This window comes from Bacillus sp. AY18-3 (genome assembly GCF_008042305.1).
Classification (GTDB): Bacteria; Bacillota; Bacilli; order Bacillales; family Bacillaceae_G; genus Bacillus_A; species Bacillus_A wiedmannii.
Map to the genome: position 1 here is coordinate 1 of NZ_QKQR01000036.1, position 57,671 is coordinate 57,671.

General features: G+C 35.7%; 52 protein-coding genes (1 of these 52 running past the window's edge). 19 read left to right on the top strand and 33 right to left on the bottom strand.

What is annotated here, in order from left to right; genetic code table 11:
* The first annotated feature begins 681 nt into the window (after positions 1-681).
* Positions 682-3,726 (top strand): efflux RND transporter permease subunit, encoded by a 3,045-nt coding sequence (locus tag DM800_RS25590; RefSeq protein WP_147787908.1) that lies wholly within the window; start codon positions 682-684, stop codon positions 3,724-3,726.
* Between the two features lie 41 nt (positions 3,727-3,767).
* Here the strand turns inward: DM800_RS25590 and DM800_RS25595 are convergent, their stop codons facing one another.
* The 4 genes from DM800_RS25595 to DM800_RS25610 all read right to left on the bottom strand — a co-directional run bounded on the left by DM800_RS25595 (position 3,768) and on the right by DM800_RS25610 (position 7,214).
* On the bottom strand, positions 3,768-4,292 hold the full coding sequence (locus DM800_RS25595; RefSeq protein WP_147787909.1) for a P-loop nucleotide/nucleoside kinase family protein: 525 nt from the start codon (positions 4,290-4,292) through the stop codon (positions 3,768-3,770).
* 134 nt (positions 4,293-4,426) lie between these two features.
* Positions 4,427-5,347, bottom strand: coding sequence for a phosphate ABC transporter permease PstA (pstA, locus tag DM800_RS25600; RefSeq protein ID WP_048562942.1), 921 nt, complete (start codon positions 5,345-5,347; stop codon positions 4,427-4,429).
* A 2-nt stretch (positions 5,348-5,349) separates the two neighbouring features.
* Positions 5,350-6,240 (bottom strand): phosphate ABC transporter permease subunit PstC, encoded by an 891-nt coding sequence (gene pstC, locus DM800_RS25605; RefSeq protein ID WP_000676675.1) that lies wholly within the window; start codon positions 6,238-6,240, stop codon positions 5,350-5,352.
* A 71-nt stretch (positions 6,241-6,311) separates the two neighbouring features.
* Entirely contained in the window at positions 6,312-7,214 is a 903-nt protein-coding gene (locus DM800_RS25610; protein WP_000245097.1) for a phosphate ABC transporter substrate-binding protein PstS family protein, read from the bottom strand.
* 509 nt (positions 7,215-7,723) lie between these two features.
* Here DM800_RS25610 and DM800_RS25615 point away from each other — a divergent pair.
* The 3 genes from DM800_RS25615 to DM800_RS25625 are packed head-to-tail and all read left to right on the top strand — an operon-like array spanning position 7,724 to position 10,078.
* A complete protein-coding gene (locus DM800_RS25615; RefSeq protein WP_000252989.1) occupies positions 7,724-7,981 on the top strand; it encodes a FeoA family protein in 258 nt (85 codons plus the stop codon).
* Positions 7,978-8,700: a FeoB small GTPase domain-containing protein gene (locus DM800_RS25620; RefSeq protein WP_046953769.1), complete on the top strand. Its 723-nt coding sequence runs from the start codon at positions 7,978-7,980 to the stop codon at positions 8,698-8,700. Before DM800_RS25615 ends, DM800_RS25620 begins: the two co-directional genes overlap by 4 nt.
* Positions 8,678-10,078 (top strand): nucleoside recognition domain-containing protein, encoded by a 1,401-nt coding sequence (locus DM800_RS25625; protein WP_147787910.1) that lies wholly within the window; start codon positions 8,678-8,680, stop codon positions 10,076-10,078. The genes DM800_RS25620 and DM800_RS25625 overlap by 23 nt, the downstream gene beginning before the upstream one ends.
* A 60-nt stretch (positions 10,079-10,138) precedes the next feature.
* Here DM800_RS25625 and DM800_RS29390 read toward each other — a convergent pair whose 3' ends face one another.
* The 8 genes from DM800_RS29390 to DM800_RS25660 form a co-directional block, all read right to left on the bottom strand.
* Positions 10,139-10,276 (bottom strand): hypothetical protein, encoded by a 138-nt coding sequence (locus DM800_RS29390; RefSeq protein ID WP_000493989.1) that lies wholly within the window; start codon positions 10,274-10,276, stop codon positions 10,139-10,141.
* An 11-nt stretch (positions 10,277-10,287) separates the two neighbouring features.
* The gene (locus tag DM800_RS25630) at positions 10,288-11,454 is read right to left on the bottom strand and encodes a Ger(x)C family spore germination protein (RefSeq protein ID WP_141542837.1); all 1,167 of its coding nucleotides are present in this window, start codon (positions 11,452-11,454) and stop codon (positions 10,288-10,290) included.
* On the bottom strand, positions 11,438-12,562 hold the full coding sequence (gerLB, locus tag DM800_RS25635) for a spore germination protein GerLB (protein ID WP_088121306.1): 1,125 nt from the start codon (positions 12,560-12,562) through the stop codon (positions 11,438-11,440). The genes DM800_RS25630 and gerLB overlap by 17 nt, the downstream gene beginning before the upstream one ends.
* On the bottom strand, positions 12,563-14,041 hold the full coding sequence (gerLA, locus tag DM800_RS25640; RefSeq protein ID WP_098190730.1) for a spore germination protein GerLA: 1,479 nt from the start codon (positions 14,039-14,041) through the stop codon (positions 12,563-12,565).
* A 101-nt stretch (positions 14,042-14,142) separates the two neighbouring features.
* Positions 14,143-15,615: a sodium:solute symporter family protein gene (locus DM800_RS25645; protein WP_147787911.1), complete on the bottom strand. Its 1,473-nt coding sequence runs from the start codon at positions 15,613-15,615 to the stop codon at positions 14,143-14,145.
* Complete coding sequence (locus DM800_RS25650) at positions 15,612-15,809, bottom strand: DUF3311 domain-containing protein (RefSeq protein ID WP_087983279.1); 198 nt, start codon at positions 15,807-15,809, stop codon at positions 15,612-15,614. The genes DM800_RS25645 and DM800_RS25650 overlap by 4 nt, the downstream gene beginning before the upstream one ends.
* A gap of 1 nt (position 15,810) precedes the next feature.
* On the bottom strand, positions 15,811-16,986 hold the full coding sequence (locus tag DM800_RS25655) for an amidohydrolase (protein ID WP_088061931.1): 1,176 nt from the start codon (positions 16,984-16,986) through the stop codon (positions 15,811-15,813).
* Positions 16,987-17,118: 132 nt separating this feature from the next.
* A complete protein-coding gene (locus tag DM800_RS25660) occupies positions 17,119-17,829 on the bottom strand; it encodes a C39 family peptidase (RefSeq protein WP_087983283.1) in 711 nt (236 codons plus the stop codon).
* A gap of 379 nt (positions 17,830-18,208) precedes the next feature.
* Here DM800_RS25660 and DM800_RS25665 point away from each other — a divergent pair, with 379 nt between their 5' ends.
* The 8 genes from DM800_RS25665 (at position 18,209) to DM800_RS25705 (ending at position 26,537) form a co-directional block, all read left to right on the top strand.
* Complete coding sequence (locus DM800_RS25665; RefSeq protein ID WP_001076072.1) at positions 18,209-19,624, top strand: amino acid permease; 1,416 nt, start codon at positions 18,209-18,211, stop codon at positions 19,622-19,624.
* Positions 19,625-19,906: 282 nt separating this feature from the next.
* The gene (locus DM800_RS25670; protein ID WP_046957295.1) at positions 19,907-20,782 is read left to right on the top strand and encodes a cytochrome aa3 quinol oxidase subunit II; all 876 of its coding nucleotides are present in this window, start codon (positions 19,907-19,909) and stop codon (positions 20,780-20,782) included.
* A 33-nt stretch (positions 20,783-20,815) separates the two neighbouring features.
* Positions 20,816-22,750, top strand: a complete 1,935-nt coding sequence (gene qoxB, locus DM800_RS25675) for a cytochrome aa3 quinol oxidase subunit I (protein WP_000762383.1) — start codon at positions 20,816-20,818, stop codon at positions 22,748-22,750.
* 13 nt (positions 22,751-22,763) lie between these two features.
* Complete coding sequence (gene qoxC, locus DM800_RS25680; protein ID WP_000729313.1) at positions 22,764-23,366, top strand: cytochrome aa3 quinol oxidase subunit III; 603 nt, start codon at positions 22,764-22,766, stop codon at positions 23,364-23,366.
* Entirely contained in the window at positions 23,367-23,678 is a 312-nt protein-coding gene (gene qoxD, locus DM800_RS25685; RefSeq protein ID WP_000531382.1) for a cytochrome aa3 quinol oxidase subunit IV, read from the top strand.
* A gap of 267 nt (positions 23,679-23,945) precedes the next feature.
* Positions 23,946-25,775, top strand: coding sequence for a monovalent cation:proton antiporter family protein (locus DM800_RS25695; protein WP_147787912.1), 1,830 nt, complete (start codon positions 23,946-23,948; stop codon positions 25,773-25,775).
* Between the two features lie 52 nt (positions 25,776-25,827).
* Positions 25,828-26,085 carry a DUF4022 family protein gene (locus DM800_RS25700; protein ID WP_000926994.1) on the top strand — a complete coding sequence of 86 codons (258 nt, stop codon included), beginning with the start codon at positions 25,828-25,830 and terminating at the stop codon, positions 26,083-26,085.
* Positions 26,086-26,099: 14 nt separating this feature from the next.
* A complete protein-coding gene (locus tag DM800_RS25705) occupies positions 26,100-26,537 on the top strand; it encodes a GNAT family N-acetyltransferase (RefSeq protein ID WP_000633772.1) in 438 nt (145 codons plus the stop codon).
* 39 nt (positions 26,538-26,576) lie between these two features.
* Here DM800_RS25705 and DM800_RS25710 read toward each other — a convergent pair whose 3' ends face one another.
* The 3 genes from DM800_RS25710 to DM800_RS25720 all read right to left on the bottom strand — a co-directional run bounded on the left by DM800_RS25710 (position 26,577) and on the right by DM800_RS25720 (position 28,632).
* Positions 26,577-27,005, bottom strand: a complete 429-nt coding sequence (locus DM800_RS25710; RefSeq protein WP_147787913.1) for a hypothetical protein — start codon at positions 27,003-27,005, stop codon at positions 26,577-26,579.
* Positions 27,002-27,202: a helix-turn-helix transcriptional regulator gene (locus tag DM800_RS25715; RefSeq protein ID WP_000301181.1), complete on the bottom strand. Its 201-nt coding sequence runs from the start codon at positions 27,200-27,202 to the stop codon at positions 27,002-27,004. Before DM800_RS25715 ends, DM800_RS25710 begins: the two co-directional genes overlap by 4 nt.
* A 137-nt stretch (positions 27,203-27,339) precedes the next feature.
* Positions 27,340-28,632 carry an NCS2 family permease gene (locus DM800_RS25720; protein ID WP_087983292.1) on the bottom strand — a complete coding sequence of 431 codons (1,293 nt, stop codon included), beginning with the start codon at positions 28,630-28,632 and terminating at the stop codon, positions 27,340-27,342.
* A 280-nt stretch (positions 28,633-28,912) separates the two neighbouring features.
* On the opposite strand from DM800_RS25720, the gene DM800_RS25725 reads away from it, so the two are divergent.
* Positions 28,913-30,304 (top strand): amino acid permease, encoded by a 1,392-nt coding sequence (locus tag DM800_RS25725; RefSeq protein ID WP_087983295.1) that lies wholly within the window; start codon positions 28,913-28,915, stop codon positions 30,302-30,304.
* Positions 30,305-30,485: 181 nt separating this feature from the next.
* Positions 30,486-32,033 (top strand): DNA-binding protein, encoded by a 1,548-nt coding sequence (locus DM800_RS25730; protein ID WP_147787914.1) that lies wholly within the window; start codon positions 30,486-30,488, stop codon positions 32,031-32,033.
* A 35-nt stretch (positions 32,034-32,068) separates the two neighbouring features.
* On the opposite strand, the gene DM800_RS25735 is transcribed toward DM800_RS25730, so the two are convergent.
* Complete coding sequence (locus DM800_RS25735) at positions 32,069-33,790, bottom strand: DUF2339 domain-containing protein (RefSeq protein WP_147787915.1); 1,722 nt, start codon at positions 33,788-33,790, stop codon at positions 32,069-32,071.
* A 136-nt stretch (positions 33,791-33,926) separates the two neighbouring features.
* Entirely contained in the window at positions 33,927-35,228 is a 1,302-nt protein-coding gene (gene brnQ1, locus DM800_RS25740; RefSeq protein ID WP_147787916.1) for a branched-chain amino acid transport system II carrier protein BrnQ1, read from the bottom strand.
* Between the two features lie 252 nt (positions 35,229-35,480).
* Between brnQ1 and DM800_RS25745 the strand changes: the two genes are divergently transcribed.
* Positions 35,481-36,866, top strand: a complete 1,386-nt coding sequence (locus DM800_RS25745; protein ID WP_147787917.1) for a peptide MFS transporter — start codon at positions 35,481-35,483, stop codon at positions 36,864-36,866.
* A 30-nt stretch (positions 36,867-36,896) separates the two neighbouring features.
* Here the strand turns inward: DM800_RS25745 and DM800_RS25750 are convergent, their stop codons facing one another.
* From DM800_RS25750 to DM800_RS25770, 5 genes are all read right to left on the bottom strand, one after another.
* Positions 36,897-38,018, bottom strand: a complete 1,122-nt coding sequence (locus DM800_RS25750) for a YHYH domain-containing protein (RefSeq protein ID WP_147787918.1) — start codon at positions 38,016-38,018, stop codon at positions 36,897-36,899.
* A 139-nt stretch (positions 38,019-38,157) separates the two neighbouring features.
* Complete coding sequence (locus DM800_RS25755; protein WP_147787919.1) at positions 38,158-38,790, bottom strand: class A sortase; 633 nt, start codon at positions 38,788-38,790, stop codon at positions 38,158-38,160.
* A gap of 116 nt (positions 38,791-38,906) precedes the next feature.
* Positions 38,907-39,380: a hypothetical protein gene (locus DM800_RS25760; RefSeq protein WP_033657839.1), complete on the bottom strand. Its 474-nt coding sequence runs from the start codon at positions 39,378-39,380 to the stop codon at positions 38,907-38,909.
* Positions 39,373-39,591, bottom strand: a complete 219-nt coding sequence (locus DM800_RS25765) for a helix-turn-helix transcriptional regulator (protein ID WP_147787920.1) — start codon at positions 39,589-39,591, stop codon at positions 39,373-39,375. The genes DM800_RS25760 and DM800_RS25765 overlap by 8 nt, the downstream gene beginning before the upstream one ends.
* A 113-nt stretch (positions 39,592-39,704) precedes the next feature.
* Positions 39,705-40,976: a 3D domain-containing protein gene (locus tag DM800_RS25770; RefSeq protein WP_147787921.1), complete on the bottom strand. Its 1,272-nt coding sequence runs from the start codon at positions 40,974-40,976 to the stop codon at positions 39,705-39,707.
* A gap of 484 nt (positions 40,977-41,460) precedes the next feature.
* Between DM800_RS25770 and DM800_RS25775 the strand changes: the two genes are divergently transcribed.
* Entirely contained in the window at positions 41,461-42,141 is a 681-nt protein-coding gene (locus DM800_RS25775) for a methyl-accepting chemotaxis protein (RefSeq protein WP_370174618.1), read from the top strand.
* A 132-nt stretch (positions 42,142-42,273) separates the two neighbouring features.
* A complete protein-coding gene (locus tag DM800_RS25780) occupies positions 42,274-43,086 on the top strand; it encodes an undecaprenyl-diphosphate phosphatase (protein WP_147787922.1) in 813 nt (270 codons plus the stop codon).
* 116 nt (positions 43,087-43,202) lie between these two features.
* Here the strand turns inward: DM800_RS25780 and DM800_RS25785 are convergent, their stop codons facing one another.
* Positions 43,203-43,406: a hypothetical protein gene (locus DM800_RS25785; RefSeq protein WP_048562919.1), complete on the bottom strand. Its 204-nt coding sequence runs from the start codon at positions 43,404-43,406 to the stop codon at positions 43,203-43,205.
* A gap of 172 nt (positions 43,407-43,578) precedes the next feature.
* Here DM800_RS25785 and DM800_RS25790 point away from each other — a divergent pair, with 172 nt between their 5' ends.
* Complete coding sequence (locus tag DM800_RS25790) at positions 43,579-44,730, top strand: VanZ family protein (protein ID WP_097815114.1); 1,152 nt, start codon at positions 43,579-43,581, stop codon at positions 44,728-44,730.
* Between the two features lie 7 nt (positions 44,731-44,737).
* On the opposite strand, the gene DM800_RS25795 is transcribed toward DM800_RS25790, so the two are convergent.
* From DM800_RS25795 to bdhA, 6 genes are all read right to left on the bottom strand, one after another.
* Positions 44,738-46,051: a D-arabinono-1,4-lactone oxidase gene (locus DM800_RS25795; RefSeq protein ID WP_048562917.1), complete on the bottom strand. Its 1,314-nt coding sequence runs from the start codon at positions 46,049-46,051 to the stop codon at positions 44,738-44,740.
* Entirely contained in the window at positions 46,039-47,211 is a 1,173-nt protein-coding gene (locus DM800_RS25800; RefSeq protein ID WP_147787923.1) for an amino acid deaminase/aldolase, read from the bottom strand. Before DM800_RS25800 ends, DM800_RS25795 begins: the two co-directional genes overlap by 13 nt.
* Before the next feature lie 108 nt (positions 47,212-47,319).
* On the bottom strand, positions 47,320-48,321 hold the full coding sequence (gene sph, locus DM800_RS25805) for a sphingomyelinase C (protein WP_147787924.1): 1,002 nt from the start codon (positions 48,319-48,321) through the stop codon (positions 47,320-47,322).
* A gap of 72 nt (positions 48,322-48,393) precedes the next feature.
* Positions 48,394-49,245, bottom strand: a complete 852-nt coding sequence (cerA, locus tag DM800_RS25810; RefSeq protein WP_000731008.1) for a phospholipase CerA — start codon at positions 49,243-49,245, stop codon at positions 48,394-48,396.
* A gap of 264 nt (positions 49,246-49,509) precedes the next feature.
* Positions 49,510-49,854, bottom strand: coding sequence for a potassium channel family protein (locus tag DM800_RS25815; RefSeq protein WP_000948239.1), 345 nt, complete (start codon positions 49,852-49,854; stop codon positions 49,510-49,512).
* 118 nt (positions 49,855-49,972) lie between these two features.
* Positions 49,973-51,025, bottom strand: a complete 1,053-nt coding sequence (bdhA, locus tag DM800_RS25820; RefSeq protein WP_000645832.1) for a (R,R)-butanediol dehydrogenase — start codon at positions 51,023-51,025, stop codon at positions 49,973-49,975.
* 226 nt (positions 51,026-51,251) lie between these two features.
* On the opposite strand from bdhA, the gene DM800_RS25825 reads away from it, so the two are divergent.
* Positions 51,252-52,430, top strand: coding sequence for an MFS transporter (locus tag DM800_RS25825; RefSeq protein WP_048562913.1), 1,179 nt, complete (start codon positions 51,252-51,254; stop codon positions 52,428-52,430).
* 393 nt (positions 52,431-52,823) lie between these two features.
* Here the strand turns inward: DM800_RS25825 and inhA2 are convergent, their stop codons facing one another.
* The 4 genes from inhA2 to DM800_RS25845 all read right to left on the bottom strand — a co-directional run.
* The gene (gene inhA2 / locus DM800_RS25830) at positions 52,824-55,223 is read right to left on the bottom strand and encodes a M6 family metalloprotease immune inhibitor InhA2 (RefSeq protein ID WP_147787925.1); all 2,400 of its coding nucleotides are present in this window, start codon (positions 55,221-55,223) and stop codon (positions 52,824-52,826) included.
* Between the two features lie 317 nt (positions 55,224-55,540).
* Entirely contained in the window at positions 55,541-56,188 is a 648-nt protein-coding gene (fsa, locus tag DM800_RS25835; RefSeq protein WP_000667662.1) for a fructose-6-phosphate aldolase, read from the bottom strand.
* Between the two features lie 34 nt (positions 56,189-56,222).
* The gene (gene rbsB, locus DM800_RS25840) at positions 56,223-57,149 is read right to left on the bottom strand and encodes a ribose ABC transporter substrate-binding protein RbsB (protein WP_048541760.1); all 927 of its coding nucleotides are present in this window, start codon (positions 57,147-57,149) and stop codon (positions 56,223-56,225) included.
* 14 nt (positions 57,150-57,163) lie between these two features.
* Positions 57,164-57,671, bottom strand: partial view of an ABC transporter permease subunit gene (locus tag DM800_RS25845; protein WP_147787926.1) — the 3' portion only. It continues 428 nt past the right edge of the window; 508 of the gene's 936 nt are visible here — the last part of the coding sequence; its start codon lies off the right edge, out of view — the gene reads right to left on this strand; its stop codon occupies positions 57,164-57,166.

The window sequence follows — 57,671 nt, forward strand, 5'->3', positions numbered from 1 at the left end:
GTTCAGTTTTCAAAGAACTTGTCTGCCACTTCAGAAGCGACTTCATCATATTAACATCTTCATTTTTCGATGTCAACTACGTTTTAAAATTTCTTTTTTGTCGTTTTCTGCGTTTCCGCGTCAGCGACGTTTATTAATATACCATCATGATTTTTAAATAACAAGTGTTTTTTTAAAAAAACACAAAAAAATATCCATCCTACTTTCTTCTATATAGAGACACCTCCTCCCATCTATGGAAAACAGCTATTTAAATTGTATACCAATACACTCTAGTAAACCAAACTGTATTTCATAACCCCTTCCTAGATTTTCATTCTCTTCTATATTAAAGCCCTGATCATTTACTTCTCTATAGACTAACAATATAAAAAACAAATCAATCCAAACTAAAAAAATAGATTCACCACTTCCTACATAAAGCAAACATGCCGATTTTTAGTTTTGTTCCTCCACACAAACTATTAATTGAACGAATCGGTTGTTTACAGACAGCTCGATTAGGTAATAGTCTTATCGCTCGGCGAATAGCGGAATAAATAACGAAATTCCAACAAAAACATTAACTTAAGATTATTGTTAGAATTTTTTTACATTTAATTAATGAAAAATATCCATTTTTTGTTATATAGTAAGGAAGGACGTACTCAACTATAAATAAACCAATGGAGGAATTACTTTATGGATAGGTTAACAAAGTTTTCATTAAAAAACCGCGCCGCTGTTATCATCATGGTTTTTCTCATTTCCGTACTTGGCGTTTATTCCGGATCTAAATTACCTATGGAATTTTTACCAAGCATCGATAATCCAGCAGTCACTGTCACAACCTTATCTCAAGGACTCGACGCTGAAGCGATGACAAAAGAAGTAACTGATCCCCTCGAAAAACAATTTCGCAATTTAGAACACATCGACAGCATCACCTCTTCTACGCACGAGGGGTTATCACGTATCGATATCGCGTATACATCCAAAGCAAACATGAAAGACGCAGCACGCGAAGTTGAAAAGGCCATTAACACAATTAAATTACCTAAAGATGCAACTAAACCCATAGTTAGCCAATTAAATACTTCTATGATTCCACTCGCTCAAATTGCTATCCAGAAGCAAAACGGATTTTCAAAAGCAGATGAAAAACAAATCGAAAAAGAAATAGTACCACAGCTCGAAAGCATTGATGGTGTTGCCAACGTTATGTTTTTCGGAAAATCAGCCTCTGAATTATCTATCATACTAGACCCAAACCAATTAAAAGATAAAAACGTAACAACAGAACAAATATTAAAAGTTTTACAAGGAAAAGAAACTTCTACTCCAGCTGGAGCAATTACCGTTAATAAAGAAGAATATAACCTTCGTGTCATTGGGGATATAAAAAATGTAGATGATATTAAAAACATAACCGTTGCACCTCAAGTAAAATTGCAAGATGTTGCTCAAATTGAACTTAAACAACACTACGATACAATCTCGCATATAAACGGAGAAGAAGGAACCGGATTAATCATCATGAAAGAGCCAAGTAAAAATGCAGTTGCAATCGGAAAGGAAATCGATAAGAAAATCAAAGATATAAGTAAACAATATAAAGATCAGTTTTCTATTAAACTTTTAGCCTCAACTCATGAGCAAGTTGAAAATGCTGTTACTAGTATGGGCAAAGAAGTAATTCTTGGAGCAATTGCTGCAACTCTAATTATCTTAATCTTTTTGCGTAACTTCCGAACGACACTCATCGCCGTTGTCAGTATTCCATTATCTATTTTATTAACACTCTTTTTACTACACCAATCTAACATCACACTTAACACCTTAACGCTCGGTGGTTTAGCAGTTGCAGTTGGACGTCTCGTTGATGATAGTATCGTTGTCATCGAGAATATTTTCCGTCGTTTACAAAAAGAATCTTTCTCTAAAGATATTATTCTCGATGCAACGAAAGAGGTCGCCGTCGCAATTACTTCTTCTACTTTAACAACAGTCGCTGTTTTCTTACCTATCGGCCTCGTATCAGGAGTAATCGGAAAATTAATGTTACCTATGGTATTAGCAGTTGTATATTCTATACTATCATCCTTAATCGTTGCACTAACAGTTGTTCCACTTATGGCTTTTTTACTACTCAAAAAAACAAAGCACAAAAAGCCAAGTTCTTCACCACGATATGTCGCTACATTAAAGTGGGCTCTTTCGCATAAATTCATTATTTTACTTACTGCTTTTTTATTATTCGCAGGATCGATTGCAGCCTATGTATTACTACCGAAAGCGAACATAAAATCTGAAGACGACACAATGTTATCTATTAATATGACTTTCCCAGCTGATTACGCTCCTGAAACACAAAAACAAAAAGCCTTCGATTTCGAAAAGAAATTACTTTCTAATTCGGATGTAACAGATGTTATTTTACGAATGGGATCTAGCGCAGAAGATGCACAATGGGGGCAAACGACAAAAAATAATCTTGCCAGTATATTTGTAGTCTTCAAGAAAGGCTCTGATATTGATCAATATATTAAAGAGTTAAAGAAAGAACATAAAGCTTTTGAGCCTGCTGAACTAGATTATATAAAAACGAGTTATTCAAGCTCTGGTGGTGGCAACAATTTGCAATTTAACGTAACAGCAACTAACGAAACGAATTTAAAAGAGGCTGCTACTATCGTCGAAACAAAACTAAAAGATATGGCTGCTCTCTCTAAAGTAAAAACAAATTTAGAAGACTCTAAGAAAGAATGGCAAATCCATGTTGATCAAACAAAGGCCGAACAACTAGGCTTAACACCAGAATTAGCAGCACAACAAGTAGCATTCCTTATGAAGAAATCACCTATTGGTGAAGTTTCAATCAATAATGAAAAAACAACTATTATAATAGAACACAAAAAAGAAAACATCACTAAACAAGAAGACATTTTAAACACAAACATACTATCACCTATCAATGGACCAATTCCTTTAAAAGACATTGCAACTATTTCAGAAAAGAAACTTCAAACAGAAGTCTTCCATAAAGACGGAAAAGAAACGATTCAAATTACTGCCGAGGCCTCAAATGAAGATTTAAGTAAAGTAAGCGCAGAAGTAAACGAAACGATAGCTAACTTAGACTTACCTAGCGGCGCAAAAGTAACTATTGCAGGTGCAACTGAATCTATGCAAGAGAACTTCACAGATTTATTCAAAATTATGGGGATTGCAATCGGGATTGTATATTTAATTATGGTTATCACCTTCGGACAGGCGCGCGCTCCTTTTGCAATTTTGTTCTCCTTACCATTAGCTGCTGTTGGCGGTATTTTAGGATTAATCATTTCAGGAACACCCGTTGATGTAAATTCCTTGATCGGCGCATTAATGTTAATCGGGATTGTCGTTACAAACGCGATTGTATTAATAGAAAGAGTGCAACAAAATCGGGAACACGGAATGGAAACAAGAGATGCCTTACTAGAAGCGGGATCCACTAGATTACGTCCAATCATTATGACAGCTATAACAACAATCGTCGCTATGCTCCCTCTCCTATTTGGTCAATCGCAAGCAGGAAGCATGGTATCAAAAAGTCTTGCCGTCGTTGTCATCGGTGGTTTAGCAGTCTCAACCGTTCTTACATTAGTAGTCGTTCCAGTTATGTATGAACTATTAGGTAAAATCGGAAGAAAAAGACGCTCTCGTAGAAAAATAAGCACTTCCACAGAAACACCTGATATTTAAAAGAAAAGCGTTATCTTCATGAATGAAGATAACGCTTTTCTCTACCTACTCATATAATCCATCATTTTTTGAGCATATCGCTCTAGAGGTTTATCAGAATCTACAATAAGATATTCAGTATTCGAAGGTCTCTTACTACCATCTAACCACTTTTTAAAAGCTACTTCCGAATCCACTTTTCCAATCTGACCGGCCATACGTTTACGTGTTTGCAGCCTATGATTAATCTCTTCCATATCATTAAGGTAACATTCGATATATTTATATTTTACACCATGTTTATTAGACAATTTCATTCCTTTTTCAACCATCCCTTCATATAGACACGGACTATCCAATATAACACTATGCCCTTGTTCTAAATAAGAATCAATCAATGCCCATTCAATATCGTATGATACTCCTCCAACAATTGTCGATTCAATCCCTTTCATTTCTAATGATTGTAACAATGCCGATTTCAAAACGTCATGATCTACAATTACAGCACCTGTTAACTTCGCTATATACTTAGAAACTGTCGATTTTCCCGATCCAGGAAAACCTGACATTTGTAGAAAAAACAAATTAACTTCTCCTCTCATCTGTACCTATTCATCTATATAATCAATTACAAATTCAACAATCATTACATCCATTCCTTCTATATTAAAATACAAAAAGAACTCTCTACTTATAAGTAGAGAGTTCTTTTTGTATTTTATGCTGCTTTTACCTTCTTCGTCGTTTTACTTTTTCTTTTCGTTCCTGTAAAACGCTTATGCAATATAGATGCTACCAAGCGCGAAATAACATTGAATAGTAATACCATAATAATTAATACAGCTGCAGATTTTGTCGCAATCAACTTTGCATCCGGAATAACTCCTTCAGAATTTAACTTCCAAATGTGAACCGCTAACGTTTCAGCTGGTCTAAATGGATTTAGAGGATGGGCAGGACTTGAGAAGTCCGCTGCTGAATTTAAAATCGGGGATGTTAAACCCGCTGTGTAAATTAACGCTGCCGCTTCACCAAATATACGACCTGCCGCTAAAATAATACCTGTAATAATTTGCGGTAATGACGACGGAATAATGATACGAGCAATTGTTTGCCATTTCGTTGCACCTAATCCAAGACTTGCCTCTTTTACATTATGAGGCACTTCTGAAATCGCATTTTCACAAACACGTGTTAAACCTGGTAAGTTTAAAATAGTTAAAGCAAGAGCACCGCCCATTACTGTGTATCCCCAACCTGTCATGGTAACGAACACTAACAAACCGAATAAACCAACAACAATCGAAGGTAACGACGCCATTGTCTCAATACATAAACGAACAAAATTTAAAAAGCGCCCTTGTTTTGCGTACTCTGCTAAATATATTCCAGCCCCTAACCCAAGAGGAATAGATATAACAAGCGTTATAACAAGCATGTAGAAGGAATTGAATAACTGTGGACCAATCCCACCACCAGCTCTTGTATTACTTGGTTCTCCAAACAAGAAATCAGGATCCCAAAATCCCCATCCCTTTTGCAGAATTTCAAACACTAAGAATACTAGCAGAGCTACAACTAAAGCTGCAACTGCATAAAAGATACCTGTCCAAATTTTATTTACCGTTCTTGCATTCATTATTATCGCTCACCTCTTTGCCCAATCGCTCGAATTACTAAAATAAACAGGAATGAAATAACAAGTAAAATCATCGCTAAAGTCCATAGCGCATTATTCCAAGCAGTTCCGTTTAATGTATTTGTCATGTCCATTGTCAAAATACCAGTTAACGTCGCTGTCGGGCTATATATTCCTTCTGGTAATTTAATTGTGTTCCCGATTACCATTTGAACCGCTAATGCTTCACCAAAAGCACGCGCTAAACCTAAAACAACACCTGTTAAAATCCCTTTTTTCGCAGCAGGAACAATCACTCGGCTAACCGCTTGCCATTTCGTCGATCCTAGACCATAAGAAGCTTCTAAATAATCAAATGGAACAGAGCGTATTGCATCAGAAGCGATACTAGCAATAGTAGGTAAAATCATAATACTTAATACAACAATACCCGCAATTAGACTAAATCCCACTCCCCCGAACGAATCACGTAATAGTGGCACTAAAATCGTAACCCCTAATAATCCGTATACAACCGAAGGAATACCAACTAATAATTCTAAAACGGGCTTCAATACTTTATTTCCAAACTTTGGCGAAATTAAATTCATGAATATAGCAAGAGCTATAGCAATTGGCGCACTAATAATAACCGCACCTAACGAAACCACCGTTGAACCTACAATAAAAATCAAAGCCCCGAAGGTTCCTTCGTCAGCATTTGGATTCCATTTTGTCGATGTTAACATCTCAGTAAATGAGATACCACTTTGTGTAAAAGATTGAATACCTTTACCGCAAATAAAAGCAATAATAGCTAATGTAATTAAAACAATAAAAATACCACAAAACGTAACAAGCGATCTTCCTATATATTCACTTTTTACGTAATTAATTTGTTTTTTCCCCTTCATCACAGGTCAGACCCCACTTCATAGATTGAAATGAACAGGACTGGCCTTGCAGCCAGCCCCATAAAAATTTATTACTTATTTAATTTAGACATTGGGATGTAACCCATATCTTCTACTTGCTTTTCAAAGTCTTTGCCTTTTACATAATCAATGTAAGCTTTCGTTGCTTCTTTCGCTTCACCTTTTGTTACCATGTACTCGTAAGACCAGAATGGATATTTACCAGACGAAATGTTTTCAACTTTTGGTTCAGAACCATCAATTTTCACTGTTTGTAGCGCACCTTTTTTATCGCCAACCATGTAAGACATTGCTAAATAACTTACTGAACCTGGAGTAGAATTGATCGCTTGCTCTACTGCACCGTTAGAATCTTGTGTTGTACCAGTTCCATCGTTAATTTTCGCTTCTTTCATAACTGTCTTTTCAAATGTAGCACGTGTACCAGATGAAGCTGGACGGTTAATTACGTTGATTTTTTCATCTTTCCCGCCTACCTCTTTCCAGTTTGTTACTTTCCCAGTGAAGATATCTTGTACTTGTTGCACTGTTAAGTTATCAACTTTTACATCTTTATTTACGACAAGCGCGAATGCAATACCCGCAACCTTGTTATCTACTAATTCTTTCGCTTTTTCAGCATCTTTTATTTTATCCCCTGATGGAACATCTGAATTACCAATTTGTACTGCACCCGATGCTACTTGGTTAATCCCAGTTCCACTACCGCCACCTTGCACTTGAATAGAAACTTTTGAATTTTTCTCCATGAATTTCTTTCCAGCTTCCTCCGCAAGAGGTAGAAGAGCTGTAGAACCAGCTGCTGCAATCGTACCTGATAATTCTTGTTTTGTATTATCGCTTCCTTTAGCAGTTTCTTTACTAGCTGTATCATCTGCTTTCCCACATCCAACTAACGCTCCTGCTACCACTAAAGCCGCTAAAGAAAATTTAATACCTTTTTTCATAACCATGTCTTGTACCCCCATTTGGATTCTCACTTTTCGAATTCATTTTCTTTCGAACACAAATTCATTGTAGGACAACAATATTATGTGAGTGTTAAGCAATTTTTAATTTTAAGTAAATGACGATAATAGCCCTTAAAAGCTAGGAATCCCAACATTTATAGTTAAAGAACCCAACAAAATCCACACTAATTAAGCAGTAATGTAAATTTATTCTTAACAATGTAAATTCAATGTAAATGTTTTTCGCTCTTTTCCCCTTTTAATTAAAAATACATTTACAAATACATTGTATCTTTTAACTTTTACACTCTTACTTTATTTACCTTCAACAGAATTTCAGTAATATTTTTTAGTACAACTAAATAAATTGGAACAATTCTAAAAATAAATGAATATTTTTAAAGTACCAATTGACAGCATCATCCAATGTAGTCTACTATATTATTAACAAAAAGTTTACCTAAGGAAACTTTTTAAACTTAAACAAACAATATAGAGATGAGGTAACTTTTATGGTATCGGCTAATACAAAACCACTTTCCGAGTTTAAGACAGGAGAGTTTGTACAAATTGAGAAGATACAATTAGAAGGAACTATGAAACGACGTTTATTAGACTTAGGATTTATCCCTGGGGCAACAATTAAAGTATTACAGCGCAGTCCGCTTGGAGATCCGGTCGCTTATCAAGTAAGCAATACAACTATCGCACTACGTAAGGAAGAAAGTTCCCTTATTTTCGGGGTATTAATAGGAGATGATTTCAGATGAGCAAACATCGTATTGCTTTAGCTGGCAACCCGAACACCGGGAAAAGTACATTATTTAACACTTTAACAGGCTTAAAACAACACACTGGAAACTGGACGGGAAAAACTGTTTTAAAAGCTGAAGGGGAATATGAACATAACGGAAGTAAATATACATTAATAGATTTACCTGGAACTTACTCACTATATTCAAATTCTGCGGATGAAGAAGTAGCAAGAGATTATATTATATTTGAAAAACCAGAAGTAACTGTAGTTGTTATAGATGCAACTGCAATGGAAAGAAATTTAAATTTAGCCCTCCAAGTGATGGAAATGACAAGCAATGTAGTCATTTGTATTAATTTAATTGATGAAGCGGAGAAAAAAGGCATCGTTATTGATGAAAAGAAATTAGCAAAATCGCTCGGTGTACCTGTAGTTAAGATTTCTGCTCGTAACCGAGTAGGTATTGGGCATTTGCTAAGTGTTATCGCTAAAGTAGCAAATAAAAAATTAATTCCAACACCAATTAAAATTTCTTACAGTGAAAAAATCGAAAATATGATTCAGGAATTAGAACCACAAATTTATAAAGTGTTCGGTGATACGTATCCAGCACGTTGGATTGCGTTACGTATATTAGATGGAGATAAAAATTTCTTAACTACACTTCAAAAACACCATAATGAACCACTTGTAAGGGAGGTCGTAATGAATGGAATCTCACTCAGCCAGTAAAGCTCTTCCATTAGACTATATTATTCAACATGCACAAGCACTCTCAAAAGAAGATATACGAGATGATATTGTCGGAGATATTTATCGAACATCTGCAAGCATATGTAAAGAGTCTGTTCAATATACAAATACTGATAAATTGTATCGTTCTGAAAAACTAGATAAAATTTTCACATCTCCAATCTGGGGATTTCCAATTATGCTCGGTATTTTATCTATTATTTTTTATCTTACAATTGCAGGTGCTAACGTACCATCTGATATGATTGCTGAGTTTTTCGGATGGGCCGAAGGATATTTAACATCTTGGTTCCAGGCAGCACATGCACCCGAATGGCTACATGGCATTTTAATACTTGGTTTATTCCGTGGTATCGGTGCTGTTATTAGCGTTATGTTGCCACCTATGGCAATCTTTTTCCCTATGTTCGCACTATTAGAAAACTACGGATATTTACCACGTGTCGCTTTTAATATGGATCGCTTATTTAAACGTTCCGGTGCACATGGCAAACAATCTTTAACAATGGCAATGGGATTTGGTTGTAATGCAGCCGCTATTATGTCAACGCGTATTATTGAATCACCACGTGAACGTATGCTTGCAATCTTAACAAACAACTTCGTTCCTTGTAACGGTCGCTGGCCTATGTTAATTTTAATGGCTTCATTATTTATGGCTGCTGGTTATACAGGTAGTATGCAAACATTAGTTACTGCTGGCGTTGTAGTTGGAATGGTTGTAATTGGTGTTATTATGACATTAACTGTTTCTTGGGTACTATCAAAAACAGCTTTAAAAGGTGTGCCAACTCACTACACTCTTGAGTTACCACCGTACCGTAAGCCAAAAGTTTGGAATACAATTGTACGTGCAACACTCGATAAATCAATTTATGTTTTAAAACGAGCTATCGTTGTAGCTGCCCCTGCGGCTGCATTAACTTGGTTACTAGCTAATATTTTCATCGGTGACACAAGCTTACTTATGTATTTTGTAAACTTCCTAGATCCATTCGCTAAAATGTTAGGACTTGATGGATTCATTTTAGCTGCGTTCATTCTTGGACTACCAGCGAATGAAATTGTTATCCCGATTTTATTAATGTCTTACTTATCAACCGGAGCTTTAACTGAAATAGATGATTTTAACCAAATTAAAAATCTATTCTTAGAAAATGGCTGGACTTGGTTAACAGCGTTAAACACAATGTTGTTCTCACTTCTTCATTTCCCATGTGGAACAACACTGGTTAACATATATAAAGAAACAAAAAGTGCAAAATGGACATTCTTATCGTTTGCAATCCCTACCGTTATCACCATTGTTGTGACATTCCTCTCTACACAATTGGTACATTGGTTAGGGCTTTTATAAGCAAAGCATACATAGAAGGTATCCCCCTTCACATTTGCTTTGCGCGAAAGAAACCTGAAATCATTCAGGTTTCTTTTTTTGTGCATCAGTATTCCAAGGCTGTGCTCCATACGTTGTGAGTTTCTTATGAATAAAGTATATGGCTCCCGGAAGAACTGCCATTAATATCGTGCAACTAATCCCTAATCCAGTAAACAACTTACATCACCTTATTTCACTCTTTTCGGTAAGGCGGAACCTGAATGCTCAATTGTCGGGTGAACATGAACAGTAACCTCCGCATTACTAAAGTAATTTTCACCTTGATCCCAATTCTTATCTATCTTCTTCCATTCTTTATAATTATGCCGCTTATATACTTCTCCTAACGCTAATACATCTACCTTATATTTTTTTTGAACAAGCTTAATCGATTTTTGGATACGCTTCTCCATTTCTTCCGCAATGGTTTTCTTTAATCCCTTTTCATTCATAATTTGTTTATGATCACTAAAATGTAACTCTGCTAAAGTCCCTTCCAAAGATAAATGGATATCAAACTTCGGTTTTGTAGCATTTTCCGTAGATACTTTAATCTTTCGGCGCATCTTATGAATTTCGTATGTAACAAGCTGACCTTGTTTACGGATAGTAAAGAACCCTCCAATTTTTTTACCTATTACATAATTCATTCCTAATGTTTCTTCTCCATTCAAACTGCCTACACACTTATTATCTTTTCCACGAAACAACGCTGCCCCGTTCATTTGTACCCCCTGCTTTGTTAGTTCTAGAATAGGTAATACGAAACTTCGGTTAGCAATCATTTTTTGCTGTACCTCACCAATTCTTGCAGCTTCAATCATTTGAGCATTTTTCGGAGGATGCTCAGCTAACATATCAATATACTGCGCCGGTAAGTTCTCAGGCTTGGCACTCTGCTTTAAAATAGCTTCTGCATTTTTCTTAGAAACGAACAAACGAATATTTCTTCTCATCTCGTGATCACGAATATATACATCTAACGTATTTTGTAAAACATATGGATTCGCTAATAAATCTTTAGAAAAAATTATCACTTGTATGTGCGGAAAGAATAATGAGCGACTAATTTTTTTAGAGATAATTCGTATTTGCTCAAAGACACTATCTGCTTTCGCACTAACATTAATATAATTCTCACTATCTCGACCGCTTTGGCCACCTTGCTGCGCTAACTTACTGGGAAGTACCATCTGATACGTCCCTTTCATAATTGGATTTGATTTCTTTTTTTTCACAATATCATAGGCTGCACCTACTACAAATCCCCTTTCTTCTATCTCCTCTAACTCAGAACACCCACTCATAAATCCAACTACAGCTATAACCATTATAAATTTAAGAAGGTGTTTCATTTCCACCATTCCTTCTTTTTATTTTATATACAATTAAAACGAGCAAAGGCGCTAACACAACAAATCCCATATCTATCCAAGCTAAATAAGTTCCGTAATGTGATAATGAATCTAAATTACTCGGTATCATATTCACCATAAAAATAATAGGAGCACTTACGAAAATAAAAATATGTTTCTTCACTTTCGGAAACATAGCACAAAACAATAAAGATGCGACGTCATAATACATTGCTGTAGTGTTATAAATAGTAATAATCCAAGTCGTAAAAAAAATCGCATCAAATCTTTCTAAAAAACCTCCACCAATTTCAATTTCTTTACCCAATTCAATTGTTGGATACGTCAATCCACGGGTTGTCATATACGAAAAAACGCTAATACAAGTTACATAAATTAAAATGTATGACAGCACATTTACCATCACTGCTTTTGCAACTGCCATTGGCGCTTTTTTCGCTGTCTTATCGTTCAACATCACAGCATAAAACAGAGCTACCTCAAATCCGATAAATGTGAAAATAGAGTTTTTAACTCCTACAGCATATTGACTTGCGTTCGTTTGAAAAGCTGGTAGTAAATTGTTTATTTCCATTAAATTTATATTCAATAAAGAAAGCAACACTATCGCAATGAGCACGATAGGTAAGAATAGAACATTTAACCTTACTAAAGCCGCTCTCGATCCTGCTACTCCATAAATAACAACTAATAAGAAGAAGAAAGAGAGTAGCTGTATTGGTGTATCACTAAATAAATATGTTTGTGAAATAATTGCAATCATTCGTGACTCATATGCTGTCAAAGCAGCAAACGTTAATACTAAAATGCTACTAATTGTGTATGCAACAGGCTTTGTCAAATGCGTACTCGTATATTGAACAAAGTTTTGTTTCGGGAATAAAATAGCTACCCTCGTTACAAACCAACCTAAAACTGCACATATCAATCCACCCAGAAGCAAAATAATCCAACCGTCTGAAAATAAAGTTTGGTTAGCGATATCTCTTGGCATAGACAATGCTCCTATACCAATAATTGTTGAAGATACCGCAAACCCAATTTCCCGAGATCCAATCTCTTCATCGCCATACTCAAATGGTTTCAATTACTCTCGCTCCTTTGGACGTAATGTAGCGTCTTTCGTTTGTAAATATTCCGGTCTCTCTTTCAACATCGATTTTGGCATACGAATAAGTTCTTCTTTCCAATCTTTATAAAATGCAGGAGCGATAGGCGTTGTATACGGCACCCCGACACTCTTCAAATTCGTAATATGAACCGCAAGTGCAATAAGAGCTAAAATAATTCCATACAAACCAAAAGCAGTCGCCGCTAAAACAAAGACAAAAAGTAAAATCCGAAACGTAATCGTAATACTATATACAGGCAGTGAAAATGTAGCAATAGCTGTAACCGCAATAATGATAACTAAAAACGGATTTACAATTCCTGCGTTCACCGCTGCTTCTCCGATTACAAGACCACCTACAATCCCAATTGTTTGCCCCATCGGTTTCGGCAACCTAATTCCCGCTTCTCGTATTAACTCCATCGTTAATGCCATCATTAACGTTTCTATATAGGCTGGAAACGGAACACCTTCCCTGGCTCCAGCGATTGAATAAGCCAGTTTAGAAGGGATAAGTCCTTGGTGATATGATACGAGAGCTACATACATCGCTGGCATTAAAACTGCAACTATGCCAGAACCCATCCGCAAAATTCTTAATAAAGTCCCAATTACCCAACGCTCATAGTGATCTTCCACAGATTGAAAAATATCAACGAATACTAACGGAGCTATAAGGGCAAACGGTGATCCATCCACCAAAATAGCAGCCTTTCCTTTCGCTAATGAGGCCACAATATTATCAGGCCTTTCCGTATTCAAAAACTGCGGGAACGGTGACAAATTATTATCTTGAATTAATTGCTCAATCGTACCCGTCTCAAAAACGACATCTGTCTCTATTGATTGAAGACGCCGATCTAACTCTTTTACAATGTAAGGGTTAATAATGTCTTCTATATATACTAACGTCACTTCTTTTTGGGATCTCTTCCCCATAATATAAGATTGAAACCTCAGCTTCGGGTCACGTAAAGTACGGCGAATTAACATTTTATTCACGTTAATATCTTCATTTAACCCAATCCTCGGTCCACGTATTAAATCTTCTGTTACCGGCGGTTCTAAACTTCTTTTTTCCCACGCTCTACTATTAATCACGATAGCGGTTGGAATATTATCAATTAATATAACTGTATCTCCCGCTAAAATCGCATTTATAATATCCGGAAACGTTGTCTTCTTACCAACTTCCGCAATAGAAATAAAGCGATCCAATAACGTTTGAACAACAGCTTCTTCTTTTTGTACTTCTTCATATTGAAGTGTACGAACTACATATTTATAAACATTATCCTTATCTGTTAACCCACATAAAAAAATAACCGCACAGCGTGTAAAACTACCAGCAAGGGCAACTTCCCTAATTGTTAAATCATTAGGCGAACCTAACTCATCCCTAATTTCTTTCATAACTTCAAATAAGTTACCTTTTAACTCTAACAATTCCCCCACCTAACTTCCTTTTCAACAAGTTTTTAGTTAGATTCCGCTAATAGAAGAAAATATATACAAAAAAGAGCTATCTCTTTTCAAAGATAGCTCTAGCACACGGATTACTTTTCTACTATTATATTGTCTGTCTTTATAGACACATTTCTCGTGAACCCGCTAACGATAAACATCACAATCATATTCATTAACAATGCGACTATACCTACATTTAAATCTTTTATATATTGAGGGAAAGCTGGAAACATCGTAGCTATAGTTGAACCAGATAAAGTAATATATGCGACCACTAACAACCCAATCCCCATCCCTGCAATTGCCCCTTGCTTCGTAATAACTTGACGTGGAAACAAACTACATACAAGTGCAGGGAAAAGTTGTGTCACTATACTATATCCCATTAAAAGAAGTGCCCCTATTGTTTCTCCACCTTTAAAAGTGAACAAAACAGCTACAATCGTTACTACAGGCACAAATAATTTTGCCACTTTAGCAACTTGTCTATCTGAAGCAGATGGGACCATTGTTCGGTAAATGTTTTTTGCTAATAAAGTAGACGCCGCCATAACAAGCATGGAACCCGGAACTAATGCTGTTAATACTCCTGCACTACCAATAATCCCAATAAACCATGGATCAAATGTTTGAAGAGCGAGACGGAATAACGAAAGGTCTACATCCCCTCCCTTTAACCCTGGAACTTGCAGTATAGCAGCAAAACCTGCAAAGAATACGAAAAGCAATACTAAAGAATAAAGGGGCATGATCGCCGCATTTTTCCTAAATACTTTTTCATTTTTTGCAGAGAAAGCAGAAGCAAATGTATGGGGCCACATATAGAAACCGAGAGCTGTTAATACAATAGTAGAAACAAACCAAGAAATGCTCATCCCTTCATCAGGTAAAGATAAAAATCCTGGTTTCGCTGCTTCTACCGCTTCAAACATCGGCTGAAATCCCCCGTAATAATGGTACGGTAAATATATACCTAAAAACATAACGATAAACAGTATCATAATATCCTTCAAAGCTGCTGTCCAAGCAGAGCCGTGTATACCTGAAACCATTACATATATCGTTATAACAATTGCACCAATCCACACTGCAATAACCGGTGATACCCTTCCGTAAGATGCTTCCGAAACGATAATTCCTAATCCTTTTAACTGTAAAACAAGGTATGGAATAATCGAAATAACCCCAATGACAGAAACGATAATGCCAAGTGTCTGACTCTTATATTTCTTCACAAAAAAATCTGGCTGCGAAACAAGATTATGCTCTTTCGCATACTTCCAAACTGGCGGCAATAAAAAGTAAGATAAAATATAAGCTAGTGCACCATAACCTAAAATATAGAAAGTAGGTGCTCCTTTACTATACGCCCATCCACTTCCGCCTAAAAATGTAAACGTCGTATAAATTTCACCTGCCATAAGAAGAAAAACAAAAATAGTGCCAAATCCTCTTCCACCAACTGACCATTGCTCTAAATTCATATCTTTTCCATGTTGTGCCCGAATTCCTAAAAATAGTGCAAGAAACAAAAATAATATAATGATAAGTAATGCGATCATTTTACATCCCCCTTATTAGCAGGATCAAATACGTACACAAGTCCCATACAAAGAGACGTAATGAGCACCGATAATAATACCCAAAACAATAAAAATGGCATCCCTAATACGTAAGGAGTAACTGAATTAGCAAATACAGGTCCAATAACTAAACAAAAAACTGGAATAAGCGCTAATACGTGTATTTTCTTCATCTCATTCTCCTTTACTTATAAAATTCATAATGGATGATACAAAGACTTCCACGCCAATCGGTAATGCATCTTCATCAATCGTAAAACGAGGATGATGGTGAGGATATATAATTCCTTTCTCGTTATTTCCCGCTCCGATAAAAAAGAATGTACCTGGCGCCTTTTGTAAAAACGCTGAAAAATCTTCTCCAGCCATCGTCGGCTGTAAACGAGTCACTTGCTCTCTTCCATAAAGCTGTAATGCTGTTTGCTCAATAATCTCTGTAACTTCATAATCATTTACTACTGGTCGATATCCATATTCATAAGAAAATGTATATTTCGCCCCGTAAGATTCCGTCACATGCTTCACAATTCGTTCAATCCTTTTCTCTGTTTCTTCTCGCAACTCATGTCTTAAACTCCGCACTGTCCCTTCAATCTCCGCTTGTTCTGGGATCACATTATGGGTTGTCCCAGCATGAAATTGCGTAACAGATACTACAAGGGGATCTAATGGATTCGTGAGGCGAGATACAATGTGCTGAAGTTGCGAAACAACTTGTGTACCGATTGCAATGCTATCAACCGTTTCATGAGGGATTCCAGCATGTCCACCTTTTCCTTCTATCGTAATTTTAAAAACATCTGGGGCTGCCATTGCAGGACCATAAATTACACCTATTTTACCAACCTCTAACGATGCCCAAAGGTGAGCACCAATAATATAATCCACACATTCCATTACACCCGCTGCAACCATTTCCTCTGCACCGCCAGGAAAGTTTTCTTCTGCATGTTGGAAGAGAAAACGAATCTCTCCTTTAATCTTCTCTCTTTCTTCTACTAACTTATGTACGACCCCAAGTAATATCGCTATATGTCCATCATGGCCACATGCATGCATCACACCTGGATATGTAGAAATAAAATCAAACTCATTTTCTTCATGAATAGGAAGCGCGTCCATGTCAGCACGAACCGCGATGGTTTTACCAGGTTGCTTACCAATTAACCTTGCCATTACACTATATTTAGTAGGTCTTGACACTTCTAAATATGGGATTTTTTGAAGTATATCGAATACAAACTGTGATGTTTTTTCTTCTTGAAAAGATAACTCTGGATACTTATGAAAATGCCTTCTCCACTCAATTAATTGATTTTTCGATAAAACCAGTTCCTTTGCAACATCCATTTCTCTTCGCCCCTTCTTCACCAAGTTAAATGTTATTATAGCGTGAATCGTTAACTTTTAAAAGAATCTTCTGAATCTTCCGTTATAATAACTTAAAAATAAAAAGCCATCAAAAAGATGACTTTTTCAGTATTATAAAATAGTAATCGCTTGTTTCCCCATTTGCTCCCAAGCTTTCTCAAACTCTGCTCGCGGAACAGCAAAACGCGGATTATTTTTAAGTGGATCATTTACATATACAAAGTTTTGATCATACCCAACTATTACTACACTATGTTCATAATATGTAATTTTCACTTCGCCAGAGCTTGTATTCCATGTTTCAAAACTACTCTCGGCTAGTGGCTTAAACGTTGTATTAATAATGACCCATACTGGCGAACCGGAACTAACTACTTTATACATATCTTGCACGTCTCTACCTGTTAAATTAACTACTTTTTCAGGAGCATATTTTTCTGCTAAATTAAAAATGGGTTGATTATATACACCATATCCTGGCTCTGTCTTCGTATAAATATTTCCAACGAACCCCTCATAAGGATTTCCACGTAAACCATTTTGTTCAAATGGAACACGATGAATTTCGCTAGCAAGTTGCATCTTATCTACTTGTATACCTTTGTATTGTAGCAACATAGCCAAACTTGTAACTTCACATCCACGAGGTAATTCTGGTAACTGCTTTATAAACGGAACATTTTCAATCATAGTCGCTTCTTTCATTTCAGATAAAAACTCTAAACGGAACACTTGCGCCTTTTGTATAATTTTATCTTTCCCTATAAAAAACGCGGCAGCAAATATAATTCCAAAAATAAAAAGATATTTTAACTTTTTCATTTTAAACAAAACTCCATTAATTATTATTTTACAGACATACCTCTTATCATTGTACCTTTCTTCTTACTAGTTTGCTAGAAAGATTCTATGAATTATTGTTCACACTTCCATCGTTATAAAATTCTAATTATTTTTAATAAAAAGAAAAAACAATATACTTTTCTGAATATTTTTGCTAAAATCAAAATAATTAACATAGTGAAGATATCACCTTGTTAATAAAAACATTCTTAGAGTATTTAGTCATAGTTCGCATTTTACATACTCCATTCATTTCATAATAAATAAGCCGAGTATGTGTCACATCCCCCACTAATGATTAAAAACTCGGAATGAAAATCAATTCATACATACAAGAAAATAACGGGGTGAGGGGCATATGAATCAACAAGTAGAACAAACAGATTTAAAACGAACAATGAAAAGTAGACACCTATTTATGATTGCACTTGGTGGCGTTATCGGAACTGGCCTATTTATGGGATCTGGTCAAATCGTCCATAACGCCGGTCCTGGTGGTGCTATTCTTGCATTTTTAGTCGGTGGATTTGTTATGTATTTAACGATGTTATGTCTTGGTGAATTATCAGTTGCTATGCCAGAAGCAGGTTCATTCCAAAGCTATGCAAGCAAATTTATTTCACCTGGTTTTGGATTTGTTGTCGGTTGGATGTATTGGTTAAATTGGGCTGTTACGGTTGGGGTAGAGTTAACAACTGTAAGTATTTTAATGAAACGTTGGTTTCCAGACGTTTCTTCGTGGATTTGGTGTGTTACATTTGCAGCAGCACTCTTTCTTGTAAACGCATTATCAGCAAAAGCATATGCAGAAGCCGAATTTTGGTTCGCAAGTGTAAAAGTCGCAACCATTGTTATTTTCATCGTACTCGGTGGTGCAGTTATGTTCGGTCTACTAGACTTTAATGGAAAACCAGCGCCAATGCTTCACAATTTCACTGAAAATGGCGGATTATTTCCAAACGGTGCATTAGCTGTTCTTCTTACGATGATTACAGTAAATTACTCCTTCCAAGGAACAGAATTAATCGGAATTGCTTCAGGAGAAAGTGAAAACCCTGAGAAAACAATTCCAAAAGCGATTAAAAATACCATTTGGCGAACTCTCTTCTTCTTCGTCCTAGCAATATCAGTTGTTGTAGGTTTACTCCCATGGCAAGAGGCTAATCTAGTCGAAAGTCCATTTGTACTTGTATTTGATGTGGCTGGTGTTCCATATGCAGCTGACATTATGAACTTTGTTATTATTACAGCAGTATTATCCGTAGCCAACTCTGGTCTATACGCAAATTCTCGTATGCTTTGGGCGATGGCAAAACAAGGAATGGCAAGTCCAGCTTTTACGAAGTTAACTAAAAAAGGAGTGCCACTAAACGCATTAATTTTCAGTCTAATTTTTGCAAGTTTGTCTCTATTAACAAGTATATTTGCGGCAGATACTGTCTTTTTAGTTTTAACATCTATTGCAGCTATGGCCGCTGTCGTAGTTTGGATGTCAATCGCAGCTTCACAGTTTTTCTTCCGTAGAAATTTCTTAAAAAACGGCGGGGACATTAATGATTTAAAATATCGCACACCGCTTTATCCAATCGTTCCAATCGTAGCATTCTCACTCAATTTCATTACATTTGTTAGTTTAGCTTTCATTCCAGATCAGAGAATTGCTCTTTATTGTGGTATTCCATTTATGATTTTTTGTTACATTTTATACCAATTAAAATATAAAAAAGTTGTCACATTTGAACAACAAATAAATCTAAAAAAAGAAGTAAACTAAATATACAAAATATTCAGCTATCTTTCTTATCATAAGATAGCTTTTTTCTATTTCTTGGATATCTTGGTATAACTTTATTTATCTTAAAATTTCCACAATCACGTTTTTCACTGGAAAATAGTTTACAATGTTATCAAGTTACAAATGATATTCACCTTAAAAAGTGTGCATTTGTGTCTATTTTTTAACAATATCACAAAAACTATTGCCATCTATAAATTAATAGGTTTATATTGTTTTATTGGCATAGTTTCAATCCAAGGAGAAAGGAGATTTTCAATCGTGCAACTAAAGAAAACGTTTTGGAAGCTGGCTTCGCTTCTTCCGTTATCATTACTTCTGTTCCTCGGCGGCTGTGATAAGAAACTCGCAGTATTAAATCCGCAAGGACCTGTTGCAAAAGCACAGTATGATTTAATTGTTTGGTCATTCTTGCTTATGTCATTAATTATCGCAATTGTATTCATCTTGTTTACAGTCATCTTGATTCGTTATCGTGAAAAACCAGAGAATATGGACTACGAGCCACCTGAACAACACGGTAACACATTATTAGAAATTATTTGGACGCTTGTTCCTGTTATTATTGTTATCGCATTATCGATTCCAACAGTAAAAGCAACGTATGCTTCGGAAGAGGTTCCGGCAGAGTCCAAACATATTAAACCAGTTGAGATTTATGTTACATCTGCAAACTGGAAATGGTTATTCAGTTACCCAGAGGAAAAAATTGAAACCGTTAACTATTTAAACATCCCAGCTGGTGTACCAATTCAATTCAAACTGACTTCTGTCGGTCCAATGAATGCTTTCTGGGTACCAGAACTTGGTGGTATGAAGTACACTATGGATGGCATGATTATGGATCTTTATTTACAAGCTGATAAGCCTGGTTCTTACCTAGGCCGTAGTGCGAACTTCTCTGGTGAAGGATTCACACATATGGAGTTCGAAGTTGAAGCAAAAACTAAAGAGAAATATGACAAGTGGGTTAAAGAAGTACAACAAACTGCTCCTAAACTAACAGAAGATAAGTACAACGAAATTGTTAAACCTGGTGTAGTTGGTCGTATGACATTCTCTAGTCACCACTTAAGTTATGTAGATCCAAAATCACTTGAATATTGTGATTACAACTACTACAAAAACAAAAAATAATAGCTATTATTCCAACAGATTGGAGTGAACACAGTGAAGCTTGATGAATTCTTTGTCACAGGTGACCCGATTATTTACGGTGCAGACGCTTCTATCGTTCTTGTGACATTAGCAATCATTTTCGTACTAACAAAGTATAAAAAATGGAAATGGCTTTGGGACGAATGGTTAACAACTGTTGACCATAAAAAGATTGGGGCCATGTATATTATCTCTGCGGTTATCATGTTATTCCGTGGTGGTATGGACGGTTTAATGATCCGTGCACAGTTAACATTCCCAGAAACAACTTATTTAAATGCTGAACACTATAACGGAATCTTCACAACACACGGTACAGTTATGATTCTTTTCATGGCGATGCCATTCGTTATGGGATTAATGAACCTTGTAGTACCATTACAAATTGGTGCTCGTGACGTTGCATATCCGTTCTTAAATGCTTTAAGTTTCTGGTTATTCTTCGTCGGAGCAATGTTATTCAACATCGCTTTCGTAATCGGTGGTTCTCCAGACGCTGGGTGGACTTCTTACTTCCCAATGGCAGGTACAGAGTTTACTTCTGGTGTAGGAAATAACTACTACGCAATTGCATTACAGATTTCAGGTCTCGGTACGCTAATGACCGGTATTAACTTCCTTGTTACTATCTTAAAAATGCGTACACCTGGTATGACTTTAATGAGAATGCCAATGTTTACTTGGTCAATCTTAATTACAACAGTTATCATTATTTTCGCTTTCCCAGTATTAACAGTTGCTCTTGCATTAATGACATTTGACCGTCTATTCGATGCTCACTTCTTTACGATGGCGAGCGGCGGTATGCCAATGTTATGGGCCAACCTATTCTGGGTATGGGGTCACCCTGAAGTATATATCGTTATTTTACCGGCATTCGGTATTTTCTCTGAAATCATTAGTACATTCTCACGTAAACGTCTATTCGGTTACAGTGCGATGGTATACTCAATGGTTGCAATTTCTTTACTAAGTTTCGTCGTATGGCTTCATCACTTCTTCACGATGGGTGCAGGTCCAGCGGTTAACTCATTCTTCTCGATTTCGACAATGGCGATTTCGATTCCAACCGGGGTTAAGATCTTTAACTGGTTGTTTACACTGTATAAAGGACGTATTCGTTTTACAGTTCCAATGCTTTGGTCATTGGCATTTATTCCAAACTTCGTAGTCGGTGGGGTTACAGGGGTTATGCTTGGTATGGCAGCAGCTGATTATCAGTACCATAACAGCTACTTCCTAATTGCTCACTTCCACTACGTATTAATCGCAGGTACAGTATTCGCTATGCTTGCTGGATTCACATTCTGGTATCCAAAAATGACTGGTCATATGTTAAACGAACGCCTAGGTAAATGGACATTCTGGATCTTTATGAGCGGATTCAATATCTGTTTCTTCCCAATGTACTTCTTAGGTTTAGACGGTATGACTCGTCGTATGTACACTTACTCTGAAAGTCTTGGATGGGGATGGCTAAACCAAATCGCATCTGTTGGTGCGGTAATGATGGGTATTGGTTTCCTAATTCTTTGTTACAATGTAATTTGGAGTGCTCGTCACGGTGAACGTGACACAACTGGAGATCCATGGGATGGCCGTACACTTGAATGGGCAACTCAATCTCCTGTACAACATTACAACTTCGCGAAACTTCCTGAAATCAAAGAAGCTGATGCTTTCTGGTACATGAAAAAACGCGGAGAAACAGTTACACCAGCAGCAGAAGATATCAAACCAATTCACATGCCAAGTAACTCTGGTGTGCCTATTATTGCGTCTTTATTCTTCGGTCTTGCAGGTTTCGCATTAGTATTTAGCTGGTTCTGGCTTGCAGCAATCGGTGGCGTTGGTATTTTAGCTTGCTTAATCTATCGTTCATTCGATTATGATGATGGCTACTACGTAAGCGTTGATGAAATTAAAGAAACAGAACATATAGCATGAGAGGTGAAATGATATGGCGGCTTTAGATAAAAGCTTACCTTTGGAATATCAATCCGAGCAAAGCAGATTGAATATCCTAGGATTTTGGATTTTTCTTGGGGCTGAAATTATGCTGTTCGCAACACTTTTCGCCTCTTATCTAGTACTTGCTGGTCGTACGGCAGATGGCCCAACCCCAGCGCAACTGTTTGAACTTAAAACGCTTTTAATTCAAACATTACTACTTTTAACAAGTAGTTTCACATGTGGTATCGTAATTCACGAAATGCGTAAGCACAACCAAAAAGCAATGCTTGGATGGTTCATCCTTACATTACTTTTAGGTGCAGGTTTCCTATTCTTTGAAATCGAAGAGTTCATTATGTACATCGGTGAAGGCGCAACAATTCAAACAAGTGCTTTCCTATCTGCATTCTTCGTTCTTCTTGGAACGCACGGAGCCCACGTAACAGGCGGTATCATTTGGGCAATTTGTGTTATTATCCAAATTTTAAAACGAGGTTTAACACCAGTTACAGCTCGTAAAGTATTTATTATCAGCTTATACTGGCATTTCCTTGATCTTGTTTGGGTCTTTATTTACACACTAGTTTACTTGAACGGGATGGTGGCGTAAATGGGTCAAAATAACAATCAAGCAAACGGGCATGCGCATAGCGGATTCCCTTGGTCACACGTTTTCGGATTTATTTTATCGCTTGCACTAACGTTTCTAGCGTTATACGTGGCACTTTATACAAACTTGCCACTTTCAACAATCTTAACAACTATTATCGTAATGGCTGTTGCGCAAGCGTTGTTACAATTAATTATGTTCATGCATTTAAAAGAAGGAGAAGGAAGAGTTCAAATTCTTACAATGATATACAGTTTCTTCGTTGCAACTGCAACAGTTGGTTTAACTGTATGGATCTTCTTCTCAATGTAATGTACATGAAAAAGACTGCTGAGATTCCTCAGCGGTCTTTTTTTATCCCGCATTAACGAGCAGTAAGACCCCACTGATTAAAGTTTCACTTATCCCCTCCCCTATTACATCCACATTACGAAATTAACAACAGAATCATGAAAAATATACTTATTATGACAAATCTTAAGAAAACTCTTTCTTTATGAAATCGAATCCATATGCGTTGCTTTTCTACCTATTATATGGCTAAATAGGTACTATATTTATTTGAAGGGAGAGAACGCAATGGAACATCATACTTCTGTTCTATCACTTATGGTTGTCGTTGCAATCGCGTTTTTCGTTCCCCTTTTGTTACAACGCTTTAAATTAAAAGCACTTCCTGTCGTTGTTGCAGAAATCATCGCAGGAATCTTTGTAGGTAAAAGTGGGTTTAATATTATTGAGCCAGATATGTGGCTTCAAGTCTTATCGACACTAGGATTTATCTTCTTAATGTTCTTAAGCGGTTTAGAAATTGATTTTTCTATCTTTAAACAAAAAGGGAAAAAGAATACGACAAACGAACCAAACACATTCCAAGCAGCAAGCATTATCTTCTTATTTATTTTCATCTTATCTTATGCCCTATCATTACTATTCGTATGGCTAGGATTCGTGGATAATGCAATGTTTATGACTTTAATTATTTCAACTATTTCTTTAGGTGTTGTTGTACCAACATTAAAAGAAAATAACTTAGGAAAAACGGCAATCGGACAAATCATTTTATTAGTCGCTGTTATTGCAGATTTAGTTACAATGATTTTACTCGCTGTATTCGTCGGATTAAATTCCGAAAGCGGCCAAAGCATGTGGCTCCTTCTTCTTCTATTCGGCGCTGGTATTGTTATTTACTTCGTTGCAAAACGCTTTAAAAACATTCCATACTTAGATAGCTTAAAAGCTGGTAGTGTACAAATTGATACACGAGCTGTTTTTGCACTCATCTTAATATTAGTTGGGTTATCTGAATCTGTTGGAGCTGAAAATATTTTAGGTGCCTTCTTAGCAGGGGTACTCGTATCGTTATTATCACCAAATGAAGATATGATTGAAAAACTGGATTCCATCGGCTACGGTTTCTTCATCCCTATTTTCTTCGTAATGGTTGGTGTGAATCTAGAAGTTTGGTCTATTTTTAAAGAACCTTCTAGCATGCTAATGATCCCAATTTTAATTGTAGGACTCTTTATCTCAAAACTGTTACCATCACTCGTCTTACAAAAATGGTATCCACGTAATATCGTACTAGGAAGTGCCATCTTATTAACATCGACACTTTCTTTAGTTATTGCAGCTGCACAAATTGGTGAAAAACTAGGAATCATCAGTCCGAGTTTATCTGCTTCCCTTATTTTAAGCGCAGTTATTACTTGTATTTTTGCACCTATATTATTTAAAAAGATGTTCCCAAAAGTAGAAACACCAAAACCAAAAGTTTCTATTATTGGTGCGAGCAGAATTACCCTTCCGTTATCACTTGATTTAAAACGAGAAGATTATGACGTAACACTTTATATGATGCGTCAAAATAAAATAAATGATGAGGAAGCGAAATCACATGACTTCCCTATCGTAAAATTAGATGACATCACAATCGCTTCATTAACTGAACAAACAGCATTTAACGCAGACCGCGTTGTTGTTGCAACAAGTGATGATGAACAAAACTTATTATTGGCGGAACACGCAAAAGATCTAGGTGTTGAACATGTTATTGCAAGTGTAGAAGATCCACTTCTACAAGAAAAAGCAACGCAAGAACATATCGCCGTATTCTCAACAATTAACTCTACACGTATTCTGTTACGTGCACTAATTGATAAACCGAGTCTCGTTCGCTTAATTACAACAGCAAATGAAACAGTTCGTGAAGTTGAACTACGTAGCAATACATATAACGGTGTTGCACTACGTCGCCTTCCGTTTTTAGGGGATGTACTCGTCATTCAAATTTACCGCGGTAATAAAGCATTAATCCCGCATGGTGATACGAGACTACAACATGGTGATACATTGCTTGTCACAGGTTCAAAAGAACATATTGATACGTTGAAAAACATATTAGAATAAAAAATGCCCCTTACATAATTGAGGGGCATTTTTTTCCATTCCATATGGTAAAATGTTACTATCACATATTATGAGGATGGATCACATTATGTCTATTGTAACTTTAGCTCTTTTATTATTGGCGGAAATACTCGTTGCCATTATTCTCATCGGTGTTAGCATTGAAATTTGTAGTTACGGATGGAAAAAATCGAATGGAATAAAATACTCTTGCCTCTTACTTTCACTCCTTCTCGGAACTGCTAGCATACTCGGACTTTTCGCCGCACCTGCCTATTTCTTTATACAACTAACAGAAAACGCCTTATAAGAAAGGATGTTAATATGATTACCGTGAAAAATATTGAGGGATCTGAAACTTACGTATTACGTCAAAAAATTTTACGCCCGAATCAAACATTAGCAGATTGTAAATACTCTTCCGACTATGAAACAGACACCTTTCACTTAGGCGCATTTATAAACGATGAACTAATTAGTATCGCTTCCTTCTCAAAAGAGATATACCCTGACTTACTAGCAGGTGTTCATTATCGTCTACGAGGAATGGCCACATTACCTGAATTTCGAAACAAACGTGCTGGAAGTTCCTTAATTCAGAAGGCGGAGCAAGTCTTGCAAGAACGTAAAGCAAATATATTATGGTGTAATGGCCGAATTACTGTAGCTGACTATTACAAGCGCTTAGGCTTTCAGGAACATGGTGAAATCTTTGAAATTGAACCGATTGGCCTTCATAAAGTACTGTATAAAAGAATATAAGAAAAGCTTTCCGCAATATGGGAAAGCTTTTCTTATATTTCAATCTTCACTTTTTATTTTTCTCACATATATGTATATAAACAAACTAGGAACTAAAAAACAAGCAAACATAATAAGTCCTGTCATACTAATTTCCTTTATAGCAATATCTGGTGTTACAATAATACAAATAGCTAAAATTCCAATAACAATACCTACTGGAATAAATAATAATTTCATAAAATAGCTGCGTGATACTCCACCTGTATGCTCATATGCCTCTACAGAATGTTTTAAATTTAAGAAGTTAATGACTACGATCCCGCCCATAAATACCATTAATAAATCCGAAACACTTTCATATTCTGCACCTTGCAAAACGTAGCGATAAAAAACGATACCTAGTATGACGATATTTTGTAAGATGAAAACGAGTCTAATATGTTTTAGCCCCTCAATCATTAAACGTTCATCTTTCACAATCCTCACTCCTCTTCCTCCCAAAATAAATCATTCAATGTTTTGTCTACCGCATAACAAATTTTCAAACATAAATCTAAAGACGGGTTGTATTTCCCCTTCTCAATTAAACTAATCGTTTGCCTTGTAACGCCTACTTTTTCTGCTAATTGTTGCTGTGTTAAATCTAACTGAACACGCGCGACTTTTATTTTACTTACAGCCATTCATGTTCCTCCTCTGCCTTTATTGTAACATATATATTCCATTAGGTAATTTATATTTTACTAAAATCGTTTGATTTTTACTTTATTATACACAAAAAAAGAGCCTCCCATAAGAAGCTCCCTCTTCTATATCTATATTATAAGAATAAATGACATCCAAATAAAATTGTAAATAAGTATAGTAACGGATGTACTTCCATCCCTTTCCCTTTCACAATTTTTAAGACTGGATACACTAAAAATCCAATTGCAATTCCATTCGCAATGCTAGACGTTAACGGAATACCAATAAAAATTAAAAATGCTGGTAATGCATCTTCAAATTCATTCCAATTAATATCACGAAGACTTTGCGCCATTAGACTACCTACAATAATTAATGAAGGAGCTGTAATAGCGGCTACACTTGATAAAGAAGCAATCACAGGGCTGAAGAATGCCGTTATAATCGTTAGACCGACAACTACAATACCCGTTAATCCTGTTTTACCACCTGCAGCAATACCAGCTGATGATTCAATCGTCGCTGCTGTTGGGCTTGTTCCAAAGATAGAACCTGTAGTCCCACCAATTGCATCTGCAATAAACGCTTTACCAAAACGTTTCTCTGTATTATCTGTAATTAAACCCGCTTGTTTAATTAAACCAAGTAATGCACCTGTTGTATCAAATAACAGTACAAGTAAAAATGAAAATACAACACCATATAATCCGTATTCAATTACATCTGAAAAGGCATTGATTGGGTTTGAAACGATAATTCCCTCTGGTAAATGAGGCATCGCAACAATTTTATCCGTAAACTTCAGTTGCCCTGTAAAGAAGGCGATAACTCCTGTCACAATCATACTAATAAATAATGCACCGCTCACACGTAATGCCATTAATACCGCCGCTAATATTAAACCAATTAAAGTTAAAATAACGGCTGGAGAATGAAAATCACCAATCGTAACTAAATTAGATGGATGATCAACGATAATTCCAGAAAGGCGTAATCCAATAAAAGCAATAAATAGTCCAATTCCACCTGCAATTGCATGTTTTAAACTATCAGGAATTGCGACAATTAGCTTTTGCCTAAATGAAGTGAAAGATAATAAAAGAAAAATGATACCTGTTACAAATACTGCTGAAAACGCAATGACATATGTAATCCCCTCTGCCTGTTGAACAACAGAATAAGCAAAATACGCATTCATTCCCATAGCTGGAGCAATAACAATTGGATAGTTAGCTAAAAACGCCATACATAGCGTTCCTACAACCGTCGCAATAATAGTTGCTGTAAAAGCTTGATCAAATGGTACACCTGCATCAGATAATATTTTCGGATTGATGACAAGAATATACGCAAATGTAAAAAAAGTTGTGATGCCAGCTAAAAGCTCTTGCTTCACAGAAGTGTTATATTTTTGTAATTGAAACATGGTTATGTACCCTTCCTACATCTGAATTATTATCACATATTCTTTTCTTACTAGTATGTGAGAAAATATAATACTTAATCTTAACAATCAATAAAAAGAAGAGTCAATATATTCGCTAATAGTTCGAATTTTAAATTTAAGTCTGACAAGTTTAGATGTAGTACAGTTCATCATGATTATTTTTGTAGCATAACAGATAGAAATGTTTTATAATTTGAAATAGTTAAATATTTAGCAAACGCATTCAAATATCGTTCACTCTACAAGGGGGATTCTTCTTATGCAGCACACAAACAAATCTGAAACTTTAAACCGCGGTTTAAAAGAACGACATATTACTTTAATGTCGCTCGGCTCCGCTATTGGCGTTGGACTATTTTTAGGATCCGCTTCTGCTATTAAGCTAGCTGGCCCTTCTATTCTACTAGGTTATATGATCGCCGGACTCGTTATTTTTTTCATTATGCGAGCACTCGGAGAAATGGCAATTGAACAACCTGTTGCCGGTTCTTTTAGTAAATATGCTTCTGATTACCTTGGACCACTAGCTGGCTATATTACTGGCTGGAACTACTGGTTTTTATGGGTTGTTACTTGCATGGCTGAAATTACAGCAGCTGGCATTTACATGCAATACTGGTTCCCAGATATCCCGCGCTGGACTTGGGCTTTACTCGCTCTATTATTAATGAGTGCTTTCAACTTCTTATCTGTAAAAGTATTTGGAGAACTTGAATTTTGGTTTGCTCTCATCAAAATTGTCACAATTATCTGTATGATAATTGTTGGAGCTGGTATTATTTTATTCGGATTTGGAAACGGTGGTATCGCTACTGGTATTTCAAACCTTTGGTCACATGGTGGCTGGTTCCCAAATGGTTTTTCTGGGTTACTACTCTCCATGCAAATGGTGTTATTCGCTTATTTAGGCGTTGAATTAATCGGTGTTACAGCGGGTGAAGCTCAAAATCCGAAAAAAACACTCGCAAAAGCAATCGATAACGTATTTTGGAGAATATTACTGTTCTACGTTGGGGCTCTATTCGTTATGATGGCAATTTATCCATGGAATGAACTTGGGGAAAAAGGAAGTCCATTCGTATTAACATTCCAGCAAATCGGTATCGCAAAAGCAGCAGGGATTATTAACTTTGTCGTATTAACAGCAGCTCTTTCTTCTTGTAATGGTGGTTTATTTAGTACAGGCCGTATGCTATTTACATTAGCTCAGCAAAAGAAAGCACCTGAAAGATTTGGTCGTTTAAATAAAAACGGTATTCCGAGTCAAGGAATTGTAGCAACAGCTATCGTTTTACTCGTTGGTGTTATATTAAACTATCTTGTGCCCGCAAAAGTGTTTACATGGCTGACTAGTATTTCAACTTTCGGGGCAATTTGGACTTGGGGGATCATTTTAATCGCTCAAATTAAATTTCGTAAAGGTTTGCAAACTGATAAAAAGGACAAGCTAACATATAAAATGCCTTTACATCCATTCAGTTCATATTTCTCACTCGCTTTCCTTGCACTCGTATTAGGTATTATGGCGTATTCAGAAGATACAAGAATTGCATTGATTGTTGGTCCTATTTGGCTTATTGGTTTAGCTATCGTGTATTACATGAAAGGTTTCCATAAAATTGATGAAACACCTAATTCAAAAATTAGTTAAACAAAACATCCCTTCCTTATTACTTGGAAGGGATGTTTTTAAATCTATATAAATATTTCTCAACAAAATTCACGTTATTTTTACAATTTTTTAATATTTTTTATGTTTTCCGTCTTTATTTTTACAGAAAAATAAATTACATTATTAAAGCACATATATTTATTATTAGGGGGATTCTTCTATGAAGAATAAAAAATGGATTACATTTTCTTTAGCAACAGCAATTACACTAAGTATAGGGACTTCGTTCATACCGTCTACTTATGCAGAAAGCTCTGTAGACCCAGCTCCTGAAATTGCTGCAAAAGTTGTAAATCAAAACAATGGGAAAAAAGTATTATTCGATAATACACACGGTCAAACTGCCGGAACCGCTGACTGGGTTATTGATGGTGGCTTTTCTGATTTCGGAAATGGTATTGCTCAAAATGGCTATCATGTAAAAGAACTACGTAAATCAACACCAATTACATACGAAGATTTAAAAGACTACAATGTGTTTATCGTTCCAGAAGCAAATATTCCTTACAAAAAATCTGAACAAGATGCTATGTTACAATACGTGAAAAATGGCGGTAGTATTTTCTTTATCGCTGACCATTATAATGCAGATCGTAATAAAAATCGCTGGGACTCTTCTGAAGTATTTAATGGATATAGACGCGGTGCATGGGATAACCCTGCAAAAGGAATGTCAAGTGATGAAGTAAATTCACAAGCTATGCAAGGAGTAGAAAGCTCTGATTGGCTATCTGACAACTTCGGTATTCGCTTCCGCTACAATGCAATCGGTGATGTTGCAGCTAAAAATATTGTGTCACCTGAACAATCATTCGGAATTACAAAAGGTGTTTCATCTGTAGCAATGCATGCAGGTTCAACTCTAGCAATTACAAACCCAAAACTAGCAAAAGGGCTTGTTTATCTTCCAGAAAACCCGTCAAAATGGAATAATGCTGTTGATAGCGGTGTTTATAACGGCGGTGGCGTTGCAGAGGGGCCTTATGCCGCTATCGCAAAAGTAGGGCTTGGAAAAGCTGCCTTTATCGGTGATTCTTCTCCAGTTGAAGATGCATCGCCAAAATACGTTCGTGAAGATTCTGGCCAAACAAAGAAAACTTACGATGGATATAAAGAAGAAAACGATGCTATCTTACTAGAAAATATCGTAAATTGGCTATCGAATAAAGAAACATTTACAAGTTTAGATCAAGTAAATGGTTTACAACTTGATTTACCTACCACTTTACAAACATTTGAACAACCAAGCTTATCAACTGAGCCACAACCTGAACCTTGGAGTGCGCCAAATGCAGGTTATCAATGGTTTAATACAAACACTTTTAAATCAGGTTCATACGGTTATAACAGTGCTGTAACAGCAAACGACTACGTAGTTACACACCCTAGCACTCTACCAAACAATGAAGTGTTCCAAATAAAAATCCAAGTAAATAACTTATTACCAAACACAACATACACTAATTACTCTTTAGGTATATTCACTACTGGCGGTACACAAGTAGCAAAAGTTCAAAATACAAATGGTTCTTGGCCATCTGCTTTTGGATATAGTAGTGCATTCTCTTTCACAACAAACAGCTTAGGTTCTGCTGAGAAGATTGTAAATGTACAAATCAATCCAAATACTGCTGGACAAGCAACTCTTCGTCTACGCCAAAATACGACAGCGAAATACAATGAAACTGTAATAATTGATAAGAAATAATGAAGAAGGCAATCCGCATGCGGATTGCCTTTTTCTCACTTCTCTTCTTTCGAGAAAAACATTCTTGAAATAACGATACCTATACTTCCTACAATTAAGAATAACACAGCCCTGATCATCATCGATACTTCTGGTAAGTCCAGAAGGAATAGCTTCCCTATCGTTACGACTAACACGACTAAGCCGGCATACAATATTTCATTTATATTTTTATTCCGTCCAAGCCAAACGGCAAATAATGCATATACCATCCATAATAACGATACAGATACGCTTATTATACTTCCATCTGTAGACAGCACTTCACCGACTCTAGTAATTGCAATAAATACGATAACCATAAACCAATAGAGCGTTATAGAATAAACATATTTTCCGAAGCTCCTTAACACATCTTTCGCTTGTTTCATGCAGTAATAAAATGTACCTATTAAAATAATATGGGCAACAAACCCAGCTGAAATGAAATGATCAAACGGACTAAAAATAGTTTGTATCATTCCAATCCCGTAAATCGTCGCACTAACATACAATTTCACCTGTTGTTTTACTTTAATAGCCGTCACCATACCGAGGAAACCTTGCAATAATAATACAATCGCTGCATTTACTAAACTATACTCATATAAAATCGCTAAACTAAATGCACCCATTGCGAAACCAAATAAAAGATTTGTAAATGTAGAATGTCTATTCTTCCTATATTCAAACACAAACATAGTAGCGTGCACGAGTGCACTAATCATTAATCCCCATGTTGTAAATTCAGGTATTTTTGAAATGGCTAATATAAAGAGAACTGCATTCGCACTAAATATCGCCAAGCGTGGCTCTAATATAAAACTTCTCTCCGTAAACATATGCCAAAATAATAGTAAGTGAATCAAACCATAAACAACCGTTAACTGTATTTGCAAATCCTCTACTAACATTGACATAATAGCAAAGAAAACAAAAAGGACAATAGCAGCAACAGCATAAGAAATCATATATAAATACTGATAACGATTTTTCAACGCATACCATAATAAGCTAAGTGTTAGTATCGTCTCATATCCAAAGAAAATATAGGGATTAGGAGTCGTACTATTTAATAAGAATGGCACGAAGAACGCTCCTACGGCTACGAATATAGTAAGATATTCCGATTGATACCTCTTCGCTACATAAATACCTAAAATGACCCATGCAATATTACATACAAACGCAACACTTGCTGGAATAAATCCATATAAATAATGCGCCGCAAATGTCGTTAAAACTATACCCGTAATACTTCCTCCTGCTAATACTAAACCCAACGCTTGCCGCTCTCGTTTAATTTGAATATCACCTATATAATAAAAACCGATTGATAGGACAATACCAAACACAATTCGTATTACAGGTGTTAATAATCCAGCATCTACCCCTGCTTTAAATAACCAGATTACTCCAAGTAACATAATGCCGACAAATATACGTGGCAACCAAGTTTGGCAAAACTTAATAATATTAAATGGTTCTGGTTTAAATGCAGATATATCTACTTGTTTTACCTCACGTTCTTGCACGGGCTCCTTTATTGTAACTACTTCTTCTTTTGGCTTTTCCTCCATTACCGTTTCAATATATTCTTTCTTTTCTTTACTAACATGTTGCTGAGCATTTTCTACTTCTATTTCTCTTTGTTTTGCTTTCAATTCAAAAAGCGCTTCTTGAATTGTTTCAATTGCCGTTTCGAGCGCTTCTATTTTCTTATTTAAATCCTCCTTCATACGCTCCCCCCTCACCATTCATTCAAAATCTATATATTACCAATTATCTTTATCATACTCTTAGTCTATTCATTTTCAATACTATTTTTCCTAAAAAAAGAAAGGTGTCTTCCGAAATAGGAAAACACCTTTTTACTCATTTATTCTTATTTAGAACAACACTAACGATGACACCAATACAAACACCTATAATAGCTGGAACAATCCATCCAACACCTTCTGTATAAAACGGAATGTATTTCAATATTGACGTCCACTGATTCATCATTACATTTTTATTGAAAATATCGATTGCACTAAATACCGCTACAATCCCAACAGTTACTGCATATACGTATGCATACTTTCCAATATATTTATGGAATAACCCTAGAATAATGAGTGTTAATGCAACTGGATAAATAAATCCAAGAATCGGTACTGATACTTTTAAAATTTGTGTTAATCCTAAATTAGCTAAAATCATACTAGCAAAACTTAATATAAATGCCCAAACTTTATACGCTACTTTCGGAAATGCACTTGCGAAAAATTGACTACAAGATGTAACAAGCCCGATTGAAACGCATAAACACGCGATCGTAAAAATAAGACCTAATAAAACGACTCCGCCTTGTCCAAATAATGTAGTCATAACTTGCGCTAACACGTTCGCCCCATTATCAAATGTACCTAACGAACCGCTAATTGAACCAACATATCCAAGTATGACATAAATAATAGATAATAATAGTCCTGCACCAATTCCAGCAATACTCATATATTTCGCTAAACCTTTATCATCTTCAACACCTTTTGCACGAAGAGCATTTGCAATAACAATCCCAAAAATTAAAGCGGCTAGCGCATCCATTGTTAAATATCCATCTAAAAAGCCTTGGAACATAGGAGCTTGTCCATAGTTTCCAGCAGCCTCTTTCACACTGCCTACTGATGTAAACATACTCTTTATAAAAATAAGGGCAATCATCCCTAATAATAACGGTGTTAAAACTTTTCCGAACAACCCCATTAATTTAGACGGTGATAAACTCAACCAGTACACAATACTAAAGAAAATAACCGTGTAACATAATAAAACTACACTTCCCGATTCTGTGAAGAACTGACCTGGTCCCATTTCAAAAGCTAAACTTCCTGCACGTGGTATACCAAGACCTGGTCCAATAAATAAATACACGATACATGGGAAAATAATGGCGAATGAAGAATGAACCCTCCCCGCTAACGTTTGAAAGCTTCCCGCTTTCGCAATAGCGATAACACCCAATATAGGAAGACCTGTTGCTGATATAATAAATCCTATTAATGAAATCCACACATGTTCTCCTGCTTCATACCCAAGGAAAGGTGGGAATATAAGATTCCCCGCTCCAAAGAACATCGAGAATAACATAAGGCTAATCAGTAAAATTTCTTTTTTCTGTAACAATTTCATTTGTTTCTCCTTCTTTAATTTCATCTTTTATGAAATCAATTTCACATATAAAAAAGTGCAATAATTCGCTTCCTAACAAAGAAAACATAGTCCATAGTCTAACATAAAAGAAACACCCATTCTATAGCTATCCCTCTTTTCCAATTTCTTCTGAAAAATCAACCTTTATTGACTTATAATAGTTAATAAGGTAAAATATTAAATGTACAAAATTATTAACTTTGTTTTTGTTTGTGTCAGGAGGAAAATAACATGGAATCAGCGATACAACTAGAAAGAGAACAACAAAGAAAAAAGAAACATCCTCCAGGTTTATACTTACTCTTCTTTACAGAAATGTGGGAAAGATTTAGTTACTATGGATTACGAGGATTATTAACATTATATTTAACGACAGCTTTAGTAAGCGGTGGTCTTGGGTTTAGTCCTGCGTGGGCACTATCCATTTACGGATTTTACACTGGAGCCTGTTATTTCACACCAATGATTGGTGGATACTTAACAGACCGGTTCCTAGGTAGACGAAAAGCGATCACAATTGGTGGTATAACAATGGCAATTGGTAACCTTACACTATTTGCCATGCAAAACCAAGCCGGCCTATACCTCGGATTAGCGCTTATTATTATCGGTAACGGATTCTTCAAACCGAACATCTCTACACTGGTTGGGGAATTATACGAAGAGAACGATCCAAAACGTGATAGTGCATTTACCATTTTCTATATGGGTATTAACGTCGGATCATTTTTAGCTCCACTCGTTTGTGGATTTTTATCAGAAAATTTATTCAAAACAACAGTTGATGGCGTTGTACATTACGGATTCCGTTACGGTTTCTTAGCCGCTTCAATTGGAATGATCATTGGACAAATTTTATTTACAACATTATCAAATCGCTTCCTTGGTGATATCGGTAAAAAACCAACTCGTGATTTGCAAACAACAGATGGACAACCATCAGTAGGAGATACACCGTTAACAAAAAAAGAAAAACAACGTACCGCAGTTATCGTCATTTTAACATGCTTCGTTGTCTTCTTCTGGGCTGGCTTTGAACAAGCTGGTAGCTCATTAACATTATATACAAACAAATTTGTAGACCGCTCTGTGTTCGGATGGGAAGTTCCAACATCTTGGTTCCAATCGGTCAATCCATTATTTATTATTTTACTTGCTCCAGTCATTTCAGCATTATGGGCAAAACTTGCAACTCGCAAGCGCGGGGATTTAAAAATCCCAACTAAAATGGGACTTGGTATGATCTTGCTTGGTATCGGTTATATCATTCTCGTTATCGCTACATTAAAAACAGGTAGTGATGAACATAACATTACAGAAAAAGCAAACTTACTATTTATCGTCTTTACGTATCTTTTCCATACGTTAGGTGAGCTATTCTTATCACCTGTTGGACTATCAATGGTTAGTGCACTTGCCCCAGTAAAACTTGCTTCTTTATTAATGGGAGTATGGTTAGCAAGCTCAGGAATTGCTAACATTTTAGGCGGACAACTTGCAAGCTTCACAACTTCACTTGGATATGCTGAAGTATTTACAGTAATCGGAGCTGTAGCAATTGTGTTAGGTTTTGTTTTATTATTAATTTCTAAGAGATTAGTGAAATGGATGGATTAAAAAAAGATGAGGGATTCCCCTCATCTTTTTTTATGCATTCTTACCTTTTTCTATCGCTTGTTCGTACAGCTCTTTATGTTCTTTATATTCACTTGGCACAAAATTCTTATAGAAGAATGCAAGCCAACTGTCTCCTTTTTTATATCCTTCTTCTCTAATTTCTGCTGCTTTTTTATTTGATTTAAATCCTTCAATAAACCATTTCTTTAACGATTCATTTTTTTCATACTTAGCAGGAACTTTCAAATCATAGTTTTCAAATGCATACTTATAGCCAGCCTTTTCTACTGCTTTTTTTGTAGACTTATAGCCCTTTTCATAAGCTGTTTCATACACCTTCACATACACATCTTTCTCTCTATTTCCAGGTTTCTTTCCAGCTAGTTCCTTACCTGCCTTTTCCCCTAGTTCAGCTTGCTCTTTTTCAATTTTTTCTGTTCTTTCTTTATTCCCTACTTGGAAACCTTCTGCAAAGTTCGGCTTAAACTCCGGAGCAATTTGACTATCTTCCATCGTCTCTTGTGCTAAACCTTGCCCTTTTCCTTTTTCAAAATACGTTTTCTTCTGCTCTTCTAAAGACCAAGATGCAGCATATGCAGTTTTGAATGCTTCTTTATATGTATCTGATTTTCCAGCTAAATGTGATTCCGCATCATTTTTCCCTGCTTTAAAATCAGTCTCTCCACTTTTTTGTCCCTCAAGCTGCCCTTTTTCCATATCAGCTTGACGCTGTGCTTCCTCTCGCTTACGTGCCTCTTCTGCTTTTCTTTGCTCTTCAGCTACACGTTGTCTCTCTTCCTCTGCTTTTCTTTGTTCCTCCGCTACACGTTGTCTCTCTTCTTCAGCTTTACGCTGCGCCTCTGCGGCACGTTGTTTTTCAGCCTCAGCACTGCGCTGCGCTTCTACTTGTCTTTCAGCTTCTACAGCACCATTATTATTTGGGCTAGGAGCTGGACTCGTTGCACCACTACTAGAAGCTGGCTTATTGTGATAATGATATTCCCCGTACTGTAATCCCCATTTTTCACAATTTGTACGACACGTATGTCCCCCATTAGCATCTGTACGCCCTGGATGCGCATAGGCTGAAATTGGAGCTACCAATAACGCTACACTTGTTGTTAAAAGAAGTTTCTTCACCTGTTGTTTCACTCTTGTTCCTCCCAAAATCTTGAATTCTAACTTTATTATACATAAATAGAAAAATACTTAAATACCAACTAAAATATTCTATTATTTCTCAACATTAGTAAAAAAGAAGGTCAACTCTTTAAAGAGTTGACCTTCTTTTTTACTTCTTCGCCTTTGTTCCTACTAAATCACCAGCAACAACGTAACGCTTAGAATTATCCTTAACAGATACACATGTAATAAGCGTTATCTCATCTTTCCCATGATCCTCTACAACTTCCCACTTATCAGGAGTTACTTCAGATACACCAGTAACCGCATACTCATATTCGTTTTCATTATCATACAAATACATTTTATCGCCTTTTTTCAAAGAAGCTATATCACTAAATAAAACACCTTTTTTAGACATATTATGTCCTGCTAATGCATAGTTCCCTTTTCCCATTACTTGATTTTCTTTTACTGTTGCTGCACCTGATAATAGGTTTTTCTCAGTAGAAGATTTTAAAACAGGAAGTTCTAATGAAACACTCGGGATCGAAATACGACCAATTACTTGTTTCTTATCTAATGATGCATTCGCTACTTCTGCTAAGTCTGGCTGATCAATTTTCGAAGCATCTACAAATTCCGTCTCATGTTTTTCATAATCCATCTTTTGAACAGCCTGCACATTTTCAGTCTGTTTCTTTTCAGCCTGATATCCATCGTAAAATGGCTTTCCGATTAACACACCACCTACAACAAATAGAAGGATTGCTACTATACTATAAATTCTTTGCTTATTCATATACAATTCCTTTCCCTTACAAAATCTTACTCTATATAAAATGATAAGATAATATTGCTATATGTACAAGTGTAAGCTAAAAAGAAACCTTCTTGCTAATGCAAGAAGGTTTCTTTTTAGACTAATTTATTTCTGTATAATGATACGTAAAAGACTGTCATTTGAACAAAAAGCATGAAAAATAAAATATATAACGGATATCCAGGAATATATAAATTAGCTACAGGAGAAAGTGTTAAAAATCCAATAGCAATAACTACTCCGTACCAGAATGAAATAAATGTTGTTCGGCACGCCTTTTGCGTGATTTCTTTTTCCCGCTCATCTGTCTGTGGAAATAATAACGGGTACATCCAATAAGAAAGTGCTTTATGTTTCTTCTTTTGAACTTTATAAAAAATCGTCGTTATAATAGCTACAATTGTTAACATTCCTAATGGTATCATATTGATTGTTACTTCAAATGGCAATTTCTCAGTTTCAATAATATTTGCCAGCTCTATCCAAGCATAATAGAGTTCAATAAATGCCCAACAAGCAATCACAAATCTCAGCACATTTACAATATAAGAAACAGCAATTTTATTCATCATTCTCCCCCTCCTTATTTAAAACAAACACATCTTCCATCTTTAACTGAAATACATCGCAAATCGTAAGTGCTAATAAAAGTGAAGGGACATAATCCCCTTTTTCAATTGCAGCGATTGTTTGTCTCGTCACTCCAACCCTTTCTGCTAATACACTTTGCGAAAAATTAAACCGAGCTCTTAATTCCTTCACTCTATTTAAAATGGTCAATTTTACCACCTCTCATTGAGATTGTATGATAAACTTAACAAAATGTAAACTCAACTTAACATTATTTTTACAAAAAAAATCCAACTTCACATGTTGTAAAGTTGGATTACGTATTAGTTTAAAATTGTAAGCTTAACATTTTTTCTGCCCCACTTACTAGACGAAGCTTTATCTGGCATTAAAACATCAATTTTGTGACCTTTAATCGCGCCACCAGTATCTGCTGCAATTGCTTCTCCGTATCCTTCAACATATACGCGAGAACCTAATGGAATAACAGATGGATCCACCGCAATTAATTTCATTCCTGGGTTTGCAGTTAAATTATAGCCTCCCCATGCAGAATATACTTGTTGACCTGGTCCATAACCATTTTCAGCTGGGTCTGCCGTATAAGCTGTTGCATGTACATAAATTTCTCTTCCACCAGCAGTTGGCTTAGAAGGTTGCGCAGGTTCTACACTTGAATTATTATTTTTAGTTTGAGCTGGCTTACTAGCTTGCTCTTGCTCTTGCTTTTGCTTTTGTTTTTCAGCAACATCTGCCTGTGCCTTAGCTAAAGCTTCTTGCTCAGCTTTTGCAGCCGCTTCTGCTTTTGCACGCTCTTCTGCTGCAATTCTTGCCGCTTCTTGCTCACGAGCAATTGTTTCTTGAACTGCTTTCATATTTGACTCAATTTTAGCTTTTTCTTCTGCTGCTAAATTAAGTTGGCTTGCAACCTGATTATATTTAGCTTGAACTGTTTGTAAGTTATCTTGACGCTTTTTCAAGTTATCCTGCAACTCAGCTTGTGCTTTTGCTAATTTTTGTTTGTCTACTACTAAAGATGCTTCTTTTTCATCAATTGTTTTCTTATCCTCTTCAATTTGACGAAGATCTTGTTCTTGTAGACGTAAAATTTCTTTATCAGCTTCTAAAATAGTAGAAACTGCGTTCATACGTTGTAAGAAATCTGCAAAGTTTTTTGACTCTACTACAACTTCCACTACTAAACTTGTATTTGAACTGTTTTGAACAGAAACCATACGTTTTCTCATAATATCCTTACGAGCAAGGACTTTATCCTCTAAAACGACAATTTCATTCTTTTTTTGCTCAATCTGCTTATGTGTTTCATCAATTTTACGTTGAATAGCAGCTTGATCCTCTTTATTTTTTGCAATTGTATTATTTAAATTATGTAGTTCGTTTTCGATACCTTTAATTTCTTTATTAACAGCTTGCTTCTCTTGCTCTTTCTTTTGCATTTCTGCATCGTTTTGCTGCAATTGCTGTTGCATGTTGTTAAGTTTCTCGTCGTTTGACTCTGCTTTAACAGCGACTGTACTAGAAAGAACGATAATTCCTGCTAATACTAGACTACTGATTCGCTTAAAATAGTTCATAATCCGACTCCCTTCTTATACAGTTATACATGATTTATTTTACAGTTTGTTTACAATACCATTAAATACAGTTTATTTTTCATGACGAAAAAAAGGGAATTATGCATAAAATGTAATAGATTCTTAAATATTTAACAATTCCTATATTTAAAAATTATAAAAGATGCTAAAATCCAAATATAGAGAAAATATAACTTCTAAAGGCGGTTGAAATAAATATATGTTTACTCAAAAGAAATCACTCCAACATAAAATTGATCAATTAGAAAGTCGTATACAAGAACTAGAAGCAGAATTAAAACAAAAGGATATCGAACAACAAGAGACTATTTCTTCTATCCACGATCGTGTACAAAGCGTTGTTCAAGAACATAAACTTGTAAATAGCCAGCACCATACACTTCAAAATTTAGTTCAACAATTAAACTTATGTTTCGAAAATGTTTCAACGCGCACGACACATTCCAATGAATTGAATAACGAAATGTTACAAAAAGAACAAAGCTTAATTCAATCTATTGAAGAAATTATTGACTGTTCTAATGAAGGTAAAGAATCTGTTCACCGTTTACTTATTGTAATTAACAAATTAGGTGAACAATCTCAGCGTACGTCTAACAGTATGAATCATTTAAGTGAACGTTCAAAAGAAATCGAGCAAATTGTAGAAGTCATTCAAAACATTGCAGCACAAACAAATTTACTTGCTTTAAATGCGAGTATTGAAGCTGCTCGTGCTGGAGAGCACGGTAAAGGATTCGCTGTCGTTGCTAATGAAGTAAGAAAACTAGCAGAAAGTACAGCGGAAAGTACAAAGAACATAGGCAACTTAACGAAAAAAATTCAAGAAGAAATTGAAAAAGCATACGATAACACAAAAGATAATTTACATTTAGTCGATGAAGGTGTAGAAATGAGTGCCGATACAAACGCTAGAATCGAAAATATTTTAATTATGATTCAAACGTTACAAAACGGTGCTACCAATGTTATTAAAGCTATCGAAAACCAAAAATCTTGTAATGATGATATATTACGTGAATTCGCTAATACACAACAAATGTTCCAAAAGTTAAATACTACTATTATGAATCACATTCATGATGCTGAGAAAGTCGATGTTCAATTAACGAAAAGTCTTGAAGAAACAGTAGTTTCTCATTAATAATAAAAATCCCTTATACTTTTATAAGGGATTTTTATTATATTTCGAATATTTATTTCTTCTCAATATTCATCCGTATCTTTGTTATAATGGACAAGTTGTTTCTTTCGACTAATAAACAAGGAGGTTATTATGGAACAATTTCACTACATTTTAAAATATTTAATTCTCGGTCTGTTCCAAGGGCTAACAGAACCAATTCCGATTTCTTCAAGTGGTCACCTCGTTTTAGCACAACATTTGCTAGGACTAAAAATAGAAGGGTTCAGCTTCGAACTACTTGTTAATTCAGCTTCATTATTAGCTGTATTACTTATTTATAGAAATGATTTAATTCGTCTAACGAAGAATGGTCTATCTTATATCTTTACAAGAGCAGAAGACGCAAAATCAGATTTCTTCTTTATTATTTATCTTGTTATTGCGACCATTCCAGCAGGTGTTATTGGTTTTTTATTTAAAGATTACATCGATCAGTACTTAAAAGGTGTGAAGATGGTTGGGATTTCCCTCCTTATTACTGCTGTCGGCCTTTGGATTATTAGAAACTTGCGTGGGCGTAAAAATGATGGCGACCTTTCTATGAAAGATGCAATCATCGTCGGATTAGCACAAGCTTGCGCACTAATTCCTGGAATAAGCCGATCAGGTGCAACAATCGTCGCAGCGATGTTACTTGGTATGAAGCAAGAAACAGCTCTTCGTTTCTCATTCTTACTATATATCCCTGTTAGCTTAGGTGGTTTATTACTAAGTATTACAGACATTGCAAAAGATCCAAATCTAGACACATTATTCGTACCATATGTCGTTGCATTTATCGCAACATTTATCATGACGTATATTTCTTTAAAATGGTTTATGAACATTATGGCAAAAGGAAATTTAAAATATTTCTCTTTCTATTGCATTATCGTAGGTGTACTTACTCTTATTTTCTTATAAAGTTCAACTTACAAATCGAAAAACGAGTCATTCTATTAAACTAGGATGACTCGCTTTTTTATATCTTTATAATGATAAAACCCCTCTTACCTTTCTGTACAGTAAGAGGGGCCCTTTTATGCGTATACTTTCTTTTCTTGACAATACAAACGAATAACATGTTTATTTTGTTGAAATACATCATGCGTTAGGTGGATAATAATAAAATTTCGTTTTGTTTGATCATCATGAACAAAAATCTGTTCTCCCTCCTGAAAACGCCATGCACTTTCAAAAGTTGTAATATGATCCCCACTTACAGAAAAAAGCTCATATCGCATATCTTGTACCCTCTCTCAACTTATAATAATCATAATATCCTTATATTAAATTTAATATAACTTAATTCCATTGAGATTTGTAATTTTTTCCATTTCGAAATATTTTAATTTTGTTTTCAGGCTCTTTTAACGTTATAATGATAAACGAATTTTCATTGAAAGGAGCTTCATTTTGACTGCATATTTATTTCCAGTAAAAACAGCATTTATTTTATTTCCTATTTTAGCAATGTTTCTCTTAATACCTTTTTTAATATTTAACTACCGAAAGTATGGTTATTTAAATAAATGGCGTTCATTTATTTTATACTCACTATTACTTTACTTATTAAATGCCTATTTTCTTGTGATTTTGCCGTTACCACAAACATATGATACTTGTAGCCTACAACCGGCTAATACGCAGCACATGCAACTCTCGCCATTTTATTTCATACAAGAAATTAGTAATCATACCTCGGCAACTTTAACGAAACCAGCTACTTATTTCTACCTATTAAAAGAATCTGCGTTTTTACAAGTAGCATTTAACGTTCTATTAACCGTTCCATTTGGTATGTACTTACGTTATTATTTCCGACGTAGTTTCTTACAAACAATTTGTATTTCTTTTTGTCTTTCACTCTTTTTCGAGCTAACACAAGTGACTGGACTATACGGTATATATAATTGTGCCTACCGCTTATTTGATATAGACGATCTGTTTTTAAATACATTAGGCGGCGTAATTGGCTTTATCATTGCACCAATATTTACGTACTTCCTTCCGAAAGCAAACGAATTAGATAGTCATATTGATTTGGAAACAAAACCAGTCGGATTCGTTCGTCGCTTTATCGCGATGCAAATTGATTGGATTTTCTTATCTATCGTTGTACCTGTCATTAAAAACAAAGGAAATTCCTTCTTTGTTTCTAATATTCAATCTTACACGAACATATACGAATTCATTTTCATAACGTGTTCGATCTTTATTTACTTTATTATCATTCCATACTTTACGAATGGAAAGACAATTGGTAAAGCATTGCTTCGTATTTATGTGAAAGGGAAATCAGATCGTATTACGTTGAAGGAACTATTCATCCGTTACGGTATATTCTATTTCGTTTTAGGTGGAATCAATTATATTCTTTCTAGTAGCTCTATCTTAAATCTTAAAGAGCCTTTAGTATTAGTAGTTATACTATTATTCCAACTCGTAATTAACGGTCTATTTATTATTCATGTTTTATTACATGTATTTAGTCGTGATAAGTTACTATTTTACGAGCGAATTAGTCAAACAAGAAATGCAATCATACTAAAAAAAGCTGACAAGTAATACTTTGTCAGCTTTTTTTCATAATCGTAAATAATTTTTTTGTGTAAGGGTTTGAAAACATTTCTGCTTCATCTAATAACTTCCTCACCTTTAGAAACGAATGCAATTCTGGATATATATTTTGTAATTTTTCGTACGTTAACGTATGCATTTTTCCCCAATGCGGGCGTCCCTCATACTTTAGAAAAATTTTCTCCACCTCACCAAAATAAGCAGCATACTTCATACCTTTATACATATGAACAGCTATATACGCTGAATCTCTTCCATACGCTGGACTGAGCCATATGTCATCCCTTTTCACATAACGGCATTCAATTGGGAAGTGCACTTTATACTTTTTCTTTTCAATAAGGCTTGAAATTTCTTCTACAACGGTCCGCATATACTTTGAAGGAACGCTATACTCCATTTCATAAAATGGAACCGCACGCGATGTAGCAAACACTTCATAACTCGAGCCGATTATTTTTGTATTCGGTACAGCTTTAGCCGATAATCGACTTACTCCTTTACTTATAGAAGGAAACCATTTACATCCTTTAGATAACAAAGAAAACATCTTATTTTCAAGCAACTCTACCTTTAGTTTATGCCATTTCAAATCACTTTTTTTACCCGTTGTTTCGTTTGTAAATTTCACTTGTACTTCATCTGAATAAGGAAAAACAAAAAACTCAAAATGGCGATTCTTCTTATATTCTTCTAATTTGTTCATTACAGTAGATAGTGACTGTTTTTCACTTTCATACACAAGTGAATACGCCCTGATAACTTTCAATTTTATTTTTACAATGATACCTAGCATCCCAAGCGACAACTGAAAGGCTCTCCAATATTCCACATTCACAGTTTCCGAACAAACTATACTCTCACCTGTAGATAAAACTGCGGTAATCTCTATAACTTGTGTTGATAAACTCCCAAAGGTAACACCCGTCCCATGAGTTCCCGTACTAATCGCTCCTGCAATAGATTGCGAATCAATATCCCCTAAATTTTCTTGTGCATAACCTTTTTCTTCAAGTAACTTTCCTAGGTCATATAGCTTTGTTCCTGCCCATACTTCAACGGTCATCTTCTCCGCATCAATATTCACAATGCCCTTCAATTCATCTAAAGAAACTAAAATTTCTTCCGTTTGCACAAGAGGTGTAAACGAGTGCCCTGAACCGACAACACGAATTTTCTTCTCCTTTTTTCGCGCAAGCCCTACAACTTCTACTACATCTTGTATACTTTCTGGATACATCGTATAATGCGGCGTTCCTTCTACATTCCCTGTCCAATTTCTCCATTTTTGCCCCTTTATAGAAAGCATTGACCATCCCCCCGATATGTTGAATACTCCCCAACAATCTCTCCTTCTTTCACACGATATAAAAAAGGAAACCGCTCACATAATTCTCCAGCTTTACTATGGCGAAACAAGATAGAATCTCCTATCTCTACTCGTTCCTCGCCGTTATAAAAAATCGGTGTTTGTACCTCGCCAGCACCTTCTAAAGCTAACAATTTTGCACCATTTGGCCTCCAAACCTCAGGTTCTTTATCTTTCCCAATTGCGCCTGAGGCAATATATCCACCGCCTAGACAAGTGTAAATAAACGGGTCTGATTTCCGCACAACTGGTAAGGCAAATCCGACAGCTGGATGAAATTCGATCTCTTTATAATAATCAAACAGTTTCGGAGCGTAAAAAGCAGAACCTATTGTAATCTCTGAAACTGAATTATCTTGCTCAGTTGTTTTTATACTTCCTGTGCCTCCCCCATTTACAAACCTTAGTTCAATGCCTAGATTTTGTATTTCTTTTACGATATGTCCTCTTCTTTCTTTAACTTCTAACACCGATTTCTTCTTCAAATACGAAATCACTTTACTTTTCACTCGTTGATTCGGTATGTGATCTCCTACCCCAGCAATTTGGGCTTCATATCCCATTACACCATCTAGTATTAAAAATGATGATTCTTTTACCCTTCTCACTATTTTCAAAGCACTTTGCACATCTTTTACTGGTGATCTTTTGACCCCAAAATGAAATTGAAAAAAATGACTACTCATATCAATATCCAAACAAACACGAAAACACCCTTTAGACTTCTCAGCAATTTTTTCTAAATAGACAATATGGTCTTCACAATCCACCATACAAGTTATAATGAGGCCTTGCTTTGTTAGCAAACTTATTTCATGTAAAGCCCTTTTATCATAAGCAGGATATCCGAGCAATAAATCATTGAATCCTTGTTTAATTAAAAACAAAGCCTCTCTAGGTGAAAAACACATAATACCTTGAAATCGATCATTTGTAGCTAAAATCTTTTGCATAACTGGAACAGAACGTAACGATTTACTCGCTATACGAATCTTCTTATTCCCACTTAATTCTATAATCGATTGAATATTTCCATCTAAAGCCACTTCATCCAAAAATGCACACGGTAATGGAACCTCTTTAAAAATTCCTCGATCCACATTTTTCTCTCCTCTTTTCAATATGTCTTATACATATTGGAAAGAAAGTTGAAATTTCCTCTACAAAATAAAAAAGTTTCTTCCTATTAAGAAGAAACTTTTTTAGGACTATTTCATAGAAATAGTTGCCTCTACTGGATAATGATCAGCGTAATCATTATATGTATATTTTTTAAGCCATGATGTAACAGTCCACTGTGGAGATTTCGGTTGTAATACTTTATTCTCTATAAATGACGGATTCGCATGGTCCTTACTTGCGATAATATAATCTAAATACTCGGCAGGGCTATCAGGGAAATTATATTTTGCTATACTGTTTGTCGTCGCATCCCAAGTTGCTGTATGTCCCGTATAAGATGGAATAGAAGCGTGTAATGTTTTAAACATGGATGCGTACTCTGAGTCACTATTGTTCTCTGCATTTATTTTATTCACGTTCATATCACCACCAAATAGGACGTACTCGTCATTTGGTATATTCTTATTTTTAATAAAGTCTTGAATTTCTTTTAACTGATTTGTACGTACAGATGCAGGTGAAGTTTTTCCGCACATACTATCTTCAGCCTGCAAATGCGTCCCGATTACATGAACGAAACGATCATTCTTCTTAATTTTTGTGTATACAAATCCTTTATTTGATAAATTATCTGGCCCGCATCCTTTTGCAAATACATATTGAATCTTTTCAACGATTGGCCATTTACTCACGATTGCAACGCCCCCATCTTCAGGAGTTGAAGATGAATAGCTACCTAACGTTTTATCCCATTCATTTCCGTTACTACGACCTAATACCGCTGTTTGATTTGGATATTCTTTCTTCAAATTCCCTAACAAACGATCTGATGCGCTATTATCAAACACTTCATTTAATATAACAACGTCTTGATTCTTTATATAATCTGCCGCCCCAATTAAATCAGCACGCTCACTTTGTCCCCAGTTCGGATATAAATTTGTTGATAGCATATACACGTTATGCGTCATCACTTTCAAAGTATTATTTTGATTTGTAGACGTTTCTGCTTGAGCTGAAGATCCTCCGTATAAAACTCCTAAACCAATCCCAAAGCTAAGTACACCTTTTAGCAATTTTCCTTTCACGCTTCATACCTCCATGTATTAGTTATAAAAAGGCCAAATACTCTATTGTGAGATTTGACCTTTTTTTAATACTTAACGATCTCCGTACGTATCAAACCAAAGCTGAATGTATCCGGCAGTAACACGTTGTGCATCCATTAATCGCTTACCTGTCATTGGTGTAACTTCAGCGCGCCATTTATCTGCATATTCTTGTGATACAGCTGCTTTTACGAACCAATCTTTCGTATTATCATTTACAATGCCAGCGTAATCTTGTTTCGCTGCTACTGCCGCTCCGTGAATCCACTCTTCTGGATTTGTACCTTTCCAGTTCCAATATCCATTTCCATCCGTTACTTTATAATTATCTTTTATCGTATCTACAAAGTTTTCATATTTAGAATGGAATCCTTGTGGGTACGAAAGATTTGTAAAGTTTGCCGCATGCATCGGTTGGTTTACATCTCCTAAATAATGAAGAGATAATCCTAAATAGAAGAATGCTTGTTTCATATCTTTATTTTTATATGATTCACCAGCTAATTTAAAATATTTAGCGCCAGTTTCTTTTGCCTGCTTTGCAAATGGAATATATGTTTTTCCATTGTCTGGATCATAGAAATGTGAAGCAAATGTGCTATTATCATAATAAGGATTTTCATAGTCAGCAGCATAAATACCATTTTCTAATTCCGTACGCCATTCATTTAATTGTGCAACTCGATCTTGTTTTACAAGTGTTGTATTGCGAGACATAATATCAATGGCGCGGTTTACAATCCATAAATGAGAGTTTACGCCTTCTTTATGTTTATCTTCAGCAGACCAGCGATGAACTATTTTTATTTTACTTCCCCCATCGTTTTCATGAGCAAATGCAACACTTTGTAACGGCGCTACTAATGTAATAGCTGCTGCTAAAGCAAGTACTTTCTTTTTCATCTGAAATCCTCCATTTTATAATTGAATTATTGTAAACTTTTTGTTAGGATCCTATGATATCGTCCGGTTAACCTATGACTAGAATATCCCACCTTTCATGAAATTTCTATCAATAAATTAAAATATGCAAATGTTCATATCATTATAACTTTATACATAGTGAATATAATGAATGAATGCACTTATATTGTAGTAAAGTATTGTTAAGCTACTACGAATGATTGTCTAAACTAATGTAAAAAAAGAGTAAAGCATCCACATGCTTTACTCTTTTTTTCTATTCGATAATATACTTGGCAGTTGTACATTAACTGCCAACTTATGAATAAATCCAAACACTAATCCAATCCCAATAAATATGTATAAGATTGTAAATACCTTTCCGAAATCAGTTTGCGGACTAAAATTCCCATCACCGACAGTCGTCAACGTGACTACACTAAAATATAAAGCGTCAAGAGGACGTAATCCTTCAACTGTACTATAAAAAATCGTACCAGATGTTAATGTTAAAAATGTTAATACGAATAATACTTGAAATTCTTTATCTTTCCACGCTCGTAAACAAGCTTTTAGCATTCGTTTCAATGTCAACATAAATGAAAGCATTAGACTTCCCCTTCCAAACAAAATACCTGTAGTTAAAGGAAAGTCTATCACCTTTCTGTATAGAAAAAAAGTAGCCCTCTTCTATTTCTAGAAAAGAGCTACTTTTTACTATTCTCTATTATTTAGGTGAAACAAGAATTTTCACTTGTGTTTTATCTTTTACAAGTGCTTCAAATCCTTCTTCAACAACTTGATCCACTGTGATTTTTTTCGTAATTAATTTCTCTGCTTGAATTTGGCCAGAGCTAATTAATTTAATAACAGCTGGGAAGATATGACGGTATCCAAGAATACCGATAACTTCTTTTTCTTTTAGTACAAGGTTGTTTGGCGTAATTGTCGCATCTTTTTCCCACACACTAACAATTACAGTTTGTCCTTCAAAGCTTGTACTTTCAATCGCTTGACGAAGTACTACTTCGACACCTGTTACTTCAAAGCTCACATTTACACCTAAACCATTTGTTAAGTTACGAATTTCTGCTAGTACATCTTGAGTAGCTGGATTTAATACATAATCCGCACCTGCTAATTTTGCTAACTCTTGACGTTCTTTAGAAAGTTCTACTGCAATCACAGGAGTTGCTCCTGCTGCTTTAGCTGCTTGAATGACAAGAAGTCCAATTGGACCACAACCAAATACTGCTACAGCTTCCCCTTCTTTTAATTTACTTTGACGTACTGCATGAACTGCTACCGCTGCTGGTTCTACAAGTGCACCTTGTTCATACGTCATTTCATCAGGAATATGGTGGACCATATCTTCTGGTACTACTGTATATTCAGAGAAACCGCCGCCGTCTCCGCCAAGACCGTGGAAAACAAGTTGTTCACAAACATTGTAATGTCCATGTTTACAAGCTTCACATTTACCACAAGAATAAATTGGTTCTACAACGACGCGATCTCCCACTTTATGAGAAGTAACGCCTTCACCGATTTCAACTACCTCACCACTAAACTCATGACCTAAAATAACCGGTGCTTTTACGTGTGTTAATGGGTGCTCTTCTGTTGGAATAAAAATAGGTCCTGCTAAATATTCATGCAAGTCTGTTCCGCAGATACCACACCATTTCACTTTAATCTTAACTGCTCCTGGTCTTACAGTTGGTTCTGGTACTTCTTCTACTCGTACATCGCGTTGATTATGCCAAAGTAATGCTTTCATTTTATACATCCCTCTCTACGTATATACTTAACCTGGTGAAGTTTACAAATCTATTATAATACTTCTATCCATATATTTCAAAAAAACAATCTCATTCCCACTAAATTTTAACAAATAACGTTCAATATTTTGTCACTTTGTACTTTTTTCCACATCTGTTAATGCTAATTTCATTGCGGTTGAAATTAGCATTATGCCATAATAGCATAGGAGAGGTGAATATCGCTTGAAATATTTTATTTACTTTATTGTTATCGTAGCGTTTCTAGATACATTTTCACAATTACCTATTATGAGTACGTTCGCTCAAAGTCTTGGAGGATCTCCTCTTATTATTGGGCTAGTTGTCGGTATGTACTCATTCGCTAATATGATCGGTAATATTATTGCTGGCGCTGCTGTCGATAAATTTGGTGCAAAAAAAATACTTTATATAAGCATGGGACTTACGAGTTTCATAGTCTTGTTATACACCGTTGTTCAAAGTGGTGAACAACTATTAGTTGTGCGCTTTATGCACGGCTTTAGTGACGGATTTTTAATTCCTGCTGCCTTTACGTTTTTATCAAAACAAACAAATTCAGCAAGACAAGGTAAGGCAATGGCTCTATCTGGCGCTGCTGTTGGAACAGCGGCAATTGTAGGACCGGCTTTCAGTGGAATTATGAAAGCAACTGCTGGTATAGAGTGGGTGTTCATCACCATTTCTATTTTAATGGTCCTTGGTACAATCGTATCTCTATTCTTCTTACCAAATAACGTATCAAGAAAAGATACCTCAAGAACACAAATGATGAACAAAGAAGATATGATTGAACTATTGAAATCAGAACCGTTATTGCAAGCATATATTGGTGCTTTCACACTAATGTTCTCACAAGGAATTGTCACTTATATGCTACCAGTGAAAGTTGAGGCATTAGCGCTTAAAGCATCTACAACAGGCATGATGTTAAGTGTATTCGGAATTACCGCTATCCTCTTCTTCTTGCTACCAACAAACCGTATTTACGATCGATTTAATCGTTCAAAACTCATGCTAATTGGGATTGCAGTAATGGCATTCGCGTTATCTTTACTTGGATTATTCGCAACAAAAGGTATGCTCTTTATCGTTATGATGATTTATGGCATTGGATTCGCTATCCTTTTCCCATCGATAAATGCATTACTTGTTGAAAATACGACAGATGATAAGCGCGGAAAAGCATTCGGATTGTTTTATGCTTTCTTCTCATTAGGAGTTGTTGCTGGATCCTTTACAGTTGGTGCAATCGGGGCATCCCCTAGCGTCAGCTTCGTTATCGGAACTGCATTCTTATTAACATTCGCTGGAATGATTTATGTAAGAAGCAAAATAAAAAGTAAAGCAAACAGCAAAGTAAAAAAGACAATGATGGGTTAATTCCATCATTGTCTTTTTTATATGTTGCGTAGTAATATTCCCTTCACACTGTGGACATTCAATTATTTCTTTCATTTAACTCACTCCTTTCTATCCATAAAAAAGAGCACTATCCAATAGTGCTCTTTTATTGCCGAATATATTACTTTTGTGTATAGCCAAGTAACAATGTAAATAAATTAAACTGTAAAGGCAACACTACATTTCTTCTTTTACAAAAAAAGTGTATAAATACCAACGATACTTCGACAATTTCCTCGGAAATATTTCCTTTCCCCACATAATTTGATACACTACATATGAACAGACACTTGTATTACATAAGCTAAAATAATAACTTACTGTACAAATTGAAAAGCACACTCTTCATATGAAGAATGTGCTTTTATGTTATTAACGTTTAATCCAAACAGCGCCTGCCGATTTATCCTCTGCCTGTCCAACAACTTGGAATTTAAGTCCAAGGTTTGGAACTTTTCTTCCTGCATCTGCAATTTGTTTGTTACTATATACTTTTGAATCATCAAATGTTGTAACACCTTGTAATCCAGAATAGTTAAACTGTCCACGTGTTAATGAATTTGCACTCCATGCTGGTGTTTGATCAAATGAAAATGCAGCATCTGCAATTTGCATACCTGTATTACCGTAAGTTGGTCTTCCGTTTAAATTCCCAACAAATGCCTCTGGATGCGAATCCACAACACCAAGGAATCCTTCACCTGGATGCACCCCAACCCAGTTATCTTTGAAGCTATCATCTGCATACCAAACGACAAGACCTGTATTATACACTGGACCTTTTCCTGCTTTTAATCCATTATCTGATCCCGCATAGTTTCTCCACTCTAAGTAGTAATAATGAGCTTTCTTTTCTGTCCCATCAGAAACAACAAAACCATTTAAATTCATTTTAGCCTGTCCTTCTGTATCATCAGAAAATACAACTTGTCCATCAACAGTTACATTTACATTATCCATCGCGAAACCTTTATATGTTACAGCCGGATCTGTAATATAATCGAATTGCAGTTTCACTTTTTTCCCTTTAAATTGACTTAAATCATATGATTTATCCATCCATTTTCCATCTGTTGTATCTTTATCTTCTTGGACTACTTTTTCTCCAAGTCTATCAATTAACGTTTTCGTTCCATCTTCTGTTACTGCATGCACTTCGACAAAATCGCACTCTGCTTCTAACTCATAATTTGCTTTATAATCGAATTTTGCATTTGTTCCTTTTGTTAAATCAAAGAATGGTGTCTCTAGTGTTGTATGCATATCATCTCCTCTTGTACTATAATATGCATGCTTTCCAAACTCCGGTTTAATCGTTTCAACACTCTTACCCGGTAAGTTAACACGTACAACGCCTGGACGATTGGATTTCGTAACACTTTGATCAATATATGTAGGAATTCCTACTCCACGCTTAATTTTATCGTAATCTACTTCTAAAATTTTTGCCCAGTTGCCGCCCATATTCTTTTGTAAGAAGTCTTTATTTTGTGGTGAGAAACTAGTTGGCTCTGTTCCTGCAATTTTCCCTGTCCAACTACCTCCACTCATTAATGACCACGCTTCGACAGGTGAACCAGTTCCAGTATATTTCGTGTCATATTCATCTGGTAAGCCAAGATCATGTCCAAATTCATGCGCAAATACACCTACTGCTCCATCTTCTGGTTCAATTGTATAATCATGTGCCGCTACTTTTCCACCAAAGTAATCTACCTTTGATTTTGTACCTTCAACCGCTACTGGATCTATTGCTAATTTTGAACGATGTGACCAAATTGCATCATCACCTAATTTACCGCCACCAGCTTCTTGACCAACACCAGCATGGATTACCATTAAATGATCAATTACACCATCAGGTTCATTTTGATTTCCATCACCATTTGTATCATATCTATCGAATTGATCAAATTGAGATAAATCTAACCCTTTCTCAGCAGCTGCATGTAAAGCTTCTTTCACTAAATCACGTGCGCCTTTTGGTCCTTTATTATCGTGACCACTACTACCATCAGCACCGTAGTCAGACGCTTTTCCTGGAACAGTTAGCCATTCCGTTACATATCCATCTGTCGTATAACTTCCACCAGACTGCTCTTCATAATATTGTTTAAACGTTTTTACTTTTGAACCATCAAATAATGTGTACGGTTCATTACCAAATAACATTTTTTGATAATGCTCTCTACTAAAGTCATTCGAATACATATACCCTGGTGTTTGATCAATATTATTATGTTTATAATCACTAAATTCAACGAGTAATACTAATACTTTATCATTTCGAACTGACCCTTTATATGGCGCTTGCTTTGCTTTAGAAGTTGGGACTTGTCCATTCAATTGTTTTTTATTTGGTTCTGGTTTTTGCTCAGGACTAACATTTTTTTCAGGTTTCTTTACTTTCTCCGTTTCTTCCATTTTCTTCTCTTTTACTTTTTTCACGAAATCAGATGCCTCTTTAGCAGTATCCGCTGGAAGGATTTCTTTATTTGCCTGATCACCTTGTTTCTTTTCAATATACTTTTCTACAGCTTTTTTCGTTTCTTCTTTAGAAGATGCTGGATTAATTGTTCCTCTTTCTTTCAACGCTTCCGCTAAACGATCCTCTTGAATTAAATTGTAATCAATTGGTGTTGTAGATACATTTTCTTTCTCTTTTGCTGGCGTTTCTGCGTATGCTAGCGGAGTACTCATTACAGATGTGCATCCGATAATTGCCGCAATTGCTAATGATGACAACACTTTAAATGGCGTTTTTCTTCTCATTCTATTTCTCTCCTTTTATAAAACTTAAAATTCAGATAAATGAGTGCATTTAAATCGAAATCCCCACTTTCTGCCCTCCCTATATAAAAAGGCATAATTCTATAAACGTTAAGCTTTCTGTTATAGAATCATGCCCCTCCAGTTTTCTGGTCAGAACCTCTACCTTTTTATGTCGAAATATGAAAAATAAAAAGTGATTTGATATATATTAAATAGCTTATATAACAAATTTAAAAGACAATATGCAAAATTGCATGAAAATTCTTTTAAATAAAAAAAGAACCCTAGTCAATTAAACTAGGATTCTTGATTTTCTATTATTTCTCTTGTGTTTTTTCCCAATCAGCTAAGAACTTCTCAATTCCTTGATCTGTTAATGGGTGCTTCACTAATGAAGCAATTACGTTTGCTGGGATTGTTGCAATATGTGAACCGTTTAATGCTGCTTCTGTTACGTGAACACTGTGACGTACAGATGCTGCAATGATTTCTGTTTCAATACCGTGAATTGCAAAGATTTCTGCGATTTGACGGATTAGGTCCATACCGTTATGACCGATATCGTCTAAGCGACCTAAGAATGGTGAAACGTATGTTGCACCAGCACGAGCTGCAAGTAATGCTTGAACTGCTGAGAATACTAATGTAACGTTTGTACGAATTCCTAAGTCAGAGAATGCTTTTACTGCTTTTAAACCTTCTGTTGTCATTGGAACTTTTACAACAACGTTTGGAGCAATTTTCGCTAACTCTTTTCCTTCTTCAATCATTTTATCAGCTTCTAAGCTAATTACTTCTGCACTTACAGGTCCTTCTACAACGTTGCAAATTTCACGAATACGCTCGTGGAAATCTACGCCTTCTTTTGCTACAAGTGATGGATTTGTCGTTACTCCAGCTAATACTCCTAATGCATTCGCCTCTTTAATTTCGTTAATGTTTGCTGTATCAATAAAAAATTTCATTTGTTATTCTTCCTTCCTGATTTTCATTTTATATTTATTTGTTTTTCTTAATAAGCTCTAATTCAATCGGAATAGATTTGTCCACTTTTTTACCTTGTGTTATCTCTTTTGCTGTTTGCATCGCCTTCTCCCCGATTAATTCCGGTTTTTGAGCAACTGTTGCAGCCATACGCCCATCTTTAACCGCTTTTACAGCATCTTCTGTTGCATCAAAACCAACAACGACTACATCTGTTTTTCCAGAAGACTTCAATGCTTCAAGTGCCCCTAATGCCATTTCATCGTTATGCGCAAACACGGCTTTAATATCACCATTCGCTTGTAAAATGTTTTCCATAACAGATAATCCTTTAGCTCTATCAAAATCAGCCGCTTGTTTTGCAACTACTTTTAAAGACTTATCAGCTACGTTATGGAATCCTTTCCCACGCTCACGAGCAGCAGAAGATCCAGGGATTCCTTCTAACTCAGCAACGTTTGCTCCCCCGCCAACTAATTCACGAATGTAATCACTAGCCATTTGACCACCTTCGATATTATTAGATGCAATGTGAGAAACAACCTTACCCGAATTTGCAACGCGGTCTACTGTAATAACAGGAACATTTGCAGCATTTGCCGCACTTACTGCTGAAGCAACAGCATCTGAATCGGTCGGATTAATAACAACTACATCGACACCTTTTTGAATTAAATCCTCAACATCGTTCGTTTGCTTTGCTGCATCATTTTGTGCATCAACAGCAATCAATTCAATGCCGCTTGCTTTCGCTTGCTTTTCTGCTCCTTTTTTCAAAGTCACAAAAAATGGATTGTTTAAAGTTGAAACAGAGAATCCAACTTTAATAGTTTTATTTCGACCTTTATCGCTAGAATCCTTTGCCCATTCTGGTGGTTCCATTGAACAACCAGCAGTAATGACCATAATACATGCAACGAGTATAAGTAACCATTTCTTCATGAACTATCCCTCCATTACGCTTCTTTTCGGCGATCAATTAATACAGCTAGTAAGATTACAAGTCCTTTTACAACTTGTTGGAAGAAAGAAGATACACCTAATAAATTTAAACCGTTATTTAGTACACCGATAATAAGTACACCGATGAATGTACCAATAATCCATCCTCTTCCCCCAGAAAGACTTGTTCCACCTAATACAACTGCTGCAATTGCATCTAATTCATAAGAAGTACCTGCAGTTGGCTGTGCAGAATCTAGTCGTGATGTTAAGACAATACCTGCAAGCGCTGCCAAAATTCCGGAAAGACCGTAAATCATTACTTTAACCCTCGTAACATTTATACCTGATAGTGCTGCTGCTTCTTCATTTCCACCAATTGCAAATGTACGGCGACCAAATGTCGTTTTTTTCAAAATGAAGTACAGTACTGCGAAAGCGATCATCATTGTAACAGCTGGTACCGGAATACCGAGAAAATAACCGCGGCCAAACATTTGGAACATTAAATGATCACCCAGA

Excerpts from the sequence above, each read along its gene's own strand:
- DM800_RS25590 (WP_147787908.1), top strand. The coding sequence starts at position 682 with ATGGATAGGTTAACAAAGTTTTCATTAAAAAACCGCGCCGCTGTTATC.
- pstA (WP_048562942.1), bottom strand. The coding sequence starts at position 5,347 with ATGAATGCAAGAACGGTAAATAAAATTTGGACAGGTATCTTTTATGCA.
- pstC (WP_000676675.1), bottom strand. The coding sequence starts at position 6,240 with ATGAAGGGGAAAAAACAAATTAATTACGTAAAAAGTGAATATATAGGA.
- DM800_RS25610 (WP_000245097.1), bottom strand. The coding sequence starts at position 7,214 with ATGGTTATGAAAAAAGGTATTAAATTTTCTTTAGCGGCTTTAGTGGTA.
- DM800_RS25615 (WP_000252989.1), top strand. The coding sequence starts at position 7,724 with ATGGTATCGGCTAATACAAAACCACTTTCCGAGTTTAAGACAGGAGAG.
- DM800_RS25620 (WP_046953769.1), top strand. The coding sequence starts at position 7,978 with ATGAGCAAACATCGTATTGCTTTAGCTGGCAACCCGAACACCGGGAAA.
- DM800_RS25625 (WP_147787910.1), top strand. The coding sequence starts at position 8,678 with ATGGAATCTCACTCAGCCAGTAAAGCTCTTCCATTAGACTATATTATT.
- DM800_RS25630 (WP_141542837.1), bottom strand. The coding sequence starts at position 11,454 with ATGAAACACCTTCTTAAATTTATAATGGTTATAGCTGTAGTTGGATTT.
- DM800_RS25645 (WP_147787911.1), bottom strand. The coding sequence starts at position 15,615 with ATGATCGCATTACTTATCATTATATTATTTTTGTTTCTTGCACTATTT.
- DM800_RS25650 (WP_087983279.1), bottom strand. The coding sequence starts at position 15,809 with ATGAAGAAAATACACGTATTAGCGCTTATTCCAGTTTTTTGTTTAGTT.
- DM800_RS25655 (WP_088061931.1), bottom strand. The coding sequence starts at position 16,986 with ATGGATGTTGCAAAGGAACTGGTTTTATCGAAAAATCAATTAATTGAG.
- DM800_RS25660 (WP_087983283.1), bottom strand. The coding sequence starts at position 17,829 with ATGAAAAAGTTAAAATATCTTTTTATTTTTGGAATTATATTTGCTGCC.
- DM800_RS25665 (WP_001076072.1), top strand. The coding sequence starts at position 18,209 with ATGAATCAACAAGTAGAACAAACAGATTTAAAACGAACAATGAAAAGT.
- qoxC (WP_000729313.1), top strand. The coding sequence starts at position 22,764 with ATGGCGGCTTTAGATAAAAGCTTACCTTTGGAATATCAATCCGAGCAA.
- qoxD (WP_000531382.1), top strand. The coding sequence starts at position 23,367 with ATGGGTCAAAATAACAATCAAGCAAACGGGCATGCGCATAGCGGATTC.
- DM800_RS25695 (WP_147787912.1), top strand. The coding sequence starts at position 23,946 with ATGGAACATCATACTTCTGTTCTATCACTTATGGTTGTCGTTGCAATC.
- DM800_RS25700 (WP_000926994.1), top strand. The coding sequence starts at position 25,828 with ATGTTACTATCACATATTATGAGGATGGATCACATTATGTCTATTGTA.
- DM800_RS25705 (WP_000633772.1), top strand. The coding sequence starts at position 26,100 with ATGATTACCGTGAAAAATATTGAGGGATCTGAAACTTACGTATTACGT.
- DM800_RS25715 (WP_000301181.1), bottom strand. The coding sequence starts at position 27,202 with ATGGCTGTAAGTAAAATAAAAGTCGCGCGTGTTCAGTTAGATTTAACA.
- DM800_RS25720 (WP_087983292.1), bottom strand. The coding sequence starts at position 28,632 with ATGTTTCAATTACAAAAATATAACACTTCTGTGAAGCAAGAGCTTTTA.
- DM800_RS25725 (WP_087983295.1), top strand. The coding sequence starts at position 28,913 with ATGCAGCACACAAACAAATCTGAAACTTTAAACCGCGGTTTAAAAGAA.
- DM800_RS25730 (WP_147787914.1), top strand. The coding sequence starts at position 30,486 with ATGAAGAATAAAAAATGGATTACATTTTCTTTAGCAACAGCAATTACA.
- DM800_RS25735 (WP_147787915.1), bottom strand. The coding sequence starts at position 33,790 with ATGAAGGAGGATTTAAATAAGAAAATAGAAGCGCTCGAAACGGCAATT.
- brnQ1 (WP_147787916.1), bottom strand. The coding sequence starts at position 35,228 with ATGAAATTGTTACAGAAAAAAGAAATTTTACTGATTAGCCTTATGTTA.
- DM800_RS25745 (WP_147787917.1), top strand. The coding sequence starts at position 35,481 with ATGGAATCAGCGATACAACTAGAAAGAGAACAACAAAGAAAAAAGAAA.
- DM800_RS25755 (WP_147787919.1), bottom strand. The coding sequence starts at position 38,790 with ATGAATAAGCAAAGAATTTATAGTATAGTAGCAATCCTTCTATTTGTT.
- DM800_RS25760 (WP_033657839.1), bottom strand. The coding sequence starts at position 39,380 with ATGAATAAAATTGCTGTTTCTTATATTGTAAATGTGCTGAGATTTGTG.
- DM800_RS25770 (WP_147787921.1), bottom strand. The coding sequence starts at position 40,976 with ATGAACTATTTTAAGCGAATCAGTAGTCTAGTATTAGCAGGAATTATC.
- DM800_RS25775 (WP_370174618.1), top strand. The coding sequence starts at position 41,461 with ATGTTACAAAAAGAACAAAGCTTAATTCAATCTATTGAAGAAATTATT.
- DM800_RS25780 (WP_147787922.1), top strand. The coding sequence starts at position 42,274 with ATGGAACAATTTCACTACATTTTAAAATATTTAATTCTCGGTCTGTTC.
- DM800_RS25785 (WP_048562919.1), bottom strand. The coding sequence starts at position 43,406 with ATGCGATATGAGCTTTTTTCTGTAAGTGGGGATCATATTACAACTTTT.
- DM800_RS25795 (WP_048562917.1), bottom strand. The coding sequence starts at position 46,051 with ATGCTTTCTATAAAGGGGCAAAAATGGAGAAATTGGACAGGGAATGTA.
- cerA (WP_000731008.1), bottom strand. The coding sequence starts at position 49,245 with ATGAAAAAGAAAGTACTTGCTTTAGCAGCAGCTATTACATTAGTAGCG.
- DM800_RS25815 (WP_000948239.1), bottom strand. The coding sequence starts at position 49,854 with ATGCTTTCATTTATGTTGACATTGAAACGAATGCTAAAAGCTTGTTTA.
- bdhA (WP_000645832.1), bottom strand. The coding sequence starts at position 51,025 with ATGAAAGCATTACTTTGGCATAATCAACGCGATGTACGAGTAGAAGAA.
- inhA2 (WP_147787925.1), bottom strand. The coding sequence starts at position 55,223 with ATGAGAAGAAAAACGCCATTTAAAGTGTTGTCATCATTAGCAATTGCG.
- fsa (WP_000667662.1), bottom strand. The coding sequence starts at position 56,188 with ATGAAATTTTTTATTGATACAGCAAACATTAACGAAATTAAAGAGGCG.
- rbsB (WP_048541760.1), bottom strand. The coding sequence starts at position 57,149 with ATGAAGAAATGGTTACTTATACTCGTTGCATGTATTATGGTCATTACT.